The sequence below is a fragment of the Simplicispira piscis genome, from assembly GCF_054783455.1.
In genome coordinates this window covers 111,456-167,497 of sequence record NZ_BAAGQN010000007.1, presented here as the reverse complement: position 1 = coordinate 167,497, position 56,042 = coordinate 111,456, and the positions used below count along the sequence as shown (strand labels likewise).

The 56,042-nt window shown below is 60.4% G+C and carries 57 protein-coding genes and 6 tRNA genes (1 of these 63 only partly in view); 13 read left to right on the top strand and 50 right to left on the bottom strand.

What is annotated here, in order from left to right:
• A protein-coding gene (locus ACYVOC_RS04120; RefSeq protein ID WP_461160956.1) for a bifunctional diguanylate cyclase/phosphodiesterase crosses the window boundary here: on the top strand, positions 1-2,540 show its 3' portion. It extends 229 nt beyond the left edge of the window; only the last 2,540 of its 2,769 coding nucleotides appear in the window; its start codon lies beyond the left edge, outside the window; its stop codon occupies positions 2,538-2,540.
• Here the strand turns inward: ACYVOC_RS04120 and recG are convergent.
• Positions 2,530-4,701, bottom strand: coding sequence for an ATP-dependent DNA helicase RecG (gene recG, locus ACYVOC_RS04115; RefSeq protein WP_461160955.1), 2,172 nt, complete (start codon positions 4,699-4,701; stop codon positions 2,530-2,532). The two genes, ACYVOC_RS04120 and recG, sit on opposite strands and share 11 nt — an antisense overlap.
• A gap of 103 nt (positions 4,702-4,804) precedes the next feature.
• Between recG and ACYVOC_RS04110 the strand changes: the two genes are divergently transcribed.
• Entirely contained in the window at positions 4,805-6,085 is a 1,281-nt protein-coding gene (locus ACYVOC_RS04110) for an HD-GYP domain-containing protein (protein ID WP_461160954.1), read from the top strand.
• A gap of 111 nt (positions 6,086-6,196) precedes the next feature.
• Here the strand turns inward: ACYVOC_RS04110 and ACYVOC_RS04105 are convergent.
• From ACYVOC_RS04105 to ACYVOC_RS04015, 19 genes are all read right to left on the bottom strand, one after another.
• A tRNA-Phe gene (locus ACYVOC_RS04105) sits at positions 6,197-6,272 on the bottom strand.
• A 61-nt stretch (positions 6,273-6,333) separates the two neighbouring features.
• Entirely contained in the window at positions 6,334-7,011 is a 678-nt protein-coding gene (locus ACYVOC_RS04100) for a response regulator (protein WP_116005811.1), read from the bottom strand.
• A gap of 36 nt (positions 7,012-7,047) precedes the next feature.
• Complete coding sequence (locus ACYVOC_RS04095; protein ID WP_116005810.1) at positions 7,048-9,327, bottom strand: sensor histidine kinase; 2,280 nt, start codon at positions 9,325-9,327, stop codon at positions 7,048-7,050.
• Positions 9,324-9,929, bottom strand: coding sequence for a DUF4390 domain-containing protein (locus ACYVOC_RS04090; RefSeq protein WP_116005809.1), 606 nt, complete (start codon positions 9,927-9,929; stop codon positions 9,324-9,326). The genes ACYVOC_RS04095 and ACYVOC_RS04090 overlap by 4 nt, the downstream gene beginning before the upstream one ends.
• Positions 9,930-9,936: 7 nt before the next feature.
• Positions 9,937-11,265 (bottom strand): 16S rRNA (cytosine(967)-C(5))-methyltransferase RsmB, encoded by a 1,329-nt coding sequence (gene rsmB / locus ACYVOC_RS04085; RefSeq protein ID WP_116005808.1) that lies wholly within the window; start codon positions 11,263-11,265, stop codon positions 9,937-9,939.
• A gap of 233 nt (positions 11,266-11,498) precedes the next feature.
• Positions 11,499-15,740 carry a DNA-directed RNA polymerase subunit beta' gene (gene rpoC / locus ACYVOC_RS04080; RefSeq protein WP_116005807.1) on the bottom strand — a complete coding sequence of 1,414 codons (4,242 nt, stop codon included), beginning with the start codon at positions 15,738-15,740 and terminating at the stop codon, positions 11,499-11,501.
• A 20-nt stretch (positions 15,741-15,760) separates the two neighbouring features.
• Positions 15,761-19,873, bottom strand: a complete 4,113-nt coding sequence (gene rpoB / locus ACYVOC_RS04075; protein WP_116005806.1) for a DNA-directed RNA polymerase subunit beta — start codon at positions 19,871-19,873, stop codon at positions 15,761-15,763.
• A 296-nt stretch (positions 19,874-20,169) separates the two neighbouring features.
• Entirely contained in the window at positions 20,170-20,544 is a 375-nt protein-coding gene (rplL, locus tag ACYVOC_RS04070; protein ID WP_116005805.1) for a 50S ribosomal protein L7/L12, read from the bottom strand.
• Between the two features lie 40 nt (positions 20,545-20,584).
• Positions 20,585-21,109, bottom strand: coding sequence for a 50S ribosomal protein L10 (rplJ, locus tag ACYVOC_RS04065; protein WP_056165010.1), 525 nt, complete (start codon positions 21,107-21,109; stop codon positions 20,585-20,587).
• A 238-nt stretch (positions 21,110-21,347) separates the two neighbouring features.
• Complete coding sequence (rplA, locus tag ACYVOC_RS04060) at positions 21,348-22,043, bottom strand: 50S ribosomal protein L1 (RefSeq protein WP_116005803.1); 696 nt, start codon at positions 22,041-22,043, stop codon at positions 21,348-21,350.
• Positions 22,044-22,475, bottom strand: a complete 432-nt coding sequence (gene rplK, locus ACYVOC_RS04055) for a 50S ribosomal protein L11 (protein ID WP_116005802.1) — start codon at positions 22,473-22,475, stop codon at positions 22,044-22,046. It abuts the gene before it with no gap.
• 119 nt (positions 22,476-22,594) lie between these two features.
• Entirely contained in the window at positions 22,595-23,188 is a 594-nt protein-coding gene (gene nusG / locus ACYVOC_RS04050) for a transcription termination/antitermination protein NusG (RefSeq protein ID WP_370453681.1), read from the bottom strand.
• A complete protein-coding gene (gene secE / locus ACYVOC_RS04045) occupies positions 23,189-23,572 on the bottom strand; it encodes a preprotein translocase subunit SecE (protein ID WP_116005801.1) in 384 nt (127 codons plus the stop codon). It lies immediately after the preceding gene.
• 88 nt (positions 23,573-23,660) lie between these two features.
• Positions 23,661-23,736 (bottom strand) — tRNA-Trp (locus ACYVOC_RS04040).
• Positions 23,737-23,744: 8 nt separating this feature from the next.
• The gene (gene tuf / locus ACYVOC_RS04035; RefSeq protein WP_116005767.1) at positions 23,745-24,935 is read right to left on the bottom strand and encodes an elongation factor Tu; all 1,191 of its coding nucleotides are present in this window, start codon (positions 24,933-24,935) and stop codon (positions 23,745-23,747) included.
• 77 nt (positions 24,936-25,012) lie between these two features.
• Positions 25,013-25,087: transfer RNA gene (locus ACYVOC_RS04030), tRNA-Thr, on the bottom strand.
• Between the two features lie 55 nt (positions 25,088-25,142).
• Positions 25,143-25,216 (bottom strand) — tRNA-Gly (locus tag ACYVOC_RS04025).
• Between the two features lie 57 nt (positions 25,217-25,273).
• Positions 25,274-25,359 (bottom strand) — tRNA-Tyr (locus ACYVOC_RS04020).
• Positions 25,360-25,468: 109 nt separating this feature from the next.
• Positions 25,469-25,544, bottom strand: a tRNA-Arg gene (locus ACYVOC_RS04015).
• 169 nt (positions 25,545-25,713) lie between these two features.
• Between ACYVOC_RS04015 and ACYVOC_RS04010 the strand changes: the two genes are divergently transcribed.
• Positions 25,714-26,229 carry a c-type cytochrome gene (locus ACYVOC_RS04010; RefSeq protein ID WP_461160953.1) on the top strand — a complete coding sequence of 172 codons (516 nt, stop codon included), beginning with the start codon at positions 25,714-25,716 and terminating at the stop codon, positions 26,227-26,229.
• Positions 26,230-26,340: 111 nt separating this feature from the next.
• On the opposite strand, the gene ACYVOC_RS04005 is transcribed toward ACYVOC_RS04010, so the two are convergent.
• Positions 26,341-26,871, bottom strand: coding sequence for a DUF2946 family protein (locus tag ACYVOC_RS04005; protein WP_116006243.1), 531 nt, complete (start codon positions 26,869-26,871; stop codon positions 26,341-26,343).
• 85 nt (positions 26,872-26,956) lie between these two features.
• Here ACYVOC_RS04005 and ACYVOC_RS04000 point away from each other — a divergent pair, with 85 nt between their 5' ends.
• The 3 genes from ACYVOC_RS04000 to ACYVOC_RS03990 are packed head-to-tail and all read left to right on the top strand — an operon-like array spanning position 26,957 to position 29,044.
• Positions 26,957-27,556, top strand: a complete 600-nt coding sequence (locus ACYVOC_RS04000) for a LemA family protein (protein WP_116005799.1) — start codon at positions 26,957-26,959, stop codon at positions 27,554-27,556.
• Between the two features lie 13 nt (positions 27,557-27,569).
• Complete coding sequence (locus tag ACYVOC_RS03995) at positions 27,570-28,502, top strand: TPM domain-containing protein (RefSeq protein WP_461161172.1); 933 nt, start codon at positions 27,570-27,572, stop codon at positions 28,500-28,502.
• A 2-nt stretch (positions 28,503-28,504) separates the two neighbouring features.
• Positions 28,505-29,044, top strand: coding sequence for a TPM domain-containing protein (locus ACYVOC_RS03990; protein WP_461160952.1), 540 nt, complete (start codon positions 28,505-28,507; stop codon positions 29,042-29,044).
• A 62-nt stretch (positions 29,045-29,106) separates the two neighbouring features.
• Here the strand turns inward: ACYVOC_RS03990 and ACYVOC_RS03985 are convergent, their stop codons facing one another.
• The 9 genes from ACYVOC_RS03985 to ACYVOC_RS03945 all read right to left on the bottom strand — a co-directional run bounded on the left by ACYVOC_RS03985 (position 29,107) and on the right by ACYVOC_RS03945 (position 36,311).
• A complete protein-coding gene (locus ACYVOC_RS03985; protein ID WP_116005796.1) occupies positions 29,107-29,526 on the bottom strand; it encodes a F0F1 ATP synthase subunit epsilon in 420 nt (139 codons plus the stop codon).
• Positions 29,527-29,607: 81 nt separating this feature from the next.
• Complete coding sequence (gene atpD / locus ACYVOC_RS03980) at positions 29,608-31,014, bottom strand: F0F1 ATP synthase subunit beta (RefSeq protein WP_116005795.1); 1,407 nt, start codon at positions 31,012-31,014, stop codon at positions 29,608-29,610.
• 43 nt (positions 31,015-31,057) lie between these two features.
• Entirely contained in the window at positions 31,058-31,930 is an 873-nt protein-coding gene (gene atpG / locus ACYVOC_RS03975; RefSeq protein WP_116005794.1) for a F0F1 ATP synthase subunit gamma, read from the bottom strand.
• Positions 31,931-31,970: 40 nt separating this feature from the next.
• Complete coding sequence (atpA, locus tag ACYVOC_RS03970; RefSeq protein WP_461160951.1) at positions 31,971-33,524, bottom strand: F0F1 ATP synthase subunit alpha; 1,554 nt, start codon at positions 33,522-33,524, stop codon at positions 31,971-31,973.
• Between the two features lie 42 nt (positions 33,525-33,566).
• Positions 33,567-34,109, bottom strand: a complete 543-nt coding sequence (locus ACYVOC_RS03965; protein WP_461160950.1) for a F0F1 ATP synthase subunit delta — start codon at positions 34,107-34,109, stop codon at positions 33,567-33,569.
• 9 nt (positions 34,110-34,118) lie between these two features.
• Complete coding sequence (locus ACYVOC_RS03960) at positions 34,119-34,589, bottom strand: F0F1 ATP synthase subunit B (RefSeq protein ID WP_116005791.1); 471 nt, start codon at positions 34,587-34,589, stop codon at positions 34,119-34,121.
• A 34-nt stretch (positions 34,590-34,623) separates the two neighbouring features.
• Entirely contained in the window at positions 34,624-34,893 is a 270-nt protein-coding gene (atpE, locus tag ACYVOC_RS03955) for a F0F1 ATP synthase subunit C (protein ID WP_005796706.1), read from the bottom strand.
• Between the two features lie 46 nt (positions 34,894-34,939).
• Positions 34,940-35,818 carry a F0F1 ATP synthase subunit A gene (gene atpB, locus ACYVOC_RS03950; RefSeq protein ID WP_116005790.1) on the bottom strand — a complete coding sequence of 293 codons (879 nt, stop codon included), beginning with the start codon at positions 35,816-35,818 and terminating at the stop codon, positions 34,940-34,942.
• 19 nt (positions 35,819-35,837) lie between these two features.
• Positions 35,838-36,311, bottom strand: a complete 474-nt coding sequence (locus ACYVOC_RS03945; protein WP_461160949.1) for an ATP synthase subunit I — start codon at positions 36,309-36,311, stop codon at positions 35,838-35,840.
• Between the two features lie 291 nt (positions 36,312-36,602).
• On the opposite strand from ACYVOC_RS03945, the gene ACYVOC_RS03940 reads away from it, so the two are divergent.
• From ACYVOC_RS03940 to ACYVOC_RS03920, 5 genes are read left to right on the top strand one after another with little or no spacing between them, the layout of a single operon-like run.
• Positions 36,603-36,920 (top strand): YbeD family protein, encoded by a 318-nt coding sequence (locus ACYVOC_RS03940; protein WP_461160948.1) that lies wholly within the window; start codon positions 36,603-36,605, stop codon positions 36,918-36,920.
• A gap of 9 nt (positions 36,921-36,929) precedes the next feature.
• Positions 36,930-37,610 (top strand): lipoyl(octanoyl) transferase LipB, encoded by a 681-nt coding sequence (gene lipB, locus ACYVOC_RS03935; protein ID WP_461160947.1) that lies wholly within the window; start codon positions 36,930-36,932, stop codon positions 37,608-37,610.
• 13 nt (positions 37,611-37,623) lie between these two features.
• Positions 37,624-38,604: a lipoyl synthase gene (gene lipA, locus ACYVOC_RS03930; RefSeq protein ID WP_461160946.1), complete on the top strand. Its 981-nt coding sequence runs from the start codon at positions 37,624-37,626 to the stop codon at positions 38,602-38,604.
• A gap of 22 nt (positions 38,605-38,626) precedes the next feature.
• A complete protein-coding gene (locus ACYVOC_RS03925; RefSeq protein ID WP_461160945.1) occupies positions 38,627-39,364 on the top strand; it encodes an AraC family transcriptional regulator in 738 nt (245 codons plus the stop codon).
• 9 nt (positions 39,365-39,373) lie between these two features.
• Positions 39,374-40,207: a DMT family transporter gene (locus ACYVOC_RS03920; protein WP_461160944.1), complete on the top strand. Its 834-nt coding sequence runs from the start codon at positions 39,374-39,376 to the stop codon at positions 40,205-40,207.
• 69 nt (positions 40,208-40,276) lie between these two features.
• Here the strand turns inward: ACYVOC_RS03920 and ptsP are convergent, their stop codons facing one another.
• The 5 genes from ptsP to ACYVOC_RS03895 are packed head-to-tail and all read right to left on the bottom strand — an operon-like array spanning position 40,277 to position 44,488.
• Complete coding sequence (gene ptsP, locus ACYVOC_RS03915) at positions 40,277-42,031, bottom strand: phosphoenolpyruvate--protein phosphotransferase (protein ID WP_116005784.1); 1,755 nt, start codon at positions 42,029-42,031, stop codon at positions 40,277-40,279.
• A gap of 49 nt (positions 42,032-42,080) precedes the next feature.
• Complete coding sequence (locus tag ACYVOC_RS03910; protein ID WP_116005783.1) at positions 42,081-42,350, bottom strand: HPr family phosphocarrier protein; 270 nt, start codon at positions 42,348-42,350, stop codon at positions 42,081-42,083.
• A complete protein-coding gene (locus tag ACYVOC_RS03905; protein ID WP_116006242.1) occupies positions 42,319-42,765 on the bottom strand; it encodes a PTS sugar transporter subunit IIA in 447 nt (148 codons plus the stop codon). The genes ACYVOC_RS03910 and ACYVOC_RS03905 overlap by 32 nt, the downstream gene beginning before the upstream one ends.
• Before the next feature lie 11 nt (positions 42,766-42,776).
• Positions 42,777-43,991: an MFS transporter gene (locus ACYVOC_RS03900; protein WP_461161171.1), complete on the bottom strand. Its 1,215-nt coding sequence runs from the start codon at positions 43,989-43,991 to the stop codon at positions 42,777-42,779.
• A gap of 26 nt (positions 43,992-44,017) precedes the next feature.
• Positions 44,018-44,488, bottom strand: coding sequence for a hypothetical protein (locus tag ACYVOC_RS03895; protein ID WP_461160943.1), 471 nt, complete (start codon positions 44,486-44,488; stop codon positions 44,018-44,020).
• Positions 44,489-44,736: 248 nt separating this feature from the next.
• Here ACYVOC_RS03895 and ACYVOC_RS03890 point away from each other — a divergent pair, with 248 nt between their 5' ends.
• Positions 44,737-45,207: a peroxiredoxin family protein gene (locus ACYVOC_RS03890; protein WP_461161170.1), complete on the top strand. Its 471-nt coding sequence runs from the start codon at positions 44,737-44,739 to the stop codon at positions 45,205-45,207.
• 95 nt (positions 45,208-45,302) lie between these two features.
• Complete coding sequence (locus tag ACYVOC_RS03885) at positions 45,303-45,794, top strand: GNAT family N-acetyltransferase (RefSeq protein ID WP_116005779.1); 492 nt, start codon at positions 45,303-45,305, stop codon at positions 45,792-45,794.
• A 118-nt stretch (positions 45,795-45,912) separates the two neighbouring features.
• Here ACYVOC_RS03885 and ACYVOC_RS03880 read toward each other — a convergent pair whose 3' ends face one another.
• The 15 genes from ACYVOC_RS03880 to rpsG all read right to left on the bottom strand — a co-directional run bounded on the left by ACYVOC_RS03880 (position 45,913) and on the right by rpsG (position 56,040).
• Entirely contained in the window at positions 45,913-46,419 is a 507-nt protein-coding gene (locus ACYVOC_RS03880) for a peroxiredoxin (RefSeq protein WP_116005778.1), read from the bottom strand.
• Positions 46,420-46,536: 117 nt separating this feature from the next.
• Complete coding sequence (rpsQ, locus tag ACYVOC_RS03875; RefSeq protein WP_116005777.1) at positions 46,537-46,806, bottom strand: 30S ribosomal protein S17; 270 nt, start codon at positions 46,804-46,806, stop codon at positions 46,537-46,539.
• 9 nt (positions 46,807-46,815) lie between these two features.
• Positions 46,816-47,010: a 50S ribosomal protein L29 gene (gene rpmC, locus ACYVOC_RS03870; RefSeq protein ID WP_116005776.1), complete on the bottom strand. Its 195-nt coding sequence runs from the start codon at positions 47,008-47,010 to the stop codon at positions 46,816-46,818.
• A 17-nt stretch (positions 47,011-47,027) separates the two neighbouring features.
• Complete coding sequence (rplP, locus tag ACYVOC_RS03865; protein WP_116005775.1) at positions 47,028-47,444, bottom strand: 50S ribosomal protein L16; 417 nt, start codon at positions 47,442-47,444, stop codon at positions 47,028-47,030.
• A gap of 3 nt (positions 47,445-47,447) precedes the next feature.
• A complete protein-coding gene (gene rpsC / locus ACYVOC_RS03860; protein ID WP_116005774.1) occupies positions 47,448-48,338 on the bottom strand; it encodes a 30S ribosomal protein S3 in 891 nt (296 codons plus the stop codon).
• Between the two features lie 14 nt (positions 48,339-48,352).
• Positions 48,353-48,685, bottom strand: a complete 333-nt coding sequence (gene rplV, locus ACYVOC_RS03855) for a 50S ribosomal protein L22 (RefSeq protein ID WP_116005773.1) — start codon at positions 48,683-48,685, stop codon at positions 48,353-48,355.
• Between the two features lie 9 nt (positions 48,686-48,694).
• Positions 48,695-48,973: a 30S ribosomal protein S19 gene (rpsS, locus tag ACYVOC_RS03850; RefSeq protein ID WP_116005772.1), complete on the bottom strand. Its 279-nt coding sequence runs from the start codon at positions 48,971-48,973 to the stop codon at positions 48,695-48,697.
• 10 nt (positions 48,974-48,983) lie between these two features.
• Entirely contained in the window at positions 48,984-49,808 is an 825-nt protein-coding gene (gene rplB / locus ACYVOC_RS03845; RefSeq protein WP_116005771.1) for a 50S ribosomal protein L2, read from the bottom strand.
• A gap of 2 nt (positions 49,809-49,810) precedes the next feature.
• Positions 49,811-50,125 carry a 50S ribosomal protein L23 gene (gene rplW / locus ACYVOC_RS03840; protein ID WP_116005770.1) on the bottom strand — a complete coding sequence of 105 codons (315 nt, stop codon included), beginning with the start codon at positions 50,123-50,125 and terminating at the stop codon, positions 49,811-49,813.
• Positions 50,122-50,742, bottom strand: coding sequence for a 50S ribosomal protein L4 (rplD, locus tag ACYVOC_RS03835; protein ID WP_116005769.1), 621 nt, complete (start codon positions 50,740-50,742; stop codon positions 50,122-50,124). The genes rplW and rplD overlap by 4 nt, the downstream gene beginning before the upstream one ends.
• Positions 50,742-51,416, bottom strand: coding sequence for a 50S ribosomal protein L3 (gene rplC / locus ACYVOC_RS03830; protein WP_116005768.1), 675 nt, complete (start codon positions 51,414-51,416; stop codon positions 50,742-50,744). The genes rplD and rplC overlap by 1 nt, the downstream gene beginning before the upstream one ends.
• 202 nt (positions 51,417-51,618) lie before the next feature.
• A complete protein-coding gene (gene rpsJ, locus ACYVOC_RS03825; protein ID WP_005796953.1) occupies positions 51,619-51,930 on the bottom strand; it encodes a 30S ribosomal protein S10 in 312 nt (103 codons plus the stop codon).
• Positions 51,931-51,956: 26 nt separating this feature from the next.
• Complete coding sequence (tuf, locus tag ACYVOC_RS03820; RefSeq protein ID WP_116005767.1) at positions 51,957-53,147, bottom strand: elongation factor Tu; 1,191 nt, start codon at positions 53,145-53,147, stop codon at positions 51,957-51,959.
• A 201-nt stretch (positions 53,148-53,348) separates the two neighbouring features.
• Positions 53,349-55,451, bottom strand: a complete 2,103-nt coding sequence (fusA, locus tag ACYVOC_RS03815; protein ID WP_461160942.1) for an elongation factor G — start codon at positions 55,449-55,451, stop codon at positions 53,349-53,351.
• 151 nt (positions 55,452-55,602) lie between these two features.
• Positions 55,603-56,040 carry a 30S ribosomal protein S7 gene (rpsG, locus tag ACYVOC_RS03810; RefSeq protein WP_461160941.1) on the bottom strand — a complete coding sequence of 146 codons (438 nt, stop codon included), beginning with the start codon at positions 56,038-56,040 and terminating at the stop codon, positions 55,603-55,605.
• Between the last annotated feature and the right edge of the window lie 2 nt (positions 56,041-56,042).

The following is a 56,042-nucleotide window of genomic DNA, read 5'->3' as shown; positions in this document are numbered from 1 at the left end:
ACCTGCAATCGCTCGATGGCGCAGACTGCTCTGGTCTGGCGCAGCGCTTGATGCAATCCATGGAGGATGTCGCCAACGTTGGCGCTGTGCTGCCCAACGGCGCCGTTTTCTGCAGTGCCATCCCGCTGCGCACGGTGGTCACGGTCAGCGATCGCCAATGGTTCCGCGATGCCAGCATGGGCCAGGGCATTACGACCGGTGAAATTCTGGTCGGACGCATTTCACACAGACCCGGCATGACCTTTGGCTACCCGGTGCACGACGCCCAGGGCCAACTCAAGGCCATCCTGTTCACCTCCATCCAGATCGGCTGGTTTGACAAGCTGGTGGCGCAATTCAAACTACCCGTGGGATGGAACGCTTTTCTGCTCAGCGGCACGGGCGCGGTGCTGTCTCACCACCCCAGCGAGGGGCTTGCGCCAGCACAGCGACTGCCGCCCGAGGTCGCCGAGCGATTTCTGACTGCGCTGCAAAACGGCCAAACCGTCAGCGAACTGGTGGGCCCGGACGGCAACCGGCGCATGTACGGCATTGTGTCGTCGCGTTTTTCACGCACGCCCCTGGTGTTCGCCGTCGGCGCCCCTCTGGGCCACACGGTGGCCGGTATTGACCAGGGGTTCTGGCTGCGCATTGCGCTGCTTGCAGGCATTGCCCTGGTGTCGGTGCTGACGGCACGCTATTGCGTCTATGACCTGATCGAGGCCTGGACACACAAGATCACCGCGGCGATCGACAACGTCGCCTCAGGGCGCCTGGAAACACCGATCTCACAGTACTCCAATGTGCGTGAAATGCATGCCGTGGAGCGAGGCATCAACCACATGGCCGACGAGCTGCAAAAGCGCGACATGGATTTGCGGCGCCTGTCCACCGCCGTGGAGCAGAGCCCTGAGAGCATCATCATTACCGATACACAAGCGCGCATTCAATACGTCAACGAGGCCTTTGTGCGCAACAGCGGCTTCACGCGGAATGAAGTGCTGGGCCACAACCCCCGCATACTGAACCGTGGCAAAACCGCCCCAGCGACGTACAAGGCCATGTGGGCGGCACTGGCGTCCGGAAAACCGTGGCGCGGCGAGTTCACCAACACCCGCAAAGACGGCTCCACCTATGTGGAAATGGCCATCATTGCCCCCATCGTGGATGCGAGCGGCCAGGTGACCCACTACGTCGCCACCAAGGAAGACATCACGCAGCAAAAGCAGTCTGAGGAACTGGTGCACCGGCTGGCCTACTACGATACCCTGACCGGCCTGCCCAACCGCACCCTGTTGCAAGACCGGTTAAAGCAGGCGCTCGGGGCCAGTGCACAGCACGGCGTGCTGCTACTGGCCGACATCGACCGCTTCAAGCAAATCAACGACACCTGGGGCCATGCCGCAGGCGACCTGCTGCTGTGCGAGATGGCCCGGCGCATACAGGATTGCATGGGCGCGCAGAATACGGTGGCACGCCTGGGCAGCAACACGTTTGCCGCCATCGTGCAGAACCTCGGCGCAGATGCTGAACAGGCCATGGCTGCTGCGCACCAGTTGGCACAGCAGTTGCACAACACGCTGGCGGCGCCCTATGAGCTGGGCGCCACCAGGAAACTCTATGCCGCCAACAGTGCAGGCGTCACATTGTTCAGTGCCGGCAAGGCGCCCCCGGAGGTACTGCTCCAGCAGGCCGAGGTAGCGATGTACCGCGCCAAGGAAGAAGGCGGAGGCAGCGTACTGTTTTTTGATGACACGATGCAGGCCTCCATGGATGCCCGCGTGGCCATGGAGATGGGCTTGCGCGATGCTGTCGAGCACCGTGCTTTCCAGCTGTACTACCAGGTACAGGTCGATCAGGCAGGCTCCGTGGTCGGCGCCGAAGCCCTGATTCGCTGGATGGGCGCAGACGGAAAAGCCATATCTCCCGCCGACTTCATCCCGCTGGCGGAAGAAACCGGCCTGATCCTGCCCATGGGCCAGTGGGTGCTGGACACCGCCTGCCAGCAATTGGCCCAATGGCAACTCAGCCCGGCCACCCGGCATCTGACCCTGGCCGTCAATGTGAGCGCAAGGCAGTTCCACCAGGCCGACTTTGTGGCCCTGGTGCACGAAACACTCAAACGCACGGGCATTGACTCCGGCGGCCTGAAATTGGAGCTGACCGAGAGCGCGATCCTGGGCGACATCGAAACCACCATCACCAAGATGCACCAATTGCGCGACCTGGGACTGCGCTTCGCGCTGGACGATTTCGGCACGGGCTACTCATCGCTGTCCTATCTGAAGCGCTTGCCCTTTGACCTGCTGAAGATCGACCAGTCTTTCACCCGCGACATGCTGAACGACAACACCAGCAGCGCCATTGTTCGCGCCATTCTGGTGATGAGCGATGCGCTGGGGCTGGAGGTCGTGGCCGAAGGCGTGGAGACCGTGGCACAGCGCGCCTTTCTCATCAGCCATGGCTGCCATTTCTGCCAGGGTTATCTGCTGGGCCGGCCGGTGCCCATTGAGGCATGGGAGGCCACCCACATCGCACGCCCGGGCACCTCTACGCTTTGAGGTAGTCGGCCTTGCCGCCCAGCCAGCGCGCCACATGCCGCTCGGCGTGCTGGGGGTAGCGGTCCAACATTACCGGCGCAAGCGCCCGCGCCCATTCGAGCAGGTGGGTATCGGTCACCAGGTCGGCAAAGCGCAAGAGGGCATCACCCGACTGGCGTGCGCCCAAAAACTCTCCCGGGCCGCGGATGTCCAGGTCGCGCCGGGCGATCTCGAATCCATCGTTGGTTTCCTGCATGGCGCGCAGACGCTCTTTGGCGGTTTGCCCCACACGGCCACTGTCGTTGGTGGCATACAGCAACACGCAGGCCGACGCGGCCGCACCGCGGCCGACGCGACCGCGCAGTTGGTGCAACTGGCTCAGGCCAAAGCGCTCGGCATGCTCGATGACCATGAGCGAGGCATTGGGCACGTCCACTCCCACTTCAATCACCGTGGTGCTCACCAGCACACCCATGCGCCCTGCGCTGAATTCGGCCATTACGGCTTTCTTTTCGGCACTGGGCATGCGCGAGTGCAGCAGGCCTACCACAGTGCCGGGCAAAGCCTCGCTCAGATCGGCATGGGTGGCAGTGGCATTGGAGAGGTCCAGTGTCTCGCTCTCCTCGATCAGCGGGCACACCCAGTACACCTGCCGCCCCGCCGCCACCTGGCTGGCAATGCGTGCGATGACCTCGTCCTTGCGGCTGTCGGCAATCAGCCGCGTGACGATGGGCGTGCGCCCCGGGGGCAATTCGTCGATCACAGAGACATCCAGGTCGGCGTAATAGCTCATGGCCAGGGTGCGCGGAATGGGCGTTGCGCTCATCATCAGCATGTGCGGCTCCATCGCGGGGAGCTCGGCGTGGGGCATCGCGCCTTGCCGCCCATCCCGATCTGCGGCGGCCGCTTGCCGCTCACCCCACCCCGAGCCCTCCGGCGCCGCCAGTTTTTTACGCAGTGCCAGGCGCTGGGCTACACCAAAGCGGTGCTGCTCGTCGATGATGGCCAGCGCCAGGTTCTTGAACTGCACCTGCTCCTGGATGACGGCGTGCGTGCCCACCACCAGCGCTGCCTCGCCGGACGCCACCCTTGCCAGCATGGCCGCACGTTCTTTCTTTTTTTGCCCGCCCACCAACCAAGCCACGCAACGCCCCCGCGCTGCCAACAAGGGTTCGAGCCAGCTGATCATTTTGGCGAAGTGCTGTTCGGCCAAAATTTCCGTCGGCGCCATCAAAGCGCATTGCCAGCCAACCTCCATGGCCAGGCAGGCAGCCAGGGCCGACACCACGGTTTTACCCGACCCGACATCGCCTTGCAGCAGCCGGTGCATGGGCCGCGTACGAGCCAGATCAGCCGCGATTTCTTTACCCACGCGCTGCTGGGCAGCCGTCAACCCAAAAGGCAGCGCGGCCAGCAATTGCTCGTGCAAGGGCGGCAGGCCCTGTGCCCCGCTACCCGGCTGGATGACCGGGGCACAGAGCTGGTCACGCGCGCGCCGCGACTGCTGCTGCGACAACTGCTGGGCCAATAATTCCTCGGCCTTCAGGCGCTGCCAGGCGGGGTGGCTGCGGTCTTCGAGTGCCGCCAGAGATACATGGGGCGCCGGGTGATGCAAAAAAATGAGCGCATCCCGCAGGCTATATAAGCCTTGGATGCCGTTTTGACCTCTATTTTTGGCAAATGGCAACTCCACGCCAGGGGGAAGCGTATCGGACAGGTCCGCGCGCTGTAGGCCCATTGCCACCGCCCGCCGCAAGTAGGGCTGAGACAGGCCGGCCGTGGTCGGGTACACAGGCGTCAAGGCGGCGGGCAGTTCTCCACCGGCCACCCGGAAAGCCGGATGCAGCATTTGCCGTCCCCAGAAGCCGCCTTTGACTTCCCCCCGGATACGCAGGCGCGCGCCCAGGGCCAGGGTTTTCTGGTGCGAGGGGTAGAAACTGAAGAAGCGCAATTCGCAGGTTCCGGTGCCATCGTCTACCTGCACGAGCAACTGCCTGCGCGGGCGCAATTGCACCTCACTGGCAGTGACGGTGGCTTCGACCTGCACCATGTCGCCATCGCGTGCATTGCGCAGCAACGTGATGCGCGTTTCATCTTCATAGCGCAGCGGCAGGTGCAACGCCAGGTCAATATCGCGCACCAGGCCGAGCTTGTGCAGCGCCTTTTGCGCTACCCCAGGCATCGTGGATTTTTTGCGAACGGGAAGGTTAGTGTCAGCCATCGTGAGTGAAAAAGGCTAACATGGCCGCCTATTGTTACCGTGTATTTACATTTGAGTCTGGTTCATGCTCAAACGCATTGATGTCAAACATCTCACCTTGGGCATGTACCTGCAGGAGTTCTGTGGTTCCTGGATGGAGCACCCTTTCTGGCGCACCAAGTTCATTCTGTCCGACCCGAAAGACCTGGCACTGATCCGTGCCACCGCCATCCGTGAGGTCTGGATCGATGTCTCCCGGGGCAAAGACGTAGCGGCCGGCACGACCTCGCTCTCTCGCGAAGAGGTGGACGCCCGCATCGACACCGACTTCAGCCACCTGGAAGACCTGCCACCCATGGTGGTTGAGCCATCGGCTCAACCACTGCCCTCTGCCAATGATCGTGCATCCACCACCATGCAGGGCGAATTGCGCAGGGCCGCCTCCATTTGCAGCCAGGCCAAGCAGGCCGTGGTGTCGATGTTCAGCGAGGCCCGCATGGGCAACGCGGTAGACGCAGAAAGCGCATCCAGCCTGGTGGCGGAGATTTCCAATTCCGTGTCCCGCAATCCTGGTGCGCTGATCAGCCTGGCGCGCCTGAAAACGGCGGACGACTACACCTACATGCACTCAGTAGCCGTCTGCGCCCTGATGGTGGCGCTGGCCCGGCAATTGGGCTTGGATGACGCGCACACCCGCACCGCCGGCATGGCCGGGTTGCTGCATGACCTGGGCAAGGCCGCCATTCCCATGTCTGTGCTGAACAAGCCAGGCAAGCTCACCGACGATGAGTTCACCGTGGTGCGAAGCCACCCGGTGGAGGGTTACCACATGCTCAAGGAAGGCGGCAACGTGGAAGCCACCGTGCTCGACGCCTGCCTGCACCACCACGAAAAGATCGACGGCACGGGTTACCCCGACAAGCTCAAGGGCGACAAGATCAGCCTGATCGCCCGAATGACCGCCATCTGCGACGTGTACGACGCCGTCACCTCAGACCGCCCCTACAAGCGCGGCTGGGACCCGTCGGAGTCCATCCGCCGCATGGCCGAATGGACCAACGACCACTTCGACGCGCGCCTGTTCCAGGCTTTTGTCAAAAGCATTGGCATCTATCCGGTGGGTTCGTTGGTGCGCCTGACTTCGGGGCGTATTGGCGTGGTGACGGAGCAAGCGGCCAAGTCGCTGGTCACACCGGTGGTCAAGGTGTTTTACTCGTCAAAATCGGATTTGCGCATTCCTCCTGAAATAGTGGATCTTTCAGCACTCCACTGCACCGAAAAAATCGCGGCCCGCGAAGATCCCGATCGGTGGCGCTTCCCGGATCTCAGCGAGCTGTGGTCCGGTATTCCTGGCCAGCCCTGGTAAGAGATTGAGGCCTAGACATCCCGGCCCTGTGACAGCCCCAAAATCACAATCCCACTGCGCGCAAATGCAAAAACGCCCCAGAACCGTTGAGGGCACTGGGGCGCTTGATTTTGGTGGCCTGGGACGGAATCGAACCGCCGACACAAGGATTTTCAATCCTCTGCTCTACCGACTGAGCTACCGGGCCTAAGCCTCAAATTATAACCAAAATATAACCAAAATTTTTTCGTCTTTTCCGCTGAACCGAATTAATTACGTTTGCCTCGCGCCAGGTCAACACCCAGCTGGCGCAGTTTGCGATAAAGATGGGTGCGCTCCAGGCCTGTTTTTTCAGCAACGCGGGTCATGGAGCCCCCCTCCCGTGCGAGGTGGAATTCAAAATACGCCTTCTCGAACCCATCCCGCGCTTCGCGCAAGGGGCGGTCCAGGTCGAACCCTTGATGGGCGTGCGGACCGGTGTCGGCCTCCATGGTGATGGGAAGATTATGCGCCGCGTAGATAGCACTGTCGGCAGGCGGCGGGCTGGCCGCAACGACAGGAGCCGGAGCTGCTGGACGCAGCGACTGGCGCGCCAACCCTTGCTCCACAGCCTTGAGTAGCTTTTGCATGGTGATCGGCTTTTCCAGGAACGCAAAAGCACCAATGCGCGTGGCATCAACCGCCGTATCAATGGTGGCGTGGCCGCTCATCATGATCACCGGCATGGTCAACAGGCCACCGGCCGCCCATTCCTTGAGGAGCGAGACACCATCGGTATCGGGCATCCAGATGTCGAGCAATACCAGGTCATAGGTGCCGTTGATGCGGGCAGCCCGGGCTTGCGTTGCGTTTTCGGCAAGATCTACGCTGTGCCCTTCATCGTTCAGGATTTCCGACAGAAGGTCCCGAATGCCGAGTTCATCGTCAACCACCAATATGTTTGCCATGTATGAAGTGCCTTAAAACTGCAGTGCACAGTGTTGTCAGGACGCCACCCTGTGCTCAGGGGCGAATGATAGCGATACTTGAGCGCCCAGTACCACGCCTTCCTCCTGCCGATTGGACAGATCGATGCGGGCACCGTGCTCATCGGCGATTTTTTTCACGACAGCCAGCCCCAGTCCTGTTCCGCGCGCCTTGGTCGTGACGTAAGGTTCGAACGCACGCTGCAGGATGTGCGCGGGGAAGCCTGTTCCATGGTCACTAACGCGCAATCGCACGCGCTGCGAGGTTTCGCTCCAGTGGGTGCTGATGCACACGGGCTGCAATGCGCCTGGCTCGGCCGCATTGGCTCCGGCCTGGTCTGTGGCGTCCTGCGCGTTTTGCAGCAGGTTGTGTACTACTTGGCGCAGCTGCTGGGCATCCCCCAGGATGCGCGGGCAATGGGGGTCGAGCTGTGCCTGTACGGCAACGCTGGCATGCTCGGCTTCATACAGTTGCAACACGTCAGACACCAGGGCATTGAGGTCTAGAGGCTGCAACTCTGCGGCGGGCAGGCGGGCATAGTCACGAAACTCGTTGACGAGACGTTTCATGGCATCGACCTGGTCAACGATGGTTTTGACCGACTTGGTGAGCAAGGCTTGTTCAGAGGCGGGCAGCTTGCCGGTCAGCTTCATTTCCAGCCGCTCGGCCGAGAGCTGGATCGGGGTCAAAGGGTTCTTGATTTCATGGGCCAATCGGCGCGCCACTTCACCCCAGGCCTGCGCACGTTGTGCCGATACGATCTCGGTGATGTCATCAAAAACCAGCAGCCACGCAGCATCGGGTAGTTCGGCGCCCCGGGCCACAAGGCTGGTGGCATGGTGACCAGCACCGCTGGGTGACTCGTGGAGCTCAAACGACTGCTGCCAATGGTCCAGCCCGTGGGTATCGCCGTGGCCGAGGTAGGCGTGGAACTGCTCCTGTACAGCGGCAGCAAACGCTTCCAGGCCGGGCACCTGCGCCAATAACCGCCCTTCGTAGGCCGCCATGGGAGCGCGCAAAATCCGCGTTGCCCCCGGATTGGAGGTGCGAATGGTGCCCTGCCGGTCCAGCACGATGACGCCCGCCGTCAGGTTGTCCAAAATGGTCTGTAATCGCGCACGGGCCGCGTCCACAGCCTCCATGCTTTTCTCTACCGTGCCCCGTGCGTCAGCGAGTTGCTGCGTCATCAACGCAAAAGAGCGCGTCAGCCCCCCAAGTTCGTCTTTGCCTTGCAATACCGCTTTGGGGCTGAGGTTGCCTTCCGCGACTTCGCGCACGCCTTCGGCCAGCACCAACAAGGGGCGAGCCAGTTGGTTCCCCAGCAACACGGCGAGCAGCACGGCACCAAAAACCGCGAGAAACAGGCTGAGCGTGAGCGTGCCGATATACATGCGTCGCAACCCTCCCCGGGCCAGGGCACGCTCCTGGTATTCGCGGTTAGCCTCCTGCACTGCAACAGAGTTATCGACCAGAACCGACGGCAATGGGAGGGTGACCTGCAGGTAGCGCGGCTCAGCCAGAAATCCCATGGCGGTGCTCGGCACCAAGGCCATGGCAGTGACCCGAACATTCTTGAGCGCGGCCTGGTCGCCCAGATCGGTCAGGTCTTCAAGCCCCTCGATCTGGCTCACTGCCCGCTGCTCGCGCACCGTACGCAACAGCTGTGCGGTTGGCCGTTGCGGGTTGATGCGAAAGCGTGATTGCCCCACGCTCGCCACCATCTGACCAGCGGCGCTCCAGAGCACCACGTCCGAGGCACCCAATTGATCCCGAATGCGCTCAAGCGCCAGCACGGCCGTGGAGTCTGGCACCTGCGCCAGCTGGGTACTGGCATTGCGCGTGCGGGTGGCCATGTCCGTGGCCTGCATTTCCAGCGTGGCGCGCGCCAGGCTGACGCCGGCCGCTAGCGCCCCCTCTACCTTGACGTCAAACCAGCTTTCGATAGAGCGCGATACGAACTGATAGGAAACAAAATAGATCATCAGCCCCGGCGCCAGCCCCACCAAGGCAAAAATGGCGGCCAATTTGACCAGCAGGCGGCTACCAAAACGCCCGCGCCGCAGGCGCATGATCAACCGCAAAGCCACCCAGGCCAGGACGGCCACCAACAGCACGGCAACCACCACGTTGATGCCGAACAGCCAAGCATAGTTGCGCTCGTACAGCACCCTGTTGTTGGTGGTCAGCGTGAGCAAGAATAAAAGCACCAAGCCAATGGCCACCATGACGGCGGCCCCCACACCCAACGCCCAACGCACGGCGTTCGAGGGGCGCTGAGCCTCGCCGGTGCGGCTCATCGCCCCAGCTCCATCGTCAGGCGCTGGTTGCGCGCTATGGAGAGGCTCCAGCCCGACCGGCCCATGGCCCCAATCTGCAAGGGCCGGGGCAACTGCGACATGTCGAGCCAAAAACGCAGGTTCACGTTGTACCGTGCTTGCGGGTCGATGGCCTGGGTCTCTGCAATCTTCCAGCGGGCAATGCGCCGCATGACAGCCAAGACATCGGCCAGTTCATCAAAATTCTGGCCAAATGCCACACCCAGACCACTGCCCTCAAAGGGCACAGGCGATACATTCAAACGCCAACGCCGGGTCAGCGGCTGGTAGCTCAAGCGCATATAGCGCGCCGTGGTTTCGATGCGTTGGTCGTACCAGTACCAGCGGTCCCGCACCAGCTCCGCTTCGGTGACGAAATACATGGGTATGCCCTTGTGCAGGGCATCTTCCACCAGCGTAGGCAGGTCAAACTGCAACACGGCGCTGAGGAACACGCCTTCCTCGCTCCATTCCAGTCCCATTTCTGGAATGCTCGCACGGCTTTCTGCATGCACCGGCAGACTCAAGGCCAGCAAGACTGCCAGCCACCAGCGCACCCAGCCACGGACCCAGAGGCGTGCCATGGATACGTCAGGCCGTTGCTTTTTGAAAGAGTGCGTAAAAAAAGCCGTCATGTTCACCTGGCTGATTGTCTGGGACTGCTTTCCCTTTGGCGCCCATACCAGGCAACAAATGGCCCGGGGAGGGCAAGAGTTGTGCATCTTTGTGGCGCGCAAGAAACGCTTGTGCTTGCCCATCGCCCTCGGCCCGAAAGACCGAGCAGGTGCAGTAGAGAAGGCGTCCGCCCGGCCGCAGCAAGGGCCAAAGGGTGGTCAGCAGGTGGGCCTGGATGGCGGCCAATTGCGCAATATCGCTCTCCCGGCGCAGCCAACGCACATCGGGATGGCGGCGCACAATGCCCGAGGCAGTGCACGGTGCGTCCAGCAAGATCGCATCAAACGGCTCGCCGCCGCAGTGCGTTTGCCACCAGTCCTGCGGTCGCCCTGCATCGGCGGCCAGCACCTGGGCGTGCAGCCCCAGGCGCTCCAGCGTGCCGCGGATACGCTCGCAGCGCTCGGGGTCTACATCCAGCGCGGTCACCTGCAGGGCCGCATTGGAGCCCGCCCATTCCAGCATGTGTGCGGTCTTGCCCCCGGGCGCCGCGCAGGCATCAAGGACACGCATGGGACGATCAAAAACAAGTCCGTCCAAGAGCAAGGGCGCGGCCATCTGGGCAGCCGCGTCCTGCACGGAAGCCAGTCCGTCAAAGAAGCCCGGCAGGTCCGACACTGGCAGTGCACGGTGCAACACCAGGCCGGTGTCACCGACCGCATACGACTCACAATTGATAGCTGTCAGCGCTTGCTGATAAAGCGCTAGCGTGGTTTTTTGCTCATTAATTCTTAGCACCATCGGTGCCTGGGTGTTGTTGGCCTGCAAAATCTGCTGCCACTGTTCAGGGTGGTCTTGCTGCACGCGGTGCACCCACCAGCGGGGGTGGTTCCACCGCGCCTGCAGATCATTGTGCGTGGCCTGCATCAGTGGTTCACGTTCACGCAGAAATCGGCGCAGACAGGCGTTGATGAAGGCTGCCTGCGTTCGCGTGGCGCTATTGCCTTTGGCAGCATCCACAGCCTGGTTCACCAGGGTGAATGGTTCGTAGGGGGCGTTGTCCTCATCGCACATCAGCGCCAGCGCCGTGCACAACAAGGCATCCGCCGCTGGCGATGGCTTGCGGGGGGCCAACTGGGCTCGCAAGGCCTCGGCCCTACCGAGTGAACGCAGCACCTGGAAAAGCAAAGCCTGTACACCGGGCCGCTGCTGCGCGGGAACAGCCTCCAACACCGCGCTGCCCGAACGGCCTGCCCGAATATCCTGCAACCCCCGTGCAACCGGCTGGAGCAGGCGGGACAAGGCCACGCTGCCTCCTGCAGATGGCGTGGCGGTGGGAGCGCTCCTCGGGCGACGCCCCGGTGACCCACTGACTGCACGGGGCTGTGGGTTGTTCTGTTTCGGCGAAAAGGTCACAAATAATCGCTCCGATGAGCGGCGTCCTGCTGCCTACGTTGGCAAGAAAAGGGACGCCACAAAGAAAAACTCCCGGACTGCCTTGGCCTGGACAGTCCGGGAGCATTCAATCGCCTGGTGGGCGCTTAATCCGCTGCAGCAGCGGCCGCACCAGCGGCATCAGGTTCACCGTCTGGCTCGACGGATTCCGTCATGCCTTCCATTTCGGCGGCTTCAGCCTCGGCGATGGCGCGGCGCTCGGCGTCGTCCATGGCGTCCTTGGCTTTGCGAGCCTGGTGGTAAGCCATACCGGTGCCTGCAGGAATCAGGCGACCCACGATGACGTTCTCCTTCAGGCCACGCAGCTCGTCGCGCTTGCCCATGATGGCAGCCTCGGTGAGCACGCGGGTCGTTTCCTGGAAGGAAGCGGCCGAGATGAACGAATCGGTCGACAGCGATGCCTTCGTGATACCCAGCAGCAAGTTGGTGTAGGTCGCGGGCAGCTTGCCCTCGGCCTGCAGCGCCTCGTTGGTGTTGAGGATTTCGGAACGCTCGACCTGCTCGCCCGCGATGTAGCTTGAGTCACCCGCGTTTTCCACCACGACGCGGCGCAGCATCTGGCGAACGATCACTTCGATGTGCTTGTCGTTGATCTTCACGCCCTGCAGGCGGTAGACGTCCTGCACTTCATCGACGATGTAGCGCGATAGTTCTTCAATGCCCAGCAGACGCAGGATGTCTTGCGGGTCGGCGGGGCCGTCCACAATCGATTCGCCACGGTTGACCACCTGGCCTTCGTGCACCAGGATGTTCTTCTCCTTGGGGACCAGCTCTTCAGACACCTTGCCCTCGGGGTCGGTGATCTGCAGGCGGATCTTGCCCTTGGTTTCCTTGCCGAACGACACGGTACCAGTGGCTTCCGCCAGCGTGCCCTTGTCCTTGGGCGTGCGGGCTTCAAACAGCTCGGCCACACGCGGCAGACCGCCGGTGATATCGCGCGTTTTCTGGCCTTCGATCGGGATACGGGCCAGCACTTCGCCGGGGCCCACATCCTGACCATCGCGCACCTGGATCAGCGAGCCAATCTGGAAGCCGATGGTCACCGAGTGGTCGGTACCAGGGATCTTCACCTCGTTGCCATTGGCATCGATCAGCTTGACCTGGGGCTTGACCACCTTGGCCGAACCACGGCGCTTGGGGTCGATCACGACCAGCGTGGACAGGCCGGTCACATCGTCCACCTGCTTGGCGACCGTCAGGCCTTCTTCGACGTTCTCGAATTTCGCCTGACCGGCAAACTCGGTAATGATCGGGCGCGTCAGCGGATCCCAGTTGGCCAGAATAGTGCCAGCCTTGATCTGCTGGTCAGCCTTGACCGTCAGCGCGGCACCGTAAGGTACCTTGTGCCGCTCACGCTCGCGGCCATGCTCGTCCTGGATGACGATTTCGCCGGAGCGGGAAATCACCACCAGATCGCCCTTGCTGTTGGTCACATAGCGCATCGTGGCGTTGAAGCTGATGACACCGTTGGACTTGGCTTCCACGCTGGAGGCAATCGCCGCACGCGACGCTGCACCACCAATGTGGAAGGTGCGCATGGTCAGCTGCGTGCCGGGCTCGCCGATGGACTGGGCGGCGATCACACCCACGGCTTCGCCAAGGTTGATCAGGCCACCGCGGCCCAGGTCGCGGCCGTAGCACTTGGCGCACAGACCAAAGCGGGTTTCGCAGGTCAGTGCTGTACGCACCTTCACTTCGTCCACGCCAGCCAATTCCAGCTCGTCGATCAGGTCCTCTTCCAGCATCATGCCCGCCGGGGCCAGTACGGCGCGGGTTTCGGGGTGCAGCACCTCTTCCGCCACCGTGCGGCCCAGAATGCGATCGCGCAAAGACTCGATCACTTCGCCGCCTTCGACGATGGCGCGCATCAGTGCGCCATTGGATGTACCGCAGTCTTCCTCCGTCACCACCAGGTCTTGCGTCACGTCGACCAAGCGGCGTGTCAAGTAACCCGAGTTGGCGGTCTTGAGCGCCGTATCGGCCAGACCCTTACGGGCGCCGTGCGTGGAGATGAAGTACTGCAGCACGTTCAGACCCTCACGGAAGTTTGCCGTGATGGGGGTCTCGATGATGGAGCCGTCGGGCTTGGCCATCAGGCCCCGCATACCGGCCAACTGACGGATCTGGGCTGCAGAGCCGCGGGCACCCGAGTCGGCCATCATGTAGATGGAATTGAACGACTCTTGATCGACCTGATTGCCGTGGCGATCGGTGGTTTTTTGCTTGGCCAGCTGTTGCATCATGACCTTGGAGACTTCGTCACCGGCCTTGCCCCAGATGTCCACCACCTTGTTGTAGCGCTCGCCCGAGGTCACCAGACCAGAGACGTATTGCTGCTCGATTTCCTTCACTTCACGCTCGGCGCTTTCGATGATGCTGGTCTTTTGCGGCGGCACCAGCATGTCTTCGATGGCAATCGAGATACCGGCCTTGGTGGCCAGACGGAAGCCGTTCTGCAGCAGCTTGTCGGCAAACACCACCGTCTCCTTGAGTCCACATTTGCGGAAGGACACGTTGATGAGTTTGGAGATTTCCTTCTTCTTCAAAGCCTTGTTCATGTTCGAGAACGGCAGGCCTTTGGGAAGAATTTCAGACAGCAAGGCACGACCAGCCGTCGTCTCAACGATGCTGACCGAAGGTTCGAACTCGCCTGTAGCCTTGTTCTTCGTCCACTCGGTCATGCGCACGTTGATCTTGGCCGTAAGGTCCACTTCGCCAGCGTCGAGCGCGCGTTGCACTTCGCCGGTGTCAGCAAAGATCAGACCCTCGCCCTTGGCGTTGATACGGTCGCGCGTGGCGTAGTACAGACCCAGCACCACGTCTTGCGACGGCACGATGGAGGGCTCGCCCGAGGCCGGGAACAACACGTTGTTGGAGGCCAGCATCAGCGTGCGCGCTTCCATTTGTGCTTCTACCGACAGCGGAATGTGCACAGCCATCTGGTCACCGTCGAAGTCGGCGTTGAACGCCGCACAGACGAGGGGGTGCAGCTGGATGGCCTTGCCTTCGATCAGGATGGGCTCGAAGGCCTGGATACCCAAACGGTGCAGCGTAGGCGCACGGTTGAGCATCACGGGGTGCTCCTTGATGACCTCTTCCAGGATGTCCCACACCACCGGCGTGCCGGATTCAACTTCCTTCTTGGCGGCCTTGATCGTCGTCGCGATGCCCATGGCTTCGAGGCGCGAGAAGATGAAAGGCTTGAACAGTTCGAGCGCCATCAGCTTGGGCAATCCGCACTGGTGGAGCTTCAACGTCGGGCCCACCACGATGACCGAACGGCCCGAGTAGTCGACGCGCTTGCCCAGCAAGTTCTGGCGGAAACGACCGCTCTTGCCCTTGATCATGTCGGCGAGCGACTTGAGCGCGCGCTTGTTGGCACCCGTCATGGCCTTGCCACGGCGGCCGTTGTCCAGCAGGCTGTCCACGGCTTCTTGCAGCATGCGCTTTTCGTTGCGCGCAATGATTTCCGGGGCCTTGAGCTCCAGCAGGCGGCGCAGGCGGCTGTTGCGGTTGATGACGCGGCGGTACAGGTCGTTCAGATCGGAGGTCGCAAAACGGCCACCGTCCAGTGGCACCAGCGGACGCAGGTCCGGCGGCAGCACGGGCAGGACTTCGAGCACCATCCACTCGGGCTTGATGCCCGACTTCTTGAACGCTTCGAGCACCTTCAGGCGCTTGGAGTTCTTTTTGACTTTGACTTCAGAACCCGTCAGGTCGCCGCGCAATTTCTCGATCTCAGAGTCGATCTCAATCGAGTCGAGCAGATCACGTATACCTTCAGCGCCCATCTTGGCGATGAACTCGTCGCCGTATTCCTTGCGCTTGGCGTCGTAGTCGTCCTCAGACATGATGCTGAACTTCTTCAGCGGCGTCATGCCGGGGTCAGTCACCACATAGGCTTCAAAGTACAGTACGCGCTCGATGTCACGCAGCGTCATGTCCAGCACCAGGCCCAGGCGCGATGGCAAGGACTTCAGGAACCAAATGTGCGCGCAGGGCGCGGCCAGGTCGATGTGGCCCATGCGCTCGCGGCGCACCTTGGTCTGTGTAACTTCAACGCCGCATTTTTCGCAGATGACACCACGGTGCTTGAGGCGCTTGTACTTGCCGCACAGGCATTCGTAGTCCTTGATAGGACCAAAAATCTTGGCGCAAAACAGGCCATCACGCTCGGGCTTGAAGGTGCGGTAGTTGATGGTCTCGGGCTTCTTCACTTCGCCGAAAGACCACGAACGGATCTTTTCGGGCGAAGCCATGCCGATACGGATGGCGTCAAAGTGCTCATCCGGCGTAAATTGCTTGAACAGGTCGAGTAGCGATTTCATTGGACTCTTTCCCTTTTGAATTAGGAGCGCTCGAGCTCGATGTCCAGGCCCAAGGAACGAATTTCCTTGACCAGCACGTTGAAAGACTCTGGCATGCCGGCTTCGATCGTGTGCTCGCCCTTGACGATGCTTTCGTACACCTTGGTACGTCCCACCACGTCATCGGACTTGACCGTGAGCATTTCCTGCAGCACATAGGCCGCGCCGTAGGCTTCCAGCGCCCACACTTCCATCTCACCAAAACGCTGACCACCGAACTGCGCCTTGCCACCCAGCGGCTGTTGCGTAACGAGCGAGTAAGGACCCGTGGAGCGGGCGTGCATCTTGTCGTCTACCAGGTGGTGGAGCTTCAGATAGTGCATGTAGCCGATCGTGGTGGTGCGCTCGAAGGCATCGCCCGTGCGTCCGTCATACAGCTGGGCCTGCGTGCGCGTGGCTGTGAGGCCCTTGCGTTGGGCCAGATCGTCCGGATACGCCAGTTTGAGCATGTCGAGAATTTCGTTCTCGGAAGCACCATCAAACACCGGCGTGGCATACGGAACGCCATTGGTGAGGTTCTCTGCCATCGCGCGCAGTTCGTCATCGCTGAGTTGCGACAAGTCTTCCTTGCGTCCGCGGGAGTTGTAGACCTCCTCCAGGAACTTGCGCAGCTCTGCCGTCTTGGCCTCTTGCTGCAGCATGTCGCCAATGCGTTGACCGATGCCCTTGCCGGCCCATCCCAGGTGGACTTCCAGCACCTGGCCGATGTTCATCCGCGAAGGCACGCCCAGCGGGTTAAGCACGATGTCGGCAGTGGTGCCATCGGCCATGTAGGGCATGTCTTCGACCGGAACGATCTTGGACACCACACCCTTGTTACCGTGGCGGCCGGCCATCTTGTCACCAGGCTGCAGGCGGCGCTTGACGGCCAGGTAGACCTTGACCATCTTGAGCACGCCGGCAGGCAGTTCATCGCCCTGCGTGAGCTTCTTGCGCTTTTCTTCGAAAGCCAAGTCAAAGCTGTGGCGCGTTTGCTCCAGCGAATTCTTGATGCTCTCAAGCTGCGTGGCAACTTCATCCTCGGCCGGACGGATATCGAACCAGTGGAACTTTTCCACGGCGGCCAGATACGCCTTGTCAATCTTCGTGCCCTTCGCAAGCTTTTGCGGACCGCCATTGGCGACGCGGCCTGTCAACAGCTTTTCGATACGGTCGAAGGCGTCAGCTTCCACAATGCGCAACTGGTCGTTCAGGTCCAGGCGGAAGCGCTTGAGTTCATCGTCAATGATTTGCTGGGCGCGCTTGTCGCGCTGGATGCCTTCGCGGGTGAAGACCTGCACATCGATCACCACACCTTGCGAGCCTTGGCTGACGCGCAACGAGGTGTCTTTAACGTCCGATGCTTTTTCGCCAAAAATGGCGCGCAGCAGTTTTTCTTCGGGCGTGAGCGTGGTCTCGCCCTTGGGCGTGACTTTGCCGACCAGCGTGTCGCCAGGCATGACTTCAGCGCCGACGTAAATAATGCCGGACTCGTCCAGGCGGTTGAGCTGCTGCTCGGACAGATTCGGAATATCGCGCGTGATTTCTTCGGCACCCAGTTTGGTGTCACGTGCCATCACGACGAGTTCTTCGATATGGATCGAGGTGTAGCGGTCTTCTGACACTACGCGCTCGCTGATCAGGATCGAGTCTTCGAAGTTGTAGCCGTTCCAGGGCATGAAGGCGATCAGCATGTTCTGACCAATGGCGATTTCGCCAAAGTCCGTCGATGCGCCGTCAGCAATCACATCACCCTTTACCAGTTGGTCGCCCTTTTGGACGATCGGACGCTGGTGGATGTTGGTGTTCTGGTTAGAGCGCTGGTACTTGATGAGGTTGTAGATATCCACACCCACTTCACCAGCCACCGCTTCGGCATCGTTCACGCGGATCACGATGCGGGTCGCATCAACGTAATCGACCACACCACCACGGGTCGCTGTCACAACCGTGCCGGAGTCGACCGCTGCAACGCGCTCAATGCCGGTGCCCACCAGCGGCTTCTCTGGGCGCAGCACAGGCACTGCCTGGCGTGACATGTTGGCACCCATCAGCGCGCGGTTGGCGTCGTCGTGCTCCAGGAATGGTACCAGCGAGGCTGCGACAGAAACGATCTGTGCAGGTGAAACGTCCATGTACTGGATGCGCTCTGCACCCACCAGCACCGACTCGCCCTGTTCGCGCGCCGAAACCAAATCACCGGTCAGGTTGCCTTCGGCATCCAGCGTCGCATTGGCCTGGGCGATGATGTACTTGCCTTCTTCAATCGCCGACAAGTAATCGATTTCGTTGGTCACCTTGCCACCCGCCACGCGGCGGTAAGGCGTTTCGATGAAGCCGTATTCGTTCAGACGCGCATACAGCGCCAACGAGTTGATCAGACCAATGTTTGGACCTTCGGGCGTTTCGATAGGGCAGACACGACCGTAATGGGTCACGTGCACGTCACGCACTTCAAATCCGGCACGCTCGCGCGTCAGACCACCCGGGCCCAGGGCGGAAACACGGCGCTTGTGCGTGATTTCAGCCAGGGGATTGGTCTGGTCCATGAACTGCGACAGCTGAGAAGCACCAAAAAACTCCTTCAGCGCGGCAGAGATCGGCTTGGAGTTGATCAGATCGTGCGGCATGAGCGGATCTTGCTCAGCCTGACCCAGACGTTCCTTGACAGCTTTTTCGATCCGCGCCAGACCAGTGCGGTACTGGTTTTCAGCCAACTCACCGACGCAACGCACGCGGCGATTGCCCAAGTGGTCGATATCGTCTACCTCGCCATTGCCGTTACGCAAATCCACCAGAATCTTGACCACCGCCAGGATGTCTTCGTTGCTCAGGACCATGGGGCCCGTCGCCTCGTCGCGGCCGATCTTGGCGTTGAATTTCATCCGGCCTACGCGCGAGAGATCGTAGGTGTCAGGGTTGTAGAACAGGCGCTGGAACAAAGCCTGCACGGCATCTTCGGTAGGGGGCTCGCCAGGACGCATCATGCGGTAGATGGCCACGCGCGCGGCGAACTCGTCCACGGTCTCGTCGATCCGCAGGGTTTGCGAAATATAGGCACCTTGATCGAGTTCATTCGTATAGATGCACTGCAAATCCAGCACGCCCGACGAACGCAATTTCTTCAGCAGCGCCTCGGTCAACTCTTCGTTGGCCTTGGCAATGATTTCACCGGTGTCTCCATCGACAATGTTGCGTGCCACCACACGGCCTACCAGAAAGTCTTCCGGCACGCTGATGTGCGTAGTACCCGATTGCTCGAGTTCACGGGTGTGGCGCGCCGTGACACGCTTATCCTTGGCCACCACCACCTTGCCCGACTTGTCGGTGATGTCGAAACGTGCGACTTCACCGCGCAGACGCTCGGGCACAAACTCAAGCTGCGCCCCGCTGTCCATCAAACGGAAGTTGTCGTTGACAAAGAAATTCGCCAGGATGGATTCCGGGTTCAGGCCAATGGCCTTGAGCAGAATGGTGACCGGCATTTTGCGGCGACGGTCCACCCGGAAATACAGAATATCCTTGGGGTCAAACTCGAAGTCCAGCCAGGATCCACGGTAGGGAATGATGCGAGCAGAAAACAGCAGCTTGCCCGAACTGTGGGTCTTGCCCTTGTCGTGCTCGAAGAACACGCCCGGTGAACGGTGCAGCTGCGACACGATGACGCGCTCGGTACCGTTGATGATGAATGAGCCCTTGTCGGTCATGAGCGGCACTTCGCCCATGTAGACTTCCTGCTCTTTCACTTCCTTGACAACCTTGGACTGCGATGTCGAAGATTCGCGGTCGTAAATGATGAGCTGCACCTTGGCGCGCACGGCCGACGCAAAGGTCAACCCGCGGGTCTGGCACTCACGGACATCGAACGCCGGCTTGGCCAGGTTGTATTCGAGAAATTTCATCTCGACAAAACCATTGTGCGAGACGATAGGGAAAGCTGCATTGAAGGCGGCTTGCAGGCCCTCATTGGTGCGTTTTTTGGGCGCTGATCCCGCTTGGAGAAATGCAGTGTATGCGTCCTTCTGCATTTGCAGCAGGTAAGGAACCTCCAGCACGCTATCGCGGCTGCCGAAACTTTTGCGGATTCGCTTGCGTTCGGTATAAGAATAAGCCATGAGATCTCCGGGCAAAGACGTGAGTCCTGGGTCTGCGACGACTGACCCGCGGGTGGCACCCTGCGGGCTTGGCGGTTGGCCACTACCAACCATGGCGGACGGCGATGCGTTGCACATCACCCGAACCAAGGCATCTTCTGCTGTCGGATTCGTCAGAAGACACTTGAAAAACAGCTTGGTTTGCCCATCGGCCGACAGCCTCCGGGAACCCGGCCAAACCGGTTTTCAGGTGTACTCTGGAAGCGGCAAAGGCTGGAGGCCCTTCGAAGAACCTCCAGCCCTTGAGCCAGTCCGAATTACTTGAGTTCGGCCTTGGCGCCGGCTTCCACCAGCTTCTTGACAGCTGCTTCGGCGTCAGCCTTGGCAATGCCTTCCTTGACATTCTTGGGAGCGCCGTCCACCAGATCCTTGGCTTCCTTGAGGCCCAGGCCGGTGATTTCGCGCACAGCCTTGATGACCGAAACCTTGGCGGCGCCAGCGTCGAGCAGCACCACGTTGAATTCCGTCTGCTCTTCAGCAGCAGCAGCAGCGCCGCCGCCGCCAGCAGCAGGAGCAGCCATGGCTGCAGCGCTCACGCCAAATTTCTCTTCAATGGCCTTCACCAGGTCATTGAGTTCCAGAACCGTCATGCTGTCCAGAGCGGTCAAAAATGCGTCTTTATCGAATGCCATTTTTATTTCCTAACAATTTTGTTGGTTATCTGACGGGCAATCAAGCCGCGACAGGTTCGGCGGCCGTTTCGGCAGCGCCTTCGCCTTTTTTGGCCGCCAGCGCGCCCAGCACAACGGCTGTACGCGACATGGGGGACATAAGCAAGCCACAAATCTGAGCCAACAGAACTTCCTTGGAAGGAATGTTAGCCAGTTGCTTAACGCCGTTGACGTCCAGGGCTTTACCACCGAAAGCGCCACCGCGAATCACCAATTTATCGTTGGTTTTCGCGAAATCGGCCACCACCTTCGCGGCGGCCACAGCGTCTTCGGAGAAGCCGTAGATCAGCGGACCGGTCATCTGGTCTGCCACCACGTCAAATGCGCTGCCAGCGACAGCACGGCGAGCCAGGGTGTTCTTCAGAACACTCAGGGTCACGCCCTTGCTGCGAGCATCAACACGCAGTTTGGTCATGTCGGCGACCGTGATGCCACGGTACTCCGCGATCACAAGCGTTTGAGCTTTAGCGGCGAGGCTGGTCACTTCACTGATGACCGCTTCTTTCTCACTGCGATTAAGACTCAAGGTCTACTCCTTAAAATGCACCTTCGAGGCATAGCCCCTCTAGCGCGCTCTTTGTTGCAGCGACCAACTGTTTCGGAACGGATTCCATTTCAGCGGGATCGCCATCTGCGTTGGCTCGAAAAGATTTAAGCGCAATCTACTCACACACCAACGGTCTTGGATGGCCTGCGGCCGCCTGAACGGCAGCAGCCCACCACATCAAGCCACCCATCAGAAGCGGCCTGAAGATTCTTTGCAGTTATGCCGAGATGGTCTGTGCGTCTACGCGCACACCCAGGCCCATCGTGGACGAAACTGCCACCTTACGCAAATACAGGCCCTTGCTCGTTGCAGGCTTGGATTTGTTCAGGGCTTCGATCAGCGCGGCAAGGTTGCCTTGCAACTTATCGTTGTCAAACGAACGGCGGCCAATGGTGCTGTGCACGATGCCGGCCTTGTCGACGCGGTACTGCACCTGACCTGCCTTGGCATTCTTCACGGCCGTAGCCACGTCAGGCGTCACGGTGCCAACCTTGGGGTTAGGCATCAATCCGCGCGGGCCAAGGATCTGACCCAAGGTCCCCACGACGCGCATGGCATCGGGTGCGGCAATCACGATATCGAAAGGCATGTCTCCGGCCTTGACCATAGCGGCCAGATCATCCATTCCAACGATGTCTGCACCAGCAGCCTTGGCTTCTTCCGCCTTGGCGCCTTGCGCAAAAACAGCAACACGCATGGTTTTGCCAGTGCCGTGCGGCAACACGACAGCGCCACGCACAACCTGATCCGACTTCTTGGCATCCACGCCGAGCTGCACTGCGACATCGATCGATTCGTCGAATTTAGCGGTTGCGGCTTCCTTCACCAGAGCCAAAGCTTCGGCGAGCGGATACAGCTTGGTGGACTCCACCTTGCCTTGCAAGGCTTTTTGTTTCTTGGTCAACTTGGCCATTTACACGCCCTCCACCGATACACCCATCGAACGGGCAGAGCCGGCAATGGTACGAACTGCTGCGTCGAGATCGGCAGCGTTCATGTCTTTCATCTTGGTCTTTGCGATCTCTTCAAGCTGAGCGCGCGTGATCTTGCCCACCTTGGCCTTCAAGGCGTTGGCCGAGCCCTTGTCGAGCTTGATGGCCTTCTTGATCAGCACCGTTGCGGGTGGCGTCTTGATGATGAAGGTGAAGCTTTTGTCGGCAAAAGCCGTAATGACCACCGGCAGCGGCAGACCGGGCTCGACACCTTGGGTCTGCGCATTGAATGCCTTGCAGAACTCCATGATATTAAGACCGCGCTGACCCAACGCTGGGCCAATCGGTGGTGAGGGGTTGGCCTTACCAGCTGGAACTTGCAGCTTGATAAAACCGACGATTTTTTTCGCCATAGTTTTCTCCTTACGGGTAGTAACGCCTAGGCTGCATTTGCAAGACAGGGCTCCCCGAGGGTTAACGACTCACTAACTTCCTTCGCACCGAGTCGAAAAGTGCGACATATTTCGTTCGCTCAGGTTTTTTCGATCTGACTGAACTCAAGCTCTACCGGGGTGGAGCGCCCAAAAATCATGACGGACACCCGCACACGACTCTTCTCGTAGTTGACGTCTTCCACCGAACCATTGAAATCTGTAAACGGACCTTCTTTGACGCGCACCATCTCACCCACCATGAATTCGACCTTGTGCCGAGGCTTGTCGGTGCCTTCCTGCATTTGGCTGACAATCTTCTGCACCTCTTCTTCCGAGATGGGAGCAGGCCTATTCTTGGCACCACCCACAAAGCCTGTCACCTTGTTGGTGTGCTTCACCAGGTGCCAGGTGTCATCGTCCATGATCATTTCGACAAAAACATAGCCAGGAAAAAGACGTCGCTCGGTCGTCTTGCGCTGGCCATTTTTCATCTCGACCACCTCTTCGGTGGGCACCAGGATTCGACCAAACTTGTCTTGCATACCCGAACGGGTGATGCGCTCGACAATATTGCGCTCTACGGCCTTCTCCATACCTGAGTAGGCGTGGACGATATACCAGCGCAATTCAGGATTGGCAGAAGCCGTGCCTGCGAGGATGGTTGCACCACCCGTATCGACATCAGCCATCATTTACTTCCTCCAACCCAAGATCAGGTCATAGAACACCCACTCAAGGGTTTTGTCGGTAAGCCAAAGAAACAAAGCCATGACAACTACGAAGGCAAAAACATACAGTGTCATCTGCGTGGTTTCCTTGCGCGTAGGCCAAACGACCTTCTTGACTTCACGCCATGCATCACGCCCAAATGCCAGCAGACGCTGGCCCGGATCCGACATCACAAACACGCTGGCAGCAACAGCCAAGCCAAGCAGCAAAACACCCCACTGCACGTAAGGACCTTGCTTGGCAAGCAAATAAAACCCGACTACGGAACCAATAACCAGCGCGACCACCGCGGCTAGCTTGGCCTTGTCTGCGCCAGTACTGACTGTTTCAACCTGTGTAGTCGCCATTTTGAGCTGTTTCCTGCTTCATTTTTTTTGACGCCACTAAGACGCCGAAGCCCGCCAGGGTCTGGCGGGCTTTTTTACCACTTGCAAGTGGCAGGGGCAGTAGGAATCGAACCTACAACCTTCGGTTTTGGAGACCGACGCTCTGCCAATTGAGCTATACCCCTAAATTGCTTCAAGCAATGATCTTGGCCACGACACCCGCGCCCACGGTACGGCCGCCTTCGCGGATAGCGAAGCGCAGACCTTCTTCCATGGCGATAGGGTTGATCAGCTTGACGGTGATCGACACGTTATCGCCAGGCATGACCATTTCCTTGCCTTCAGGCAACTCGATCGCACCGGTCACGTCCGTCGTGCGGAAGTAGAACTGGGGACGGTAGTTGTTGAAGAAAGGCGTGTGACGGCCGCCTTCGTCCTTGGACAGCACGTACACCTCTGCGGTGAAGTGCGTGTGGGGCTTGATCGAGCCGGGCTTGCACAGCACTTGGCCGCGCTCGACGTCTTCACGCTTGGTACCGCGCAGCAGCAGGCCGACGTTGTCGCCCGCCTGGCCTTGATCCAGGAGCTTCCTGAACATTTCCACGCCGGTGCAGGTGGTCTTGACGGTGTCTTTGATGCCGACGATTTCGATTTCTTCGCCGACCTTGATGATGCCGCGCTCGATACGGCCGGTCACGACGGTGCCGCGGCCAGAGATGGAGAACACGTCTTCCACGGGCATCAGGAAGGCGCCATCCACAGCGCGCTCAGGCGTGGGGATGTAGTTGTCCAGCGCTTCGGCCAGCTTCATGATGGCTTCTTCGCCGAGCTTGCCCTTGTCGCCTTCCAGGGCGAGCTTGGCGGAACCGCGAATGATCGGGGTGTCGTCGCCAGGGAAATCGTATTTGTCGAGGAGCTCGCGCACTTCCATTTCGACGAGCTCAAGGAGTTCTTCGTCGTCCACCATGTCGCACTTGTTCAGGAACACGATGATGTAGGGCACGCCCACCTGGCGGGCCAGCAGGATGTGCTCGCGGGTCTGGGGCATGGGGCCGTCAGCGGCCGAGCACACAAGAATAGCGCCGTCCATCTGGGCAGCGCCGGTGATCATGTTCTTCACATAGTCAGCGTGGCCAGGGCAGTCGACGTGGGCGTAGTGGCGGCCAGCCGTTTCGTACTCGACGTGCGAGGTGTTGATCGTGATGCCGCGCGCCTTTTCTTCAGGCGCGTTGTCAATCTGCGAATAGTCTTTGGCTTCGCCACCGAACTTGGCCGACAGCACGGTCGCAATCGCTGCCGTCAGCGTGGTCTTGCCGTGGTCAACGTGACCGATGGTGCCCACGTTGACGTGGGGCTTGGTGCGCTCGAATTTTCCTTTTGCCATTTTCCCGACTCCGAAAAAAATCTATAACCACACAACAGGATCTCGGCGCAATCTCAAGCAGACGCACCTGAAATTTTTGGTGCCCATGGCGGGAATCGGACCCGCGACCTCTCCCTTACCAAGGGAGTGCTCTGCCACTGAGCCACATGGGCAATCTCGCAACCCGCTTGCGCGAGCCACTTCTTACTAAAACCAACCAGCAAATCGTGGAGCGGGAGACGGGAATCGAACCCGCGTCATTAGCTTGGAAGGCTAGGGTTCTACCATTGAACTACTCCCGCACTAACTCTGCCAGCCAGAGCCCTTGGACAGTTCCTGCCTTACGATTTGCTTTTATCTGGTGGAGGAGGCTGGATTCGAACCAGCGTAGGCGTAAGCCAACAGATTTACAGTCTGCCCCCTTTAGCCACTCGGGCACTCCTCCGGACAATCTCGAATTATATACCAAAAAATCGCCGTCAAACAAGCCGCTTGCTTTGCGGAGATTTTTGCGATCGAAAACTTCGATCCTGCAATGACACAATCACTCCATCTGGTGCGGCTGGCGGGGATCGAACCCACGACCCTTGGCTTCGGAGGCCAATACTCTATCCACTGAGCTACAGCCGCATTTCAACCCGTCCCCCGCCCGGACGCTTGCGCACCCGGTCAGGAAAAAGTTGTCCAGCCTGCAATTATCGCATGCTCCAGGGCTACCAGGATCGATCGGCGTTCGCACGACCTTTTTTCTGGACTCTATAATCTCTGATCTATATCAAGTCACTTCCGCCAAGATCCCATGAGCACGAACCACCCAGAAGAAGCCCACACAGGCCCCATCAAGAACCCTAAACAGTTGTTGGCTGCGGTTCTCTATGCGTTTGTGATCCCGGTGTTCGTCATCATCGGGCTTGTGATGTTCATTACATCGGGCAACAAGCCTGCTTCGGGCGCAGCGAATCCTGAACGCGCCATCTCCGAGCGCATCCAAAAGGTAGGGTCGGTAGAGATCCGTGACGCCAACCGCCCTCTCAAAACAGGAGAAGAGGTGTACACCGCCCAGTGCGCAGCCTGCCACGCCACAGGTGCAGCTGGTGCGCCCAAAGCTGGTGATGTAGCAGCATGGGGCCCCCGTATTGCTACAGGCTTTGATACTTTGGTGCACTCGGCCATCAAGGGAAAAAACGCCATGTCCGCGCAAGGTGGAGGCAACTTTACCGACATCGAAATTGCACGCGCTGTGGCTTACCTGACGCACCAGGCAGGTGGGAAGTTTGAGGAACCTGCGGCTCCGGCAGCGCCTGCCAGCAATTGAGTCTTCTGCTCGGTCTGCGGCGGAGACCGAGCACTGCCAACGCCCGGACGCAAGAGCGTATTAATCGCGCTGCGGACGGCGCGAGTGCATCACAGCCAACCGCAGGGCAACTCAACTGTGCAGTTGCATGAGTGCAGGACTGCAGACATAGCCGTATCGGGTCGGCAACTCTCTGCACTGGACCCCAATGGGGTTCCACAATCCGTTGCCAATGCCCTCGGCCACCTGCAAGACGTCCTGGCTATGAACCAGCCCCAGGCCTAGCTCGGTCGCAAAATAGACCCGCCCCTCTTCGTCTGTTAGGCAGGCCTGCGCTTCGGTAGCTTGCCCGGTGTGTGACTGCAAACTTCCATCGGGTTGAACACGCCAGATCCATGGCGTGCTTTCCAGTTCGACATAAACGCGCTGAGGGCCGTTCTGGAAATACCATCGCCCACTATCGTCGCCTTCATAGTTGCGCTGGATGAAGTCGATAAGCCTTTCGTGCTGCAGCAATGAGCCACGACTTTGCGGAAACGGCCCGATGGCTTGGGCGGCATCGTCGCGCAAGTACCATTGTCCACGGGCATCCAGGCCCAGCCAGCCATAACAGTCGGGCACATTAGGCCATTTGGCCAAAGCCTGCTTCACGATGTCATCCATGATTCCATTGTGCACCGACAAATCAGCAAAGACGTGCATGCGGCAGAATCACTGGCAGTCTGCTTTTCCGAACGGGATCATTACTATGAAGCGTTTATTTCTCATCCTCTCAATCTTGGCCGCATCGCTGCTCACCGGCTGTGGCTACAACGATTTCCAGCGTCTTGACGAGCAATCGAAGGCCGCCTGGAGTGAAGTCCTCAGCCAGTACCAGCGGCGCGCAGACCTCGTGCCCAACATTGTCGCCACGGTGAAGGGTGAGGCGAGTTTTGAACAGGACACTCTGACGAAGGTGATCGAGGCCCGCGCCAAAGCCACCTCGATTCAGGTGACCCCTGCCACGCTGAATGACCCCCAGGCCTTCGCGAAGTTTCAACAAGCACAGGGAGAGCTGTCGGGGGCACTTTCGCGGCTGATGGTAGTGGCAGAGCGCTATCCCACACTCCAGGCCAACCAAGGCTTCCGCGATTTGCGCGTGACGCTGGAAGGCACAGAAAACCGCATTGCTGTAGCCCGCAACCGCTACATTCAGTCGGTGCAGGAGTACAACGTTCTGGTCCGCAGCTTCCCTAGCAACCTCACCGCAATGGTGTTCAGCTATGCAGCGAAGCCTGGCTTCACGGTGCAGAACGAGGCTCAAATCTCGACACCTCCCACAATTGATTTTTCAGCTCCTAAGCCGTAATTTTTGCTTTTTTTTGATTGCAACGCTTATGTGGCGAGCGCTAGTAGCTATATTTTTCGCAGCACTTTCGCTCTATGCGTTGGCTGCAGGCGAATTACTGCCCGTGCCCGCATTGGCAGCCCATGTGCTTGACCAGACCGGCACTCTGGACGCCAGCCAACGTCAGGCGCTGGAGCAGCAGTTGACCGCACTGGAGCAATCCACGGGCTCGCAAGTCGTTGTGCTGATGGTGGCAACAACTGCGCCCGAAGACATCGCCAGCTATGCCAACCGCATCGCCAACGTGTGGAAAGTGGGCCGCCGCACGGTCGGCGATGGTGTACTGGTTGTGGTCGCAAAGAATGATCACAAGATGCGTCTGGAGGTCGCAAAGACGCTGGAAGGAGCGATTCCCGACATTGCTGCGGCGCGCATCATCGACTCCACAATGAAACCACGCTTTCGCGAAAATGACTTTGCCGGAGGCTTGCAGGCGGCGGTAGCGCAGATTGAAACGCTGATCTCTGGCGAAGCACTCCCTGCCCCGTCCGCTATGTCACCAGCCTCCCAAGACGTTAGTGGAGCCTTCCATTGGGGTGGGTTGGCCATTTTTTTGTTTTTGGGAGTCACTTTAGGAGGCCCACTGGCTCGTGCGCTATTGGGTAACGTACTGGGCTCTATAGCAGCCGGCGGACTGACCGCAGCCATTGCATACATTGCGACGACCAGTGCAGTGCTTTCGGCGTTGGCTGGCCTTGCAGCGTTGATCTTCACGCTTGCGTCGGCATCGGCCCGATCCGCCTCTACGCACGGGCGCGTAGGAAATTGGGGCGGCAGCAACAGCAGCAACAGCAGCAGCAGCAGCAGCAGCAGCGGCGGTTGGCGTAGTGGCTCTTCCGATGGAGGCGGCTTTAGTTCGGGCGGTGGTGGTGATTTTGGGGGGGGCGGTGCCTCTGGCGACTGGTGAAAATGACAACTCATCCCTTCTCATTCTTGAGCGCAGTTGCACGCCTCTTTCGGCACCGCTGGCACGACCAGCGTGTTCGGCACTCCCTGACAGACGCCGCATTGCAACGCTTGACGAAACAAGTTGCTACGAGCGAAGAACGGCACAGCGGGCAAATCCGTATCTGCGTCGAAGGCGGTCTGCCATGGGGCTATCTGCGCAGCCATGCGCCTTGCCGTGAACGAGCGCTGGCGATGTTCAGCAAACTGCACGTCTGGGATACAGAACACAACAATGGGGTACTGATCTATTTGTTGCTGGCAGATCGCTCGATCGAGATCGTGGCCGATCGGGGGCTGCGCGCATACATTCTCAATTCAGAGTGGCAGCAGATGGTCAACTGCATGGCATCAGCTTTCCGCTCAGGACAGTTCGAGCAAGGTTTGACGCTTGCCGTGGAAGAGGTGACGACCCTGCTCAGCGCGTACTTTCCGGTACATGCCAATAGCGAACGTGCCAATGAGTTGCCTGATGAGCCCTACATCGCAGAGGGTAAGCGCTAACCAGTATCCATAAAAAAACCCGGCAGAGCCGGGTTTTTTGGGGGTATCTAGCCAACGCAGGCTTACCTTTTCTGGCGATACTTGCGCAGTGCCGCAATTTGAGCCGCCATGATGGCCAGTTCAGACTGCGCACGGGCGAGATCGAGCTCACCTTTGGCGTTTTTGACTGCCTCTTCAGCTGCAGCCTTGGCCGAATTGGCTTTCTCATCGTCCAGATCCTTGCCGCGGACTGCGGTGTCCGACAGAACGGTCACGCAGTCGGGCTGAACTTCGAGAATACCGCCAGCGACAAACACGAACTCTTCGGTGCCATCGGCCATTTCGATACGCACCGAACCCGGTTTAATGCGGGTAATCAGTGGTGTGTGGCGTGGGTAAACGCCCAGTTCACCCGCTTCGCCGGGCAGGGCAACGAAACGCGCCTCACCCGAGAAGATGGACTCCTCGGCACTCACAACGTCGACATGTATGGTGTTGGCCATCTGAATTCCTTTGGAAATCTGCAAAAAGCAATAGCGTGAAGGCGGTGGTCATTCCGGCATAAATGCCCCACCGAGCCGCCTTTACGCCATCTTCTTGGCCTTCTCGATAGCTTCGTCGATGGTGCCCACCATGTAGAACGCTTGCTCTGGCAGGTGATCGCACTCACCGTTCACGATCATCTTGAAACCACGGATGGTTTCCGACAGCGGAACGTACTTGCCTGGGGAGCCCGTGAACACTTCGGCCACGTGGAAGGGCTGCGACAGGAAACGCTGGATCTTGCGCGCGCGGGCCACGGCCAGCTTGTCTTCAGGCGCCAGTTCGTCCATGCCCAGAATGGCGATGATGTCGCGCAGTTCCTTGTAGCGCTGCAGCGTACCTTGCACTGCCCGGGCCGTTGCGTAATGGTCTTCGCCCACAACGTTCGGGTCCAGCTGGCGGCTGGTGGAGTCCAGAGGGTCCACGGCAGGGTAAATACCCAGCGAAGCGATGTCACGCGACAGCACCACGGTGGAATCCAAGTGGGCAAAGGTCGTGGCAGGCGAGGGGTCGGTCAAGTCATCGGCAGGCACGTAAACGGCCTGGATGGAAGTGATCGAGCCGACCTTGGTCGACGTAATACGCTCTTGCAGACGGCCCATTTCTTCGGCCAGCGTAGGCTGATAACCCACGGCGGAAGGCATACGGCCTAGCAGAGCAGACACTTCGGTACCAGCCAGTGTGTAGCGGTAGATGTTGTCCACGAAGAACAGCACGTCGCGGCCTTCGTCACGGAAGGATTCCGCGATGGTCAGACCGGTCAAGGCCACGCGCAGACGGTTGCCTGGGGGCTCGTTCATCTGGCCGTACACCATGGCAACCTTGGACTCTTCGAGCTTCTCCAGGTTCACCACGCCGGAATCGGCCATCTCGTGATAGAAGTCATTGCCTTCACGGGTACGCTCACCCACACCAGCGAACACCGACAGACCAGAGTGGGCCTTGGCGATGTTGTTGATGAGTTCCATCATGTTCACGGTCTTGCCCACACCGGCGCCACCGAACAGACCCACCTTGCCGCCCTTGGCGAACGGGCACACCAGGTCGATCACCTTGATGCCGGTTTCCAGCAGCTCTTGCGATGGCGACAGTTCGTCGTACGCAGGGGCCTTGCGGTGGATGGATGCCGTCAGATCCTGGCTCACGGGACCACGTTCGTCGATGGGCGCGCCCAGCACGTCCATGATGCGACCCAGCGTCGCCTTGCCCACAGGCACGGTGATGGGGTTGCCGGTATTGGTCACCATGATGCCGCGGCGCAGGCCGTCGGACGAACCCAGCGCAATAGTACGCACCACGCCATCGCCCAGCTGCTGCTGAACTTCCAGCGTCAGTGCGGAGCCATCGAGCTTCAGCGCGTCATAGATCTTCGGCATCTGGTCGCGCGGAAACTCCACGTCCACCACGGCGCCGATACATTGAACAATTTTTCCTTGGGCTTGAGCCATTTTTTGCTCCAATTAGTTTGATTCTTGCAGTGGCGACTGGTGATCAGCCGCTGATGGCCGCAGCCCCGGACACGATTTCCGACAATTCCTTGGTGATCGCTGCCTGGCGGGTCTTGTTGTAGACCAGCTTCAACTCACCAATCACATTGCCGGCGTTGTCGGTGGCGGCCTTCATGGCCACCATCCGTGCAGAGTGTTCGGATGCCATGTTTTCGGCCACGGCCTGATAGACCAGCGACTCGACGTAGCGCACCAAAAGCTCATCGATCACGCTTTGTGCATCGGGCTCATAGATGTAGTCCCAGCTGTGCTGCCCGGCATCGGCCTTGATGGCCTCTGACTTGAGGGGCAACAATTGCTCGACCACGGGCTCCTGCTTCACCGTGTTGATGAACTTGGTGTACGACAGGTACACCGCGTTGATCCGGCCTTCGGCGTAGGCATCCAGCAGCACCTTGACCGGCCCTATGAGCTTATCGAGATGGGGACGATCGCCCAGCTGCGTCACATGCGAAACCACTTTGGCACCGACACGGTTCAAAAAACCCAGGCCCTTGTTACCAATGGCCACAGCCTCCATCGCCATGCCCTGGTCTTGCAGTTCACGGAGTTTGGTGGTGACGCTGCGCAGCACGTTGGTGTTCAAGCCACCGCACAGCCCCTTGTCGGTCGTGACCACGATGAGTCCAGCCGTCTTGGAGTCGTTCAACTTCATGAACGGGTGTACGTACTCAGGGTTGGCCTGTCCGAGATGGGCTGCAATATTGCGGATCTTGTCGCTATAAGGCCGGGCCGCACGCATGCGTTCCTGCGCCTTGCGCATCTTGGACACGGAAACCATCTCCATGGCCTTCGTGATCTTCTTCGTATTCTCGAAGCTCTTGATCTGGCCGCGTATTTCCTTGCCTGTTGCCATAGTTGATTCCTTGTGTCGTCAGAGCCGGTCGTTCAAGTCGTCAGGCGAAGGACTTCTTGAAAGCGGTGATGGCGTTGGTCAACTCGGCTTCGGCATCCTTGTCCAGCGCCTTGCTCTGTTCGATCTTGTCGAGCAGCGCAGCGTGGCTGGTCTTGAGGAACTGGTGCAGACCGTGTTCGAAAGACAAAACCTTCTTCACTTCGAGGTCGTCCAGGAAACCCTTATTGACGGCAAACAGCGTCGCACCCATCAAAGAGATGGACAACGGGCTGTACTGGGCCTGCTTGAGCAGCTCGGTCACACGGGCACCGCGGTCCAACTGCTTGCGGGTGGCTTCGTCCAGATCGGAGGCGAACTGCGCAAACGCGGCCAACTCACGGTACTGGGCCAGGTCGGTACGGATACCGCCGGACTGGCCCTTGATGATCTTGGTCTGCGCAGCAGAACCCACACGCGACACCGAGATACCGGCGTTGATGGCGGGACGGATACCAGCGTTGAACAGGCTGGTTTCCAGAAAGATCTGGCCGTCGGTGATCGAGATCACGTTCGTTGGCACGAAAGCAGACACGTCGCCCGCTTGCGTTTCGATGATGGGCAGAGCCGTCAGCGAACCCGTCTTGCCCTTGACTTCACCCTTGGTGAAAGCTTCAACGTAGTCGGCGTTCACACGGGCTGCGCGCTCGAGCAGGCGGCTGTGGAGATAGAACACGTCGCCGGGATAGGCTTCACGGCCTGGTGGGCGGCGCAGCAGCAGCGAGACCTGGCGGTACGCCACGGCCTGCTTGGACAGGTCGTCATACACGATCAGGGCGTCTTGGCCGCGGTCGCGGAAGTATTCGCCCATGGTGCAGCCGGAATAGGCCGAGACGTACTGCATGGCAGCCGACTCGGAGGCCGAAGCCGCCACAACGATGGTGTAGTCCATGGCGCCGGCTTGCTCCAATGCGCGCACTACGTTCTTGATCGACGAAGCCTTCTGACCGATGGCAACGTAAATACAGGTCACGCCCTGGCCCTTCTGGGCGATGATGGCGTCGATGGCCACTGCCGTCTTGCCGGTCTGGCGGTCACCAATGATCAGTTCGCGCTGGCCACGGCCAATCGGCACCATGGAGTCGATGGACTTCAGGCCGGTTTGCAGCGGCTGGTCCACAGACTTGCGTGCGATCACGCCGGGAGCAACCTTTTCGATCACGTCCGTCATCTTGGCGTTGATCGGACCTTTGCCGTCGATCGGCTGACCCAGGGCATTCACCACGCGGCCGATGAGCTCGGGGCCCACAGGCACTTCCAGAATGCGACCCGTACACTTGACGGTATTGCCTTCAGAGATGTGCTCGTACTCGCCCAGAATCACGGCGCCGACGGAGTCGCGCTCCAGATTCAGTGCCAGACCGTACGACGGAACACCATCCGCCGTAGCGGGGAATTCCAGCATTTCGCCCTGCATCACGTCGGACAGGCCATGAACGCGCACGATACCGTCAGACACGGACACCACGGTGCCCTGGTTACGGATGTCGCTGCTGGCTGCCAGACCCTCGATACGGCTCTTGATCAGTTCAGAAATTTCTGCGGGATTGAGTTGCATGACTCTTTCCTTCTTTCTTTGTTTAGCCGAGACCTCAAGTGCTTACGCAATGAGGGCCGCTTTCATTTGTTCCAGACGGGCCTTGACCGAAGTGTCGAGCACCTCATCGCCGACCACCACGCGAATGCCCCCGATCAGCGACTCATCGAGCCGTGCGGAGAGATTGAGCTTGCGGCCGAAGCGCTTTTCCAGCGTAACAGACACTTCCGACAAGGCTGCGGCGTCCATGGTGAACGCGCTGTACACGATGGCATCCGAAGACCCATTGCGACGGTTGACGAGCTCGCGGAATTGCGCCGCCACTTCAGGCAGCGCATTCAAACGACCGTTGTCGATGACCGCGCGCAGGAAGTTCTTGGCAGCATCGGGCAGTGCGGAGCGCACCACGCCAGCGATGACATCGAACACCTGCTCGTCCGTCACTTTGGGACTGTCGGCCAGTTGGCGGATTTGCGGATGGGCGGCAATGGCCGCCATTTCGTCCAACCAGACAGCGGTGCTGCCCAAATCGGTACTCGCATTTGCAGTACAGGCTTTGAACAGTGCGTCCGCGTAAGGACGGGCGATAGTGGCGAGTTCGGCCATGTCGTCCCCTTACAGCTCGGTTTTCAGGCGGTTGAGCAGATCGGCATGAACACCAGCATTGACTTCCTTGCGGAGAATCTGCTCGGCGCCCTTGACGGCCAGCGCAGCCACTTGCTCACGCAGTGCTTCGCGGGCTTGCACAGCCTGTTGCTCGGCTTCGGCACGTGCGGCGGCAACAATCTTGTTGCCCTCCTCGGTCGCCTTGCCTTTGGCTTCTTCGATGATGGCCTGTGCACGGCGGTCGGCATCAGCCAGACGGGTCGTCGTCTCGTTGCGCGCTTGCGACAACTCCTTCTCAACGCGCTGGTTGGCAGCGCTGAGTTCGGATTTGGCACGGTCGGCGGCGGCGAGGCCATCGGCGATTTTCTGGGCTCGCTCATCCAGCGCCTTCGCGATCGGGGGCCACACGAATTTCATCGTGAACCACACCAGGATCAGGAAAACGATGGCCTGAACGAACAGGGTCGCGTTGATACTCACGGCAACACCTTTCTAAAGTGGCGTCGAACGGGAATTACTTGGGCAGGTTGGCCAGCAAGGTCGAAGCGAAGGGGTTGGCGAATGCGAACAGCAGAGCGATAGCAACACCGATCAGGAAAGCAGCGTCGATCAGACCAGCCAAGATGAACATCTTGGTTTGCAGTTCGTTGATCAATTCAGGCTGACGAGCCGACGATTCGAGGAACTTGCCACCCATCAGAGCGATACCGATCGAAGCGCCGATAGCGCCCAGACCAACGATCAGACCACAAGCCAGAGCGACGAGACCGAGAATGTTTTCCATGATGACTCCTGATTAAAAAAAGTTGAAAAAGAAAAAAGGGAAATGGTCAGTGGGCTTCATGCGCCTGGCCGAGGTAAATCAGCGTCAGCATCATGAAAATGAAGGCTTGCAGGGTGATGATCAAAATATGAAAGATCGCCCAGATCGAGCCCGCAATGATGTGCCCCAGAGGGAGCAACACACCAGAGAGCGACATGGCAGCCGCACCACCCATCAGGGCAATCAGCATGAACACCAACTCACCAGCGTACATGTTGCCAAACAGTCGCATGCCATGCGACACCGTCTTGGCAACGTATTCGATAACCTGCATGAGCAGGTTGACCACACCCAGGATCAGGGCAAAGACAGGATTCTTGCTGGTGCCGAACGGTGCGGTCACCAATTCGTGCGCCCAGCCGCCCATGCCCTTGATTTTGATGCTGTAGTAGAAGCACAAAACCAGCACGGCAGATGACAGGCCCAGCGTGGTGGAGAGATCGGCTGTTGGCACGATACGCAGATAGGCATGGCTGGCATCATGGCCAGCAGCGCCGTAGATTTGCGCCCAAATGACGGGCAACAGATCCACTGGCAACATATCCATCGCATTCATCAGGAAAATCCAGACAAACACCGTGAGCGCCAGCGGCGCAATGAACTTGCGGCTTTCCGCGCTGTGGATGTTGGCTTTGGCTTGGTTGTCGACCATTTCCACCATCATTTCGACGGCGCCCTGGAAGCGGCCAGGAACTCCGGACGTTGCCTTGCGGGCAGCGAGCCAAAAGATGAACACCCCCACAAGACCCATCAACACGCTCACGATGACGGAGTCGTAGTTGATCACCGACATGTCGATGATGGATTCCTGCTTGATGTTCTGAAGATGCTGCAGGTGGTGAACGATGTATTCACTTGCAGTCGGAGCGTGCGCTTCTGCGGCCATCGGACAACTCTTCTCTATATCAATCGGTTTTTCGGACACCAGGCCGCACCATGAGTGCGATCCAGTACGTTTTCATTGTGACCACCATACCTACCAGCAACGCCAACCAGCTCAGTTGCGGCACCAGCCTGGGCGCAGCCGCCAGCATGGCAACCGTCAATGCAATCTTGACCATCTCCCAGCCAAAAAAACCCACCATGGCCGAGCCCGCCGAAGCAGCCTGCTTCTGGCGGGACATGCCGCGCGCAAAAAGCGCTGCAGGCACTACCACCGCCAGGGCTCCGTAACCTGCAGACCAGGCCACCGGGGCTTCACCGGACAGTGCCCAGGCCAACAAGGCCACAAGCACCCCCGCCACCGCCTGCATTCCCACCAGGCGCCATACCGACACTGCCGGATTGCGCTTGCGCCACTCATGGGCCTCTTGGGCCGTCAGGGGCTTGAAGTCGGAATCTTCGGCCTCAGCTTCCGTCTCGGGAGCGATTTTTGTCATCGTTCGAGCTCCGCGTTACTGGCTGAAACTTTTTACAAAGCCCCTGATTATAAGTAAAAACCCGCGCAATTCTGCAATGCTTTTGAATTGAGCGGCAGAACCGCGTTTCGGCCCTGCCCGACGTTGTGCATCGCCAACGGCTTTTTGCCCGTCCAATGCAGGCAATCAGGGGATGTGCCCACGCTGCTCCATGGCACTATTCCCCACTCGGTGAGCGCCCGGATTTTATAAGAAAATGCCCTGTAGCGCTCTATAGACAAGCGCAACAAGCTACACATTTAAGAGCACTTTATGGCCACCACCCCCGACCCGTTGAACCACAGCGCCTCCACTTCGGAAGCCGATCCCCGCAAGGACTCGCTGATCGAATACCCCTCTTTGTTCCCCATCAAGGTAATGGGCGCCAAGGTCGATGGCTTTGTGGCCGCAATGGTTGCTGTGGCGCGGGAGTTTGACCCCGGGTTTGACGAAACCCGCCTGGAACTGCGCGAAAGCCGTGCCGGGAACTACCTGAGCGTGACGCTCACCATCACGGCCACCAGCCGCGCACAACTGGACGGCCTGTACCGCGCCCTCTCCGGTCACCCGTTGGTCAAAATCGCGCTCTGAAGGCTCGCCATGCAGTTGCGCACCCTGGGCACTACACCTTACCTGCCCACGTATGAGGACATGCAGGCCTTTACGTCCCGGCGCATGCCCGGCACACCCGATGAAATCTGGCTGTGCGAGCACCCCCCGGTGTTCACGCTGGGCCTCAATGGCCAAAGCAGCCACTTGCTGCTCCCTGGCGCCATCCCGGTCGTAGCCACCAACCGGGGCGGACAGGTGACCTACCATGGTCCCGGCCAAGTGGTGGCCTACCCTTTGATCGATCTGCAACGCGCGGGCTACTTCGTCAAAGAGTACGTTTACCGCATCGAAGAAGCCGTGATCCGCACCCTGGCGCACTTCGGCATCACCGGCCACCGCGTGGCCTCGGCGCCCGGTATTTATGTGCGGCTAGACGACCCGCGCAGCCACGCCCAGATTGCGCAGCGCCCGCACAAGGGCGCAAGCGGCACGCCCGACTTCTCTGGCCTGGGCAAAATCGCCGCGTTGGGCTTGAAAGTCAGCCGCCATTGCACTTACCACGGCGTTGCACTGAACGTGGCCATGGACCTCGAACCCTTCACCCGCATCAACCCTTGTGGCTACGCAGGTTTGCGCACCGTCGATCTTTCTACAATCGGGGTCCACACCACTTGGGAGGAGGCCGCGGACGTGCTGGGCAAACAGCTCTGCATCCGGCTCGCGCCCTGACCCGCCACCAGCCATGAGCACCTCTGACGTCGTACGCGAAGCGCAATCCACCGCTGACTACAACCCGCTGGCCAAGCAAAAAGCCGCCGCCAAACTCTCGCGCATCCCCATCAAGGTCGAGCAGGGCGAGGTGCTGAAAAAGCCCGAGTGGATCCGCGTCAAGGCGGGCTCACCCACCACACGCTTCTACGAAATCAAGCAGATCCTGCGCGAGAGCAATCTCAACACCGTGTGCGAGGAAGCCTCCTGCCCGAACATCGGTGAATGCTTCGGCCACGGCACGGCTACCTTCATGATCATGGGCGACAAGTGCACGCGCCGCTGCCCCTTCTGCGATGTGGGCCACGGACGCCCCGACCCGCTGGACCAGGAAGAACCCCTGAACCTGGCGCGCACCATCGCCAAGCTGCGCCTGAAATACGTCGTCATCACCAGCGTGGACCGCGACGACCTGCGCGACGGTGGTGCAGGGCATTTCGTCGAGTGCATTCGCCAGATCCGCGCGCTTTCACCCAGCACGCAGATCGAAATTCTCACGCCGGACTTCCGCGGTCGCGACGACCGCGCGCTGGAGATTCTCAAAGCGGCGCCGCCCGATGTGATGAACCACAACCTGGAGACTGCGCCGCGCCTGTACAAGGAAGCGCGCCCGGGTTCCGACTACCTTTTCTCCCTGAACCTGCTCAAGAAGTTCAAGGAACTGCACCCTGACATTCCCACCAAGAGCGGGATCATGGTCGGCCTGGGCGAAACGGACGAAGAAATTTTGCAAGTGATGCGCGACATGCGCGCGCACGGCGTCTCCATGCTGACCATTGGCCAGTACCTGGCGCCCAGCAACAGCCACCTGCCGGTGCGCCGCTACGTGCACCCCGACACCTTCAAGGTGTTTGAAGAGGAAGCCTACAAAATGGGCTTCTCTCACGCGGCGGTGGGCGCCATGGTACGTTCGAGCTACCACGCAGACCAGCAGGCGAAATCGGCCGGCGTGTAAACGCAGGCTTGCGGGGCTGCGCATGGAACTGGCCGACGCCCTCTCGTTGCGGCAGTACGGCGCCTCGCCAGGCAGCCACAGCCATGGGCACTTCCAGATTCTGCTGGGCCTGGCCGGCGTACTCGACCTTGAAGTGGAAGGGCGCGGCCTGCGCGTGGCCAGCGGCGGCGGCTGCGTGATCGAGCCCGGCGCGCGCCACGACTTCGAATCCGCCCACGGCAGCCTGTGCCTGGTGCTGGATAGCGCCCATCCCGGCTGGGCGCGCTGCATGGCGCACCCTGCGCCCGCTGCTCACGCCCTGCCCCTGGCGCGCTACCTGGCCAGCGCCCTGCAGCAAGGCCAGGCCCTGGCACTGCAGCACGGCCCAGCCCTGCTGCGCGAAGCCTGGCTGCCCTATGAACACCCTCCCTCACCGGCCAGCCCACGCCGCCGCGCCATCGACTGGCCGGCGCTGCGCCAGTGGGCCACGGGCCAGTGGCAACACCCTTTGAGCGTGGCCGACCTGGCGGCGCAGGTGCACCTGAGCCCGGCCCAGTTCGCCGCGCGCTGCCGCCAGGAGCAGGGGCTGGCCGCCATGGCCTGGCTGCGCGGCCTGCGGCTGGAGCAGGCGCAGTGGCTGCGCACCCGTGGCCTGCCCGTAGCCGAGGTGGCGCGGCGCACCGGCTACCGCTCGCCCTCGGCCCTCACGGCTGCGCTGCGCCGCCGCGAACCCGCGTTGCGCGACGATCCGCCCGCGCCGCGCGACGGTGCCGGCGCGTAAGCTCGCCGCATGCAAGCCAATCTCTATGCCCTGGGCGCCATCGCCCTGTGGGCCTCGCTCGCCTCGCTAGGCGTGTCGCTCACCCATGTTCCGCCTTTTTTGCTCACCGGCATCGCCCTGGTGATCGGCAGCGTGCCGGCCTGGCCGCTGGTACTGCGCGACCCGTCGCAGTGGCGCATCCCGCCGCGCACGCTGGCACTGGGGGTGTACGGCCTGTTCGCATACCACTTCCTGCTGTTCATCGCGCTGCGCAACGCGCCGCCCGTAGAGGCCAACCTCGTCAACTACCTCTGGCCGCTGTTCATCGTGGTGCTGGCGCCCGTCGTGCTGCCCGGCGTGGCGCTGCGCCTGCCGCATGTGCTGGCCGCGCTGCTGGGCTTTGGCGGCGCCGCCATGGCGATTGCGGGCGGGCGCGAACTCAGCGGCACCCTGGCCTGGGGCTACCTGCCCGCGCTGGCGGCGGCTTTCATCTGGGCCACCTACTCGCTGCTGACCAAGCGCGTGGCGGCCTTCCCCACCACGGCCATCGGCCTGTTCGGGCTGGTGTCGGGCCTGCTCTCGCTGCTGTGCCATGTATTGCTGGAACCCTCGGTGTCGCTGCAAGCCCGCGACTGGGCCTTGTTGGCGGTGCTGGGCCTGGGCCCGCTGGGGGCTTCGTTTTATCTGTGGGACAAGGCGCTCAAGCTCGGTGATGCACGGCACATCGGCATCCTGAGTTACCTCACGCCGCTGGCCTCGACGGCGCTGCTCATCGCAGTGAGCGGTCGCCCGTTCAGCGCCAGCATTGCGCTGGCCACGGCCATGATCATCAGCGCGGCCGTGATCGGCATGCGGGCGCGCTGATTTTTGTCAAATCCGCCTGTAACGCCCTACCATCAAGCGCCAAAAGCTATATTATTGATAGCAATCCAGCTACACTGCCTGCAACGGCGGAACGTCATCACCCTCCATCATCTGCTGCGCCCAAGGCGCGAGTTTGCGGGTGTCGGCGCGCAACACTTCTTGCTTGATGGTCAGGATTTGTGCCGGATGCATGGAAAAGCTCCGCAGTCCAAGACCCAGCAGTAGCCGGGTCATGGTGATGTCGCCGGCTGTTTCACCGCACACCGAGACGCTTTTGCCCTGCAGGCGGCATTCCGCGATCACCTCGGCCACCAGCCGCAGCACGGCGGGATGCATGGGGTCGTAGAGATGTGCGACCGATTCATCGGCCCTGTCGATGGCCAGCGTGTACTGGATCAGGTCGTTGGTGCCGATCGAGAGAAAGTCGAAATACTGCAGGAAGTACCGCACCATGAGCGCAGCCGCGGGCACCTCGATCATGGCGCCCAACCGGGTGGGGCCGTGCAGGACGCCACGGGCATCGAGTTCGGCGCGCGCCAGCCGCACCTGCGCCAGCGTCTGCGCGATTTCGCGGGGGTGCGTCAGCATGGGGAACAGCACATTCACCTGTCCATGCACGGCAGCCCGCATCAGGGCGCGCAACTGGGTGCGAAACATGGCCGGGTCGGCCAGGCTCCAGCGAATCGCGCGCAAGCCCAGAGCCGGGTTGAGGGAGTCGTCACGGTGCTGCTTGTCCAGCGGCTTGTCGGCGCCAATGTCCAGGGTGCGAATGGTGACGGGCAGGCCCTGCATGCCTTCAACGGCCTCGCGGTAGGCGCGGTACTGCTCTTCTTCGTCGGGCAGGCTGCCCATGCGACCCATAAAGAGGAATTCGGTGCGGAACAAGCCAACGCCCACGGCGCCCGCAGCCACGGCGGCGGCGGCGTCGCCCGGCAACTCGATGTTGGCCAGCAGGTCGACATGGCAACCATCGAGCGTGACCGCCGGGGTGTGGCGCAAGCGCGCCAGGCGCTCGCGTTCCAGCTCGATCTGGCGCTGGCGAAAACCATATTCAGCCAGGATGATGGCCGACGGATCGACGATCATCACGCCCGCATCGCCGTCGATGATCACCCAGTCGTCCTGGCGCACCAGCTGGCTGGCCGCGCGCGCGCCCACCACGGCCGGAATGTCCATGCTGCGCGCGACGATGGCGGTGTGCGAGGTCTTGCCGCCCACGTCGGTGACAAAACCGGCGAATACGCTTTTCTTGAACTGCAGCATATCGGCGGGCGAGAGGTCGTGCGCCACCAGCACCAGGGGGACATCCACCGTGTCGTCGAGCAGCAGGTCTTGCTGCGTCTTGCGCTTGGGGCTGGCAGCGGGCGGCGCCACGGGCAGGGGCACGCCTTTCATGTGGCGCAGGATGCGGTCGACGACCTGCTCCAGGTCGGCCTTGCGCTCGCGCAGGTATTCGTCTTCCATTTCATCGAACTGGCGCCCGATGACTTCAAGCTGGGTGGTCAGCGCCCACTCGGCGTTGTACAGGCGTTCGGTGATCCAGTGCTTGACACCGTTGGTCAGCATTTCGTCCTGCAGCAGCATGAGGTGCACATCCAGCAGCGCGGCCAGCTCGTGCGGTGCATCGGGGGGCATTTCACCCTGCAGGCGCTGCAGCTCGTCGGCTACAGCATTGCGCCCTTGGCGCACGCGGTCGATTTCGCTGTCGATCTGGTATGGCTCGATGAAGTAGTGCGACACCTCGACGCGGCTTACGCCCACCAGCACGGCACGCCCGATGGCAATGCCACGTGCCACCGCCAGGCCTGGTACGGAAAACGTCATGCGTGCACCCTCCTTCTGGCCTGCCCTGCGCGGACAAGACAGCTTGTGTTCATTCGCCTTCGCCGAACTTGTCGGTAATCAAGGCCAGCAGCGCATCCATGGCTTCCTGTTCCTGCGCACCGCTGGTTTCAATCTCCACCACCGAGCCCATGCCTGCGGCCAGCATCATCACGCCCATGATGCTCTTGGCGTTGATGCGCCGGTCCCCGCGGCTCATGAAAACTTCGCAGGGAAAACTGCCGGCGAGCTTGGTGAGCTTGGCCGACGCCCGGGCGTGCAGGCCCAGCTTATTGCTGATGGTCGTGCTGGTCTTGATCATGCGGATTGCGTATCTGGTTCTGGGGCGCTGAAATGGCCACCTGCATCACCCCCTGGGTGCCCCCGACCACGGCGCGCTGCACCAGCGCATCGAGCGGCTCGGCGCGGTAGCACACGCTGCGCAGCAGCATGGGCAGGTTGACGCCGGTCACCAGGCGCGCATCGCGGCCTTCGACCAGCCTCTGGGCAATATTGCACGGCGTGGCGCCGAACACGTCGGTCAGCACCAGAATCGGGGCTTCGCCCTGTGCTTGCAGCATGCTACGGGCCATGGCCAAGGTGTCTTCGGGTGCTGCGTGGGGCTGCACATCCAGCACCATGACACTGTCGGCACAATCGGCGAACACATGCAAGGCGCATTCGCGCAGTGCGTGGGCCAAGGGGGCGTGGGCGATGATGAAGATGCGCGTGCTCATGGTTTTGCGGTTCAACAGGCATTATCACCGCGGCCGCGCAGCACAAACCATGCATAAGCGGCCCCGTTGCACGCCAGGAACAAGGCCATGCCGGCCCGGTAGGCGGCCACCGTATCCAGCCCTGCCCCCATAAAGCCATCGATCGCCAGGCCTATGCCCCACTGCACCACGAACACGCCCAGAAAGATCACCAGGTTGTAGGCCGACAGGGCGCGCCCCGCCAGGGCCTGGGGAAAGGTCATGGCCAAAGCGGGCAGCGACAGCGACACAAAGGTACTGCACACACAAAACAACGCCCAGGCACCGGCGCCAGCCTGCGGACCCAGTGCCACGATGGTTGCAAGAACGATCAGGCTGGACGGCAGGCCCCAGGCCATCAGCCTGTTGGCGTCCAGACCCCGGCGCAGCAGCCAGGGGTTGACCATGCCCCACGACCAAAAGGTACCCAGCATGGCCATGTTGATCCAGAAGAGCCCAGCCGCCGCCTGCTGAGGCGACTGCCCGGCCACGTTCTGCATCCAGGGCCCAGCCCAGAGAGTCTGCATGGCCACCATGCCGCCGTAACTAAAGAAACCCAGCGGTGCCAGGCGCTGGAAATAGCGGTTGCGCCACACCACGGTGTAACCCGATGGCAGGCCGTGGGGGGACTGGCCTGCGCACTCCCCAGGCTCTGTGTTTTTGGCCTGAGGCCATGCGGGCACCACCAGCGCGACCCACACCATGGCCAGCACAATCAGCACCGCCAGCCCCCAGAACAGCGGACGCCAACCAGCCACGGGCAGCAGCCACTGCACGGGAAGGGTGGACGCCACCATGCCGGTCGAGCCGGTCATCAGCATCCAGGCGTTGGCCCGCATCTGCGCCATGGGTGTAAACCAGCGCCGATAGCCCGTGAGAGGCGCCATCAGGCAGGCACTGACACCCGCACCCACCAGCACACGCCCGGCCAGCAGCACCGAAAAATTCCCGGCCTGGGAGAACACCAGGCAACCCGCCACAGCCACACCCAGAAACCCCAGCTGGACAGTGCGGGGCCCATGGCGGTCAAGCCAGCGCCCCAGGGGCAGCTGCGTGGCTGCAAAGCCGAGAAAGTAGCCCCCGGACAACAACCCCAGATCGCGCGCGTGGAGCGAAAACTCCTGCGTCAGCAAGGGGGCCAGCGTGGCGGTCACAGCCCGCAGCAACGCCGAAAGAAAGTAGGCAAACGCAAAGGCCAGAAATACCATCACGGCGGTCCGCCGCGCGAGCACCGTCACTGCAAAACCAACCCGGCGAAAAATTGTGACGCCTGCTCCCGATGCGGCTTCGCTCCCATCACGATGGCGTGGCAGGCCTGCACCCGGGGTCCCTGGACCCGCGCAAACCATACGGCCTGGACCGCGACGCCCGCGCCATCCGGTGAACGGCCCTGCACCTCGGTGCGCACCGAGGGGGGAATGTCGAGCGCTCCGGCGGGCACGAACGCGGTGTCCTGCGGCGCTCCCGCATGCCCTTCTGAGGGCGCCTGCATGCCCGCCAGGACAGCGGCGCGCCAGTGGGTCAGGGCTGCGCCCGTTTGGGCGGGGTCTTGCAGAACGGCACAGGCGATGGCAAAAGTTGCACCGTCGGCTTCGCAGCCGGACATGTGCATGTCCACCGGGGTGCCCGCCAGCTCCACGCTGCGCTGCACCTGTTCAGGCTTGCAGGGCAGACTGGCCTGGAGCCCTTGTCCGGGGAGCGTCACTGCCCTCCAGTCCAGCGTGGGGCTGCAAGCAGCGAGCATTACCAGGACTGCGGCACATAAGGTTCTGAGCATCCAGGGATTATCGGCAGAAGCGACCACGGCTGCCGGAACGGGCCTGTGAACCTTTGGACTGCGGATGCATCCAACGGGCTTGCGGATCACTCCGCCGGTTCACGCTGCCGCACAATAGCGGTCTTGTTGATGTGGGAAAGCATATGCAGTTGAAGAACGTGGTCATCGCGGTTGCCATGTCCGCCGCAGTTGTGGCAGGTGGTGGAGCGCTTGTGGGTTGCAGCCAGTCTGCAGCCCCCGATTCCACGTTTGTGCTGCTTGATGGCTCACGCCAGACCACGGCCGACCTGCGCGGCAAGGTCACACTGGTGAATTTTTGGGCAACCAGTTGCACGACCTGCGTGGCTGAAATGCCCGAGATCATTGCAACCTACCAAAAGTACCAGTCCCGCGGGTTCGATACCCTGGCGGTGGCCATGAGCTACGACCCGCCAAGCTATGTCGTGAACTTTGCCGAAACCCGCAAGCTCCCCTTCAAAGTGGCGCTCGACAACACCGGGGCGGTGGCCAAGGCTTGGGGCGACGTGCGCATCACCCCTACAACCTACATCGTCAACAAACAGGGGCAGATCGTGAAGACCTATGTCGGCAACCCCAATTTTCCTGAATTGCACCAGTTGATCGAACGCCTGCTGGCGGAAGGTTGAACGCACCCTTGTGCGCTGCGCAGGTTTTTCCTGCCTGGTGGGGGCCTTTGGTCGTGCCGTTACACTGCGCTTTTTGCCATTGAACGCTTCGAGTAGTGGATACGCCCCCCGTGACCTTGTTGACAGCCACCGGCCCCGAACATCTGGCGGTGCTGCGTGATCTCTTCCAGGAATACGCCGACAGCCTGTCGATTGACCTGTGCTTCCAGCAGTTCGATACCGAACTGGCCACCCTGCCTGGCGAGTACGCCGATCCCCGCGGCGCCTTGTTGCTGGCGCTCGTCGATGGCGCACCGGCCGGCTGCTGTGCACTGCGGCCACTCGATACCGCCGACTACCCCAATGCCAGTGAGATGAAGCGTCTTTTCGTGCGCAAAGCCTTTCGGGGCTTTGGGCTGGGGCGCCAGTTGGCCGAGGCGACGCTGGATGCAGCTCGGCAGAGGGGCTATGCCTGCGTGCTGCTCGACACGCTGGACGACATGGAGTCGGCCCGGGCTCTTTACACCGACCTTGGGTTTACGGACATTCCTCCGTACTATCACAACCCGATCCAGGGTGCGCATTACCTCAAGGTCGATATTTTTTAGTCAAATCAACCTTGAGCGCACGGCCATAAAGCGCAGCAAGCTATTTTATTAATAGCACAAGGAAAGCTGCGTATCCGATCTCGGCTCCCACGTGCAATGACCCGACACGATTGAACGATTACGCCCGTGCTTGGGCCAGGAGAGTGTCTGCGTCGCTGACCTCGAACTTGCCCGGACCTTCGATGTTGAGCTGAACGACCTTGCCATCCTTGACCAGCATGGAATAGCGGTTGCTGCGCAGGCCGAGCCCCTTTCCATTCAGATCCAGGGTCAGGCCGGTGGCTTTGGCAAAGGCTGCGTCGCCATCGGCGAGCATGCGAATGGCACTACCGGTCTTCTGATCGCGCGCCCAGGCGCCCATGACAAAGGCGTCGTTGACGGCCAGGCACCAGATCTCATCGACGCCAGCGGCCTTGAACTCTGCGGCCTTTTCTACAAAACCAGGCACATGCTTGGCTGAGCAGGTCGGCGTGAAGGCACCCGGAACAGCAAACAGCGCAATGGTTTTGCCCGCTGCGGCAGTGCCCACCTGCACCGGGTTGGGGCCCAGGCTGCAGCCATTGCCCTCGACCTCGTTGAATTCCATCAGTGTGCTATCGGGAAGGGTATCGCCAATCTGAATCATGCGTGTCTCCGGTGGTGTAAACAGAAAGGGGCAGACCCGTTGTTGGCGCCCCAAAAAGAAAAACGACCCACATTGTGGGTCGTTTTTGCGGGGCTTGCAGTGCAGTGCCAGGAAGGCTTACACCAGCGATGCCTTTGTCACCAAGCGGGTCGCAACCCAGTTCTTGGTCTTCGAGAGTGGACGGCTTTCGGTGATCTCGATCACGTCGCCCGTCTTGTACTCGTTGTTTTCGTCGTGCGCATGGTATTTGCTCGACTTGCCGACGATCTTGCCGTAGAGCTCGTGTTTCACACGGCGCTCGATCAGCACGGTCACGGTCTTTTCACGCTTGTCGCTGACCACCTTGCCAACCAAGGTGCGCTTGAGGGATTTTTTAGCTTCCGTCATGTGGGCTCCTTATTTGGCGGCTTGCTTTTGGGCAAGAATGGTCTTGGCGCGGGCGATGTCACGGCGCGTGGTACGCAGCGTGCCGGTGTTGCCCAGTTGTTGCGTAGCCTTTTGCATGCGCAGTCCGAAATGGGCCTTTTGCAGGGCCTTGATTTCTTCCTTGATGCCAGCGACGTCTTTTTGGCGAAGTTCAGCAGTATTCATATCAGTTTCTCCTGAACTCACTGGCCTACCATGCGTGCCACGAACGTGGTACGCAGGGGGAGCTTGGCAGCGGCCAGACGGAAGGCTTCACGGGCGAGTTCTTCGGGCACGCCGAGGATCTCGAACACGATCTTGCCCGGCTGGATTTCGGCCACGTAGAACTCGGGGTTGCCTTTACCGTTACCCATACGCACTTCGGCGGGCTTGGAGGAAATCGGCTTGTCCGGGAACACGCGGATCCAGATGCGGCCACCACGCTTGACGTGGCGGGAAATGGCGCGGCGAGCGGCTTCCAATTGACGGGCCGTCAGACGGCCCCGATCGGTGCACTTCAGACCGAAATCACCGAACGCGACCGAGTTACCCCGGGTTGCGATGCCAGTGTTGCGGCCTTTTTGCTCCTTGCGGTACTTGCGGCGAGCAGGTTGCAGCATGTTTTATTCTCCTTTTCCGTCCGCTGCTGTAGCGGGCGCGTCTGCTTTACGAACGCGCTTAACGGCGGTTGTGTCGGCGCCACCGGCGCCGGCAGGCTTGTCGCTGCCATCAGCAGGAGCCATATTGGCGCCTGCAGGCCGGCGCGGGCCGCCACGGCCTGCACCACGGTCGTTACGGTCGCCACCAGGGCGGCCATCACGGCGCGGACCACGGGGACGGCGCTCATCGTCCGGACGTGGGGTTTCCACGGCGGGCAGATCGTTACGGCCCAGCGTGTCACCCTTGTAGACCCAGACCTTGACGCCGATCACACCGTAGGTGGTCTTGGCTTCAGAGGTGCCGTAGTCGATGTCGGCGCGCAGTGTGTGAAGTGGCACGCGGCCTTCACGGTACCACTCGCAGCGGGCGATTTCGATACCGTTCAGACGGCCCGACGACATGATCTTGATGCCCAGGGCACCCAGACGCATGGCGTTTTGCATGGCGCGCTTCATGGCACGACGGAACATGATGCGCTTCTCGAGCTGCTGCGTGATGCTGTCAGCGATCAGCTTGGCATCGATTTCAGGCTTGCGCACTTCTTCGATGTTCACTGCGACAGGCACGCCCAGACGGGAGGCGAGTTCCTTCTTGAGGTTCTCGATGTCTTCGCCCTTCTTGCCGATCACCACGCCCGGACGTGCCGAGTAAATGGTGATGCGGGCATTCTTGGCAGGACGCTCGATGAGGATGCGCGAAACCGCAGCATTCTTCAGCTTGGCCTTGAGGTACTCGCGCACCTTGATGTCTTCGGCCAGCATGCCGGCGAAGTCACGGTTGCTGGCGTACCAACGGCTAGCCCAGTTGCGGCTGACCGCAAGGCGGAAGCCGGTAGGATGGATTTTCTGTCCCATAGTCTTCCTTGGCCTCAGTTACCAACCGTCACGTACACATGGCACGTGGGCTTGCTGATGCGGTTGCCGCGGCCTTTGGCGCGCGCGGTGAAGCGCTTGAGCGTGGTGCCTTGCTCGATGTAGATGGTTTTCACCTTCAGCTCATCGATGTCAGCGCCATCGTTGTGTTCGGCGTTGGCGATGGCCGACTCCAGAACCTTCTTGACGATGCCCGCAGCTTTTTTCTGCGTGAAGGTCAAAATGTTCAGAGCCTGGTCCACCTTCTTGCCGCGGATCAGATCAGCGACCAGACGGCCCTTGTCGACCGACAGACGGACGCCCCGGAGGACTGCACGTGTTTCAGACATGGTCGTTCCTTATTTCTTCTGGACTTTTTTGTCCGCGGGGTGACCCTTGAAGGTGCGCGTCAGGGCGAATTCGCCGAGCTTGTGGCCCACCATCTGGTCGGTGATATAGACCGGCACATGCTGCTTGCCGTTGTGCACGGCAATGGTCAGGCCGATGAAGTCAGGCAGAACCATGGAGCGACGCGACCAGGTCTTGACGGGCTTCTTGTCCTTGGTGGCAACGGCCTTTTCGACCTTTGCCATCAAATGGTGGTCAACAAACGGACCTTTTTTGAGAGAGCGAGTCATTGGCTATCCCTTATTTCTTGCGGCGCGAAACAATCATGTTCTGCGTGCGCTTGTTGTTGCGGGTGCGATAACCCTTGGTCAGGTTGCCCCATGGGTCGACAGCATGGCGGCCTTCGCCGGTGCGGCCTTCGCCACCACCGTGCGGGTGATCCACCGGGTTCATGGCAACGCCACGCACCGTAGGACGGATACCCATCCAGCGCTTGACACCGGCCTTGCCGAGTTGGCGCAGGCTGTGCTCTTCGTTGGCGACTTCACCAATGGTGGCGCGGCATTCGATATGGATGCGACGCACTTCACCGGAGCGCATACGAACCTGCGCATACACGGTTTCGCGGGCCAGCAGCGTTGCCGATGCACCAGCGGAACGGGCGATCTGCGCACCGGCACCGGGCTTGAGCTCGATGCAGTGGATGGTCGAACCCACCGGGATGTTGCGGATCGGCAGCGTGTTGCCAGCGCGGATCGGCGCCTCGGAACCGGACATCAGCGTGCTGCCAACTTCCAGACCACGGGGGGCGATGATGTAGCGGCGCTCGCCGTCGGCGTAGCACACCAGAGCGATGTGGGCCGTACGGTTGGGATCGTATTCAATGCGCTCCACCTTGGCAGCGATGCCATCCTTGTTGCGCTTGAAGTCCACCACGCGGTAGTGGTGCTTGTGACCACCGCCCTTGTGGCGCGTCGTGATGTGACCGTTGTTGTTACGCCCGGCTTTCTGGAACTGAGGCTCCAGCAGCGGTGCGTAGCCATCACCCTTGTACAGGTGGTCACGGGTAACCTTCACCACAGCACGTTGGCCGGGCGAAGTGGGTTTCATCTTAATGACAGCCATGATTACGCAGCCTCCCCAGAGAGGTTCAGCTCTTGACCTGGCTTGAGCATCACATAGGCCTTGCGCACATTGTCGCGGCGGCCCACGGTCTTGCCAAACTTCTTGGTCTTGCCTTTGGTGTTGAGCACAGAAACGCCCTTGACTTCCACCTTGAACATCAATTCCACAGCGGCCTTGATTTCATGCTTGGTCGCGCTCTGGAGCACTTTGAACGTCACAGCATTGGACTTTTCAGCAACCATGGTGGCCTTTTCGGACACGATGGGAGCGACCAGCACCTGCATCAGACGACCTTCGTCAAACTTGAGCGTGCTCATGCGAACATCTCCTTGAGTTGGTCGATAGCGCCCTTGGTGACGAGCACTTTCTTGTAGTGCACCAGCGACACGGGGTCTGCATAACGCGGCTCGACAACGAACACGTTCTTCAGGTTGCGGGAAGCCAGGTACAGGTTTTCGTCGATTTCCTCGGCGATCACCATCACCGATTGCAGATTCATCGCCTTGAACTTATCAGCCAGCACCTTGGTCTTGGGCGATTCGAGCGTGAGCGAATCCACCACAGCCAGGCGACCTTCACGGGCGAGCTGCGACAGGATGGAAGCCATGCCAGCACGGTACATCTTCTTGTTGATCTTCTGCGTGAAGTTTTCGTCAGGCAGATTCGGGAAGATGCGACCGCCTCCACGCCACAGCGGCGAGGAAGTCATACCGGCGCGTGCGCGACCGGTGCCCTTTTGCTTGAAAGGCTTCTTGGTAGAGTGGTGAACCTGCTCGCGGTCCTTCTGGGCACGGGTGCCCTGGCGGCCGTTGGCGCGGTATGCAACCACGATCTGGTGCACCAGATCTTCGTTGTATTCACGACCAAACACGGTCTCGGGCGCATCAAACTTGGATGCGGCCTGGCCTTGGTCATTCAGGAGTTCGAGCTGCATTAGTTCGCTCCTTTGGATGCGGTTGCCTTGATGGCGGGACGCACCGTAACGAACCCACCCTTGGAGCCCGGAACAGCGCCCTTGATCAAGAGCAGTTGGCGTGCTTCGTCAATGCGAACCACATCGAGGTTTTGCGTGGTGACAGTTTCGTCGCCCATGTGACCGGTCATGCGCTTGCCCGGAAACACACGGCCCGGATCCTGCGCCATACCGATCGAACCCGGCACGTTGTGCGAACGGCTGTTACCGTGCGACGCGCGCTGGGAAGACATGTTGTGGCGCTTGATGGTGCCGGCAAAGCCCTTACCAATCGAAGTACCTTGCACGTCCACCTTCTGGCCCACGGTGAACAGGTCAGCCACAGGCACGGTAGCGCCCGGCTTGTACTGGGCAGCCGTATCGGCGGTCACGCGGAATTCACGGATAATTTCACCAGCTTCAACGCCCGCTTTCGCGAGGTGGCCGGCTTGTGGCTTGGTCACGCGCGAAGCTTTGCGCGAACCGAATGTGACCTGCACGGACACATAGCCATCGTTCTCTTGGGTTTTGATCTGGGTCACGCGGTTGTTTGACACATCCACCACTGTGACAGGAACTGCGTCCCCATCATCAGTGAACAGGCGCATCATGCCCACCTTGCGGCCCAGCAACCCCAGGGAGTTGCTCAGACTCATTTGTTTCTCCAAAACTTCCACCGCCGCGACTGCAATTGGCCCCGGCGTTGCACTGTATGTGCATGAAAGACGGTTGATAAAACTCCGCCTTTTTACAAACGCAAAAAGGCGAAGCCTCAAAGTATAACGCGAACTGCTTATGAAAGCAAGTTCGCGTTATTTTGAAGGAGCCTGGCGAGTATGCACCGCCAAGGCTTGAAGCTTATTGCAGCTTGATTTCGACGTCCACACCAGCCGGCAGGTCGAGCTTCATCAGCGCGTCCACGGTCTTGTCGGTGGGATCAACGATGTCCATCAGACGCTGGTGCGTGCGGATTTCGAGCTGGTCGCGGCTGGTCTTGTTGACATGCGGCGAGCGCAGGATATCGAAACGCTTCATGCGCGTCGGCAGGGGCACGGGACCCTTGACGATGGCGCCGGTGCGCTTGGCAGTGTCAACGATCTCGGCAGCAGACTGGTCGATCAGCTTGTAATCGAAGGCCTTGAGGCGGATGCGGATTTTTTGCTTGGACATGGCAAGTTCCTGGTGATGCTTAAATCTTAAGCAATGATCTTGGCCACGACACCCGCGCCCACGGTACGGCCGCCTTCGCGGATAGCGAAGCGCAGGCCTTCTTCCATGGCGATGGGGTTGATCAGCTTGACGGTGATCGACACGTTATCGCCAGGCATGACCATTTCCTTGCCTTCAGGCAACTCGATCGCACCGGTCACGTCCGTCGTGCGGAAGTAGAACTGGGGACGGTAGTTGTTGAAGAAAGGCGTGTGACGGCCGCCTTCGTCCTTGGACAGCACATACACCTCTGCGGTGAAGTGCGTGTGGGGCTTGATCGAGCCGGGCTTGCACAGCACTTGGCCGCGCTCGACGTCTTCACGCTTGGTGCCGCGCAGCAGCAGGCCGACGTTGTCGCCCGCCTGGCCTTGATCCAGGAGCTTCCTGAACATTTCCACGCCAGTGCAGGTGGTCTTGACGGTGTCTTTGATGCCGACGATTTCGATTTCTTCGCCGACCTTGATGATGCCGCGCTCGATACGTCCGGTCACGACGGTGCCGCGGCCAGAGATGGAGAACACGTCTTCCACGGGCATCAGGAAGGCACCGTCCACAGCGCGCTCAGGCGTGGGGATGTAGTTGTCCAGCGCTTCGGCCAGCTTCATGATGGCTTCTTCGCCGAGCTTGCCCTTGTCGCCTTCCAGGGCGAGCTTGGCGGAACCGCGAATGATCGGGGTGTCGTCGCCAGGGAAATCGTATTTGTCGAGGAGCTCGCGCACTTCCATTTCGACGAGCTCAAGGAGTTCTTCGTCGTCCACCATGTCGCACTTGTTCAGGAACACGATGATGTAGGGCACGCCCACCTGGCGGGCCAGCAGGATGTGCTCGCGGGTCTGGGGCATGGGGCCGTCAGCGGCCGAGCACACAAGAATAGCGCCGTCCATCTGGGCAGCGCCGGTGATCATGTTCTTCACATAGTCAGCGTGACCAGGGCAGTCGACGTGGGCGTAGTGGCGGCCAGCCGTTTCATACTCGACGTGCGAGGTGTTGATCGTGATGCCGCGCGCTTTTTCTTCGGGCGCGTTGTCAATCTGCGAATAGTCTTTGGCTTCGCCGCCGAACTTGGCCGACAGCACGGTCGCAATCGCTGCCGTCAGCGTGGTCTTGCCGTGGTCAACGTGACCGATGGTGCCCACGTTGACGTGGGGCTTGGTGCGTTCAAACTTACCTTTTGCCATTCTCAATTCTCCAAAGAGCAGTACCCGTGTAGTGGTTTTACGTCTGCATCCGATTGCTGGATCGCCCTGCACGGGGAACGGGGCGGCACCGGATCGCAGACAAAACTATTATTTTTATAGCTGCCAGCGCTTACTGCATAAGCGCTGGAGGCCAATGAGAGTCAAAGAGGACAGAGCAGCAAGGCCGATGCCCCCAAGGATTTATTTTGCGCGCGAGGCCATGATGGCTTCAGACACGTTGCGCGGAGCTTCCGCGTAGTGCTTGAATTCCATCGTGTACGTCGCACGGCCTTGTGTCGCCGAACGCAGCGTCGTCGAGTAGCCGAACATTTCGGACAGCGGCACTTCGGCCCTGATGGCCTTGCCGCCACCAATCATGTCTTCCATGCCCTGCACCATGCCACGGCGTGAGGACAGATCGCCCATCACGTTACCGGCATAGTCTTCAGGCGTTTCCACTTCCACAGCCATCATGGGCTCCAGGATGACAGGGTTGGCCTTGCGGCAACCTTCCTTGAAACCGAAGATGGCGGCCATCTTGAACGCCAACTCGTTCGAGTCCACATCGTGGTACGAACCGAAGTGCAGCGTGACCTTGACGTCCACGACGGGGTAGCCGGCCAGCACGCCTTGCGTGACGGCTTCGTTGATGCCCTTTTCCACCGCAGGGATGTACTCGCGTGGCACCACACCGCCCTTGATGGCATCAATGAACTCAAGGCCCTTGCCGGGTTCGTTGGGCTCGATCTTGAGCACCACGTGGCCGTACTGGCCCTTACCACCGGACTGGCGCACAAACTTGCCTTCGGCGTCTTCCACCGTCTTGCGGATGGTTTCGCGGTAGGCCACCTGGGGCTTGCCCACGTTGGCTTCCACGCCGAACTCGCGCTTCATGCGGTCGACGATGATTTCCAGGTGGAGCTCGCCCATGCCGGAAATAATGGTCTGGCCCGATTCTTCGTCGGTGCGCACGCGGAACGACGGATCTTCAGCAGCCAGGCGCTGCAAGGCAATGCCCATCTTTTCCTGGTCGACCTTGGTCTTGGGTTCCACAGCCTGCGAAATCACGGGCTCGGGGAACACCATGCGCTCCAGAATGATCGGCGAGCCGATATCGCTCAGGGTTTCGCCAGTGGTCACGTCCTTCAGGCCCACGCAAGCAGCGATGTCACCGGCGCGGATTTCTTCCACTTCCTGGCGCTCGTTGGCGTGCATCTGCACGATACGGCCGATGCGCTCTTTCTTGCCCTTGATCGAGTTGAACACGGTGTCGCCCTTGGTCAACACGCCCGAGTACACACGCACAAAGGTCAACTGGCCCACAAAGGGGTCGGTCATCAGCTTGAACGCCAGGGCAGAGAACTTCTCGTTGTCGTCTGCCTTGCGGGTGATGGGATTCTCGTCTTCGTCAGTACCAGCAACATCAGGAATGTCGGTAGGTGCAGGCAGCAGGTCCAGCACGGCGTCGAGCATGCGCTGAACGCCCTTGTTCTTGAACGCGGTACCGCACAGCATGGGCTGGATTTCGCAGGCAATCGTGCGCTGGCGCAGACCGGCCGTGATTTCCTCTTCGGAGAGCGTGCCCTCTTCGAGGTACTTGTTCATCAGCTCTTCGCTGGCTTCAGCGGCGGATTCGACCATCTTCTCACGCCACGTGTTGCACACGTCGATCAGATCAGCGGGAATGTCGCGGTACTCAAACTTCATGCCTTGCGAGGCTTCGTCCCAGTAGATGGCCTTCATCTTGGTGAGGTCGACCACGCCTTCGAACTTGTCTTCAGCACCGATGGGCACAACGATCGGCACAGGGTTGGCCTTGAGGCGCAGCTTCATGCCTTCGACGACCTTGAAGAAGTTGGCGCCGGTACGGTCCATCTTGTTCACGAAGGCCAGACGGGGCACCTTGTGCTTGTTCGCTTGGCGCCACACGGTTTCGGATTGGGGCTGCACGCCACCCACGGCGCAATACACCATGACCGCACCGTCGAGCACGCGCATGGAGCGCTCGACTTCAATCGTGAAGTCCACGTGACCGGGGGTGTCAATGATGTTGATGCGGTGCTCGGGGCGGGACAGATCCATGCCCTTCCAGAAGCAGGTCACGGCAGAAGACGTGATCGTGATGCCGCGCTCCTGCTCCTGCTCCATCCAGTCGGTGGTGGCAGCGCCGTCGTGCACTTCACCCAGCTTATGGGTCACGCCTGTATAGAACAGGATACGTTCAGACGTCGTGGTTTTGCCGGCGTCGATGTGGGCCGAGATACCGATATTGCGGTAGCGCTCGATGGGAGTCTTGCGAGCCATGGTGAATCCTTGATGGGTCGAGTTATTCGGGTTTTCAGGGCACCGGCTCGTGGCGGGAACCCTTCGATGGTGCGACTGCCTCAATCGCCACAAGGCTGCAGGCAAAAATGCCAGCAGCCTTGCGCTTTGACTGAGACTGGTCTGCGTCGATTTAGAAGCGGAAGTGGCTGAATGCCTTGTTGGCTTCGGCCATGCGGTGCACTTCATCACGCTTCTTCATGGCACCGCCACGGCCTTCGGTGGCCTCGAGCAGTTCATTGGCCAGGCGCTGAGCCATGGACTTCTCACCACGCTTGCGGGCGGCTTCCTTGATCCAGCGCATCGACAGAGCCAGACGGCGCACGGGACGCACTTCGACGGGCACTTGGTAGTTGGCACCACCGACACGGCGGGACTTGACCTCGACCATGGGCTTGACGTTGTTGATGGCAACAACGAAAGCTTCCAGCGGATCCTTATCAGGGTGCTTCTTCTCGATCAGTTCCAGGGCACCATAAATGATGCGCTCTGCAACCGCTTTTTTGCCGCCTTCCATGATCACGTTCATGAATTTGGACAGCTCGACATTGCCGAATTTAGGGTCCGGCAGAA

Coding starts and splice junctions, on each gene's coding strand:
- recG (WP_461160955.1), bottom strand. CDS start 4,701: ATGCCTGGGGTAGCGCAAAAGGCGCTGCACAAGCTCGGCCTGGTGCGC.
- ACYVOC_RS04110 (WP_461160954.1), top strand. CDS start 4,805: ATGCTCAAACGCATTGATGTCAAACATCTCACCTTGGGCATGTACCTG.
- ACYVOC_RS04100 (WP_116005811.1), bottom strand. CDS start 7,011: ATGGCAAACATATTGGTGGTTGACGATGAACTCGGCATTCGGGACCTT.
- ACYVOC_RS04095 (WP_116005810.1), bottom strand. CDS start 9,327: ATGAGCCGCACCGGCGAGGCTCAGCGCCCCTCGAACGCCGTGCGTTGG.
- ACYVOC_RS04090 (WP_116005809.1), bottom strand. CDS start 9,929: ATGGCACGCCTCTGGGTCCGTGGCTGGGTGCGCTGGTGGCTGGCAGTC.
- rpoC (WP_116005807.1), bottom strand. CDS start 15,740: ATGAAATCGCTACTCGACCTGTTCAAGCAATTTACGCCGGATGAGCAC.
- rpoB (WP_116005806.1), bottom strand. CDS start 19,873: ATGGCTTATTCTTATACCGAACGCAAGCGAATCCGCAAAAGTTTCGGC.
- rplL (WP_116005805.1), bottom strand. CDS start 20,544: ATGGCATTCGATAAAGACGCATTTTTGACCGCTCTGGACAGCATGACG.
- rplA (WP_116005803.1), bottom strand. CDS start 22,043: ATGGCCAAGTTGACCAAGAAACAAAAAGCCTTGCAAGGCAAGGTGGAG.
- rplK (WP_116005802.1), bottom strand. CDS start 22,475: ATGGCGAAAAAAATCGTCGGTTTTATCAAGCTGCAAGTTCCAGCTGGT.
- nusG (WP_370453681.1), bottom strand. CDS start 23,188: ATGATGGCTGATGTCGATACGGGTGGTGCAACCATCCTCGCAGGCACG.
- secE (WP_116005801.1), bottom strand. CDS start 23,572: ATGGCGACTACACAGGTTGAAACAGTCAGTACTGGCGCAGACAAGGCC.
- tuf (WP_116005767.1), bottom strand. CDS start 24,935: ATGGCAAAAGGAAAATTCGAGCGCACCAAGCCCCACGTCAACGTGGGC.
- ACYVOC_RS04010 (WP_461160953.1), top strand. CDS start 25,714: ATGAGCACGAACCACCCAGAAGAAGCCCACACAGGCCCCATCAAGAAC.
- ACYVOC_RS04005 (WP_116006243.1), bottom strand. CDS start 26,871: ATGGATGACATCGTGAAGCAGGCTTTGGCCAAATGGCCTAATGTGCCC.
- ACYVOC_RS04000 (WP_116005799.1), top strand. CDS start 26,957: ATGAAGCGTTTATTTCTCATCCTCTCAATCTTGGCCGCATCGCTGCTC.
- ACYVOC_RS03990 (WP_461160952.1), top strand. CDS start 28,505: ATGACAACTCATCCCTTCTCATTCTTGAGCGCAGTTGCACGCCTCTTT.
- ACYVOC_RS03985 (WP_116005796.1), bottom strand. CDS start 29,526: ATGGCCAACACCATACATGTCGACGTTGTGAGTGCCGAGGAGTCCATC.
- atpD (WP_116005795.1), bottom strand. CDS start 31,014: ATGGCTCAAGCCCAAGGAAAAATTGTTCAATGTATCGGCGCCGTGGTG.
- atpG (WP_116005794.1), bottom strand. CDS start 31,930: ATGGCAACAGGCAAGGAAATACGCGGCCAGATCAAGAGCTTCGAGAAT.
- atpA (WP_461160951.1), bottom strand. CDS start 33,524: ATGCAACTCAATCCCGCAGAAATTTCTGAACTGATCAAGAGCCGTATC.
- ACYVOC_RS03965 (WP_461160950.1), bottom strand. CDS start 34,109: ATGGCCGAACTCGCCACTATCGCCCGTCCTTACGCGGACGCACTGTTC.
- atpE (WP_005796706.1), bottom strand. CDS start 34,893: ATGGAAAACATTCTCGGTCTCGTCGCTCTGGCTTGTGGTCTGATCGTT.
- atpB (WP_116005790.1), bottom strand. CDS start 35,818: ATGGCCGCAGAAGCGCACGCTCCGACTGCAAGTGAATACATCGTTCAC.
- ACYVOC_RS03945 (WP_461160949.1), bottom strand. CDS start 36,311: ATGACAAAAATCGCTCCCGAGACGGAAGCTGAGGCCGAAGATTCCGAC.
- ACYVOC_RS03940 (WP_461160948.1), top strand. CDS start 36,603: ATGGCCACCACCCCCGACCCGTTGAACCACAGCGCCTCCACTTCGGAA.
- lipB (WP_461160947.1), top strand. CDS start 36,930: ATGCAGTTGCGCACCCTGGGCACTACACCTTACCTGCCCACGTATGAG.
- lipA (WP_461160946.1), top strand. CDS start 37,624: ATGAGCACCTCTGACGTCGTACGCGAAGCGCAATCCACCGCTGACTAC.
- ACYVOC_RS03925 (WP_461160945.1), top strand. CDS start 38,627: ATGGAACTGGCCGACGCCCTCTCGTTGCGGCAGTACGGCGCCTCGCCA.
- ACYVOC_RS03920 (WP_461160944.1), top strand. CDS start 39,374: ATGCAAGCCAATCTCTATGCCCTGGGCGCCATCGCCCTGTGGGCCTCG.
- ptsP (WP_116005784.1), bottom strand. CDS start 42,031: ATGACGTTTTCCGTACCAGGCCTGGCGGTGGCACGTGGCATTGCCATC.
- ACYVOC_RS03910 (WP_116005783.1), bottom strand. CDS start 42,350: ATGATCAAGACCAGCACGACCATCAGCAATAAGCTGGGCCTGCACGCC.
- ACYVOC_RS03905 (WP_116006242.1), bottom strand. CDS start 42,765: ATGAGCACGCGCATCTTCATCATCGCCCACGCCCCCTTGGCCCACGCA.
- ACYVOC_RS03900 (WP_461161171.1), bottom strand. CDS start 43,991: ATGGTATTTCTGGCCTTTGCGTTTGCCTACTTTCTTTCGGCGTTGCTG.
- ACYVOC_RS03890 (WP_461161170.1), top strand. CDS start 44,737: ATGTCCGCCGCAGTTGTGGCAGGTGGTGGAGCGCTTGTGGGTTGCAGC.
- ACYVOC_RS03880 (WP_116005778.1), bottom strand. CDS start 46,419: ATGATTCAGATTGGCGATACCCTTCCCGATAGCACACTGATGGAATTC.
- rpsQ (WP_116005777.1), bottom strand. CDS start 46,806: ATGACGGAAGCTAAAAAATCCCTCAAGCGCACCTTGGTTGGCAAGGTG.
- rpmC (WP_116005776.1), bottom strand. CDS start 47,010: ATGAATACTGCTGAACTTCGCCAAAAAGACGTCGCTGGCATCAAGGAA.
- rplP (WP_116005775.1), bottom strand. CDS start 47,444: ATGCTGCAACCTGCTCGCCGCAAGTACCGCAAGGAGCAAAAAGGCCGC.
- rpsC (WP_116005774.1), bottom strand. CDS start 48,338: ATGGGACAGAAAATCCATCCTACCGGCTTCCGCCTTGCGGTCAGCCGC.
- rplV (WP_116005773.1), bottom strand. CDS start 48,685: ATGTCTGAAACACGTGCAGTCCTCCGGGGCGTCCGTCTGTCGGTCGAC.
- rpsS (WP_116005772.1), bottom strand. CDS start 48,973: ATGACTCGCTCTCTCAAAAAAGGTCCGTTTGTTGACCACCATTTGATG.
- rplB (WP_116005771.1), bottom strand. CDS start 49,808: ATGGCTGTCATTAAGATGAAACCCACTTCGCCCGGCCAACGTGCTGTG.
- rplW (WP_116005770.1), bottom strand. CDS start 50,125: ATGAGCACGCTCAAGTTTGACGAAGGTCGTCTGATGCAGGTGCTGGTC.
- rplD (WP_116005769.1), bottom strand. CDS start 50,742: ATGCAGCTCGAACTCCTGAATGACCAAGGCCAGGCCGCATCCAAGTTT.
- rplC (WP_116005768.1), bottom strand. CDS start 51,416: ATGAGTCTGAGCAACTCCCTGGGGTTGCTGGGCCGCAAGGTGGGCATG.
- rpsJ (WP_005796953.1), bottom strand. CDS start 51,930: ATGTCCAAGCAAAAAATCCGCATCCGCCTCAAGGCCTTCGATTACAAG.
- tuf (WP_116005767.1), bottom strand. CDS start 53,147: ATGGCAAAAGGTAAGTTTGAACGCACCAAGCCCCACGTCAACGTGGGC.
- fusA (WP_461160942.1), bottom strand. CDS start 55,451: ATGGCTCGCAAGACTCCCATCGAGCGCTACCGCAATATCGGTATCTCG.